The following is a 57,209-nucleotide window of genomic DNA, read 5'->3' as shown; positions in this document are numbered from 1 at the left end:
AGTGCCAGCTCGGAGAGCGCCTCCCCCAGTGAGATCCCGCGCCGTCGTGCCCGACCTCGAGCCGCGGCCAGGGCGCGGTCGTCGAGGTTCACCGTCGTTCTCACGACGTCGACATTAGCATCACGCATCACGCATCACCACTTGCGCTGATCGTCGGTCACGCGCGGCGTACCTTTCGCCGAGGACGACCACGCAGACGAGCGAGAGGTGATCGCATGGCACGACTCGACGGCACGACGGCGATGGCGACCGGTGCGTCCAGCGGGATCGGCGAGGCCGTCGCACGAGCGCTGGCCGCGGAGGGTGCGCACGTGGCGCTGTGCGCGCGGCGCAGGGACAAGCTCGAGGATCTGGCCCGTCAGATCCGCAGTGACGGTGGCAGCGCATCGGTCCACGAGGTCGACGTCGCCGATGCCGAGAGCGTCCGGCGGGCGGTGGAGACGCTGACCACCGAGCGCGGCAGCGTCGACGTCCTCGTCAACAACGCCGGCATCGGCACGATGGCCCCGGCCGCCGAGGCCGACCTCGCCGACTGGCACACGATGGTCGAGGTCAACGTCAACGGCGTCCTGAACGCCTCGCACACCGCGCTTCCCCACCTCGTACGAGCGGCGACCGGCCCTCGCGGGATCGCCGACGTCGTGACCGTCAGCTCGGTCGCCGGTCGGAAGGTCTCCTCCCCTGCGTTCAACGTGTACGCCGCCACCAAGCACGCCGTTGGCGCGTTCTCGGAGGCGCTGCGCCAGGAGCTGGCCGGCGACCACGTCCGCGTCGGCCTGGTCGAGCCCGGACTGGTCCGCAGCGAGCAGACCGAGGCGATGGGCACGGCGGCGGAGGCGGAGTCGAGGATGGAGCTGGGGCTGATGGAGGCCGAGGACATCGCCGACGCCGTGGTCTACATGGTGACGCGGCCGCCACGCATGGCGGTGAACGAGATGCTCGTACGCCCCACGGAGCAGACCCGGTGAGCCCGCGGAGCACGGTCGAGACCGTCGGGGGTCCGGTCGACGTCGCCGACCTGGGGACGACGTACATGCACGAGCACGTGTTCGTGCTGAGCACGGAGGTGCAGCAGAACTACCCCGAGGAGTGGGGGTCCGAGGACGACCGGGTCGCCGACGCCGTGCGCCAGCTGACGGACCTTGCGGCGTCCGGCGTACGGACGATCGTGGACCTGACCGTCCTCGGTCTCGGCCGTGACGTCCCACGGGTCAAGCGGGTGGCCGAGCAGGTCCCGCAGCTCAACGTCGTGGTCGCCACCGGGCTCTACACCTACGACATGCTCCCCGGGTTCTTCAGCATGCGCGGACCCGCCGTCTCCGGTCTCGTCGGGCACGACGTCCCCGACCCGCTGGACGCGATGTTCCTGCGCGACATCGAGGTCGGCATCGCCGACACCGGAGTCCGGGCCGGGATGCTCAAGTGCGCGATCGACTCCCGCGGACCGACCAAGGGCGTCGAGCGCGTGATGCGAGCGGTCGGGCGGGTCCACCAGCGGACGGGGACACCGATCACGGTGCACACGCACGTCGACCCCGAGACGCGGCTGGCGGTCGAGCGGGTGCTGTGCGACGACCTCGGTGTCGACCCCCGCGCGGTGGTCCTCGGTCACGCCGGCGACTCCACCGACTGCGACCACCTCGCCTCGATGGCTGACAAGGGCTTCGTGCTCGGCATGGACCGGTTGGGCATCTACACCGGCGAGAGCACGTTCGAGTCACGGGTCGGCACCATCGTCGAGATGTGCCGATGGGGGTACGCCGAGCGGATGGTGCTCTCCCACGACACGAGCTGCTACATCGACTGGGTCGAGCCGGAGCTCGCCGCGCGGATGCCGCAGTCGACGTACTCCCACATCGCCGACGAGGTGCTCCCCCACCTGCGTGAGAACGGTGTCACCGAGGAACAGATCGAGCAGATGCTCGTGGGCAACCCGCGGACGTTCTTCGCCGGGACAGACCGCTGACCGAGCGGGTCCTGCGGTGAGTCAGCGCTCCCTCGTGGTCCGCCGCACCATCCGACGCTCGACGCCGACTGGCTCCCTCTTCGCGTGCCCGTCGAAGCCGAAGCCCTGCCGCTCGTAGAACGCGATCGCGCGGCGGTTGCCGTCCAGGACGTAGAGGTACGCCTCGCCCGACCCCGCGGCCGCCTGCAGCAGGGCGAATCCGACGCCGGTGCCGTACACCTCGGCGCGGACGTAGAGCGCCCACACCTCCAGCGCCGGCAGCCCCTCCGACGGGTCGTCGCGGCCCGGGCCGGCGCTGGTGAAGCCGAGCAGTCGCCCCTCGTCGCTGCACGCCAGCAGCGTGTCGGCCCGGGAGCGCTCGAGGATCTCCGCCCACCGCACGGCCCGCTCACGGCGGGTACGACGACGCTCGCGCAGCACCCCGGGGTCGACCAGGTCGCCGTACGCCTCCTCCCAGACGTCCAGGTGGAGATCGGTGAGCGCCTCGGCGTCGGCGAGCTCGGCGGGACGGATGTGCACCGGCCTCACTGACGCCCCGCCTCGGTGCGTGCGACGAAGCACAGAATCCGTCCGTCGGACTCGCGCTCGACGTTGACGAACCCGTGCCGCTCGTAGAACCGCCGGGCGTCGTGGTCGACCTCGTCCACGTTGGCGTGCACCTCCGGGCAGCCGCGGTCGCGCAGCCGCCGGCGTGCGTCCGCGACCAACGCGCTCCCCGTCCCGCGCCCCCGACGGTCGGGGACGACGTACAGCTCCTCGAGCTGCGCGACCGGTCCGTCGTGCCAGACCGTCGGGCGCAGCGTCAGCAGGGCGAACCCGGTCGTGGAGTCCGTCGAGCCCCGCTCCCCCGCGACGAGCGCCAGCACCTGCGGGTCGCCCAGGATCCGCGCGAAGCGCCCGGCCAGCACCTCGACCGGGTCGGGCGCGGTGTCGAACTCCGTGTCAAGTCCCACAGCAGCCGGCCCAGCAGGTCGGCGTCGGCCGGACCCGCCTGCCTCACGAGAGTCACACACCCATCCTGCCCGCGAGCCGGTGCCGCGGCCACCGCCGTCGGCGCTGGCGTAGCCTGGTGCACGCCAGAACGCGGGAGCTCGTGGAGAACGGGCTGAGAGGGTGGCTGCCGCCACCGACCGCTCGAACCTGAGCCGGGTAATGCCGGCGGAGGAAGAGGTGGCCAGATGGTCGACGTCGCACGTCCGCACACCACCCCCGACGAGGTGCCGCACACCCTCACCGAGCAGGCGCCACGCACGCTCGGCACGCTCGACCAGGCCGCGCTGTGGGGCAACCTCGGCGTGAGCCTGCTCGGCTTCACCGGGGCGATCTTCGTGCTGCAGCCCTTCGGCGAGGGCACGCCGTACGTCTCCCTGACCGCGGCCCTGGTCGCGGTCGTGGTCGGTACGGCGGTCGGCGCGGCCGCCGTCGCCGCCGTGGCCGCGATCGGAGCGCGCACGGGCGCGCCGACGATGGTGCTGCTCCGCGGGGTCTTCGGGGCGCGCGCCTCGACGGTGCCGACCGTCCTCAACGTCGTCCAGATGGTCGGGTGGGGCACGTTCGAGATCGTCACCATCGCCACCGCCCTCACCCAGGTCGTCCCGGGTGTCCCCCGCTGGGCCTGGGTGCTGACCTGCGGGGCGGCCACGATCGCCCTGGCCGTCCGACCCCTCGGCTCCGTGCGGCTGCTGCGCCGTTGGGTCAGCATCGCGGTGGTGATCGCCCTGCTCTGGCTCGCGGGCAACCTGATCGGCCAGTCCGGCGGGCTCTCGGGTGGGTCCGGCGGTTGGTCCGGCTTCGGCGTGGGTGTCGACGTCACCCTCGCGGTCGGGATCTCGTGGGTGCCGATGGCCGCCGACTACGCCCGTCACTCGCGGACGGTGCGCAGCGCCGTGGTCGGCGCGTTCGCGGGCACCACCGTCATGGGAGTCGCCTGCTACGCGATCGGTCTCGTCGCCCTGGTCAGCGTGGCCGACGGGCCCGACCAGGTCTTCGCGTCGTTCCTCGCCGTGCCGCTGGGCGTGCTCGCGTTCCTCGTCGTCACCGTGCGCGAGCTCGACCAGTCCTTCGCCAACGTCTACGCCACGACCGTCTCCACCCAGGCACTGCGACCCCGCTGGGACCGCCGCGTCGTCTCGGTGGTCGTCGGCGTGCTCGTCACGGTGCTCGCGCTCGCGGTGCGGATCGACAACTACGAGAGCTTCCTCTACGCGATCGGCTCGGTCTTCCTGGGTCTGCTGGCCGTGCTCCTCGTCGACTACCTCGTGGCCGGTCGGCGCTGGGACCTCTCGGAGACCTCGGCGACCCGCTGGGTGCTGCTCCTCCCCTGGGCCGCCGGCATCGCGGCGTACTACCTGATCCCGCCCGGTCCGCTGGTCAGCAGGTCGCTGGTGTCGTTCCTCGTCGCCGCCGCCGCGACCGGCCTCGTGCACGGCCTCGCGTGGTCCGTGCGCCGCACCGTCTGAGCACTGCTCAGCCGAGCAGGTCGTCGGGACGGTGCCAGCGCACGTCGCCGAAACGACCGAAGTCCTGGTCGTACGTCACCGCACCTGCGCGGTGCTGCTCGGCGAGCGCCGCCAGGTGTGCGTCGTCGACCAGGTCCCCGGCGCCCCCGGCGTGGTCCAGCAGGCGCGCAGGTGAGCGCACATGTCCCGCATCTGGGTGCAGCAGGCGTGCCGATGGCGCCGTGAGCCACGCGTCGACCAGCTCGAGCGCCTGCTCCGAGGTCAACGGTCGAGGGAAGAGCCCACGCTTGGTGCTCAGCCGAACGAAGGCCAACAGGACGAGCCAGCTGAAGCCGACGACCTCGTCGCCTGACAACGACCGGTCGAGCCAGGTGCGCGAGGCCTCGTGGTGGGTCGTACTCGGGTTGACGGCGTAGATCAAGACGTTCGCGTCGACGATCTTCATGACGCTCAGCGCCCGGAGCGGAGCATCTGCTCGGCGCCCTCGTCCTCCAGCTCGCCCGCGATCTGCAGCGCTCGGTCGAGGTTGACGACCGGCGCGCCCATGTCGTGGACCACGGTGGTGAACCCGACGTCGGCTCCTGGACTCGTCCCTGCACGGATCGCGTCGTTCAAGGCCTGCTTGAAGGAGATGCCTCGGTGCACCATGAGCGCTCGGACCGAAGCCTCGGTATCCGCATCGAGAGTCACCGTCGTCCGCACGGATGACAGCATGGCATCACCAGGAGTGAGCCGTGATGCTGTCGCTGGACGAGCGCCGCCCGCCGGCCGCGCGAGGCGACCGACGGGCGGTGTGTGGGCGTGCGGGTACTACTTCGCGGTCAGCCAGGCGGCGGTCGGCGAGCCGATGCCGGTGTTCTGGTCGTAGCCGCGCCGGACGTCCAGCGAGGCGTCCTGCCCGAACGTGCGGATCGTGTACGTCAGCCCGTCCGCGGCGTCGAGGCCGTTGACGTAGTCGACGCGCACGTTGCCGGCGTCCTTCGGCGTGCCCTTCACGTCGCTGTAGGACGAGGTGCCCGCCGCCGCGTAGATCGCGGGGTTCTGCAGCCCCAGCCGCTTGCCCGCGCTCTGCTGGCGCAGCGCCGACATCCCCGCGAACAGCGGCGAGGCCAGCGACGTGCCGCCGATGCGGTACTCGTCGTACGAGCGGCCCTCGGGGAAGGTCTGCGTCTGCCCCACGAGGAAGCCGGTGGTCGGGTCGGCGTCCATCGCCATGTCGGGCACCGAGCGGCTGCTGCCGTAGCTCTTCGGCACCACGCCCTGCTGGTACGCCGGCTGGTTGAACAGGCTCGAGGAGCCGCCGCCCGCGCCGTAGAGGTAGCCGTTCGGCTTCCACGCCTTGCCGTTCTTGCTCAGCGTGTACTTCTGCGAGCCCCAGCCCGCCTGGAAGGCGAACGACCCGGTGGCGTCGATCGCGTCGGCGGTGCCGCCGACCGCGGTGACGTAGGGGTCCGAGGCCGGGTAGTCGGCCTGCTTGATCCCGGTGTTCTGCAGCTCGTCACCGTTGTCGCCCGAGGAGAAGGTCACGCTGATCCCCTGCTCGGCGGCCTGCAGGAAGGTCTGCTCGAAGGCCGCCACGCTCTGCGCGCTCTCGCCGGCCTCCGTCTCGCCCCACGAGTTGGTGACCACGTCCGCGTCGTCGTCGTCGACGACCTGCGCGAGGGTGTCGACGAAGTCGTCGTCGAAGCACGACGCGGCGCCGTAGTAGGTGATCCCGGCGGACGGCGCCATCGCGTGCACGGCCTCGACGTCGAGGGTCTCCTCGCCGTACCAGCCCGACGGGTCGCACTGGGCGGCGTGGGTGAACTTCGCCGGCGTCACCTGGGTCAGCTGGCCGTTGGCGTACCCGCCGTCACCGTGCTGGGTGGCGTACGTCTGTGCGTCCTTGGCGATGGTCGGCGAGGCGTAGGCGTCGACGACGGCGACGTTGGTGCCGGTGCCGTCGAGCGTCGAGCCCTGCTCGTACGCCGCGCGCAGCTGGGGACCGGTGTAGCCGCACACCGCGTACGGCAGCGTCTTGTTCTTGAACTGCGGCAGAGGGGTCTTGAAGTCCGCCTGGTACGTCGCGGCGACCTGACCGTACGAGCGCGAGCACGGACGGGCGTTGCGGAAGCCGGCAGAGGGAGGCGCGGCGGGCCCGGTCAGGTGACGGTGCGACATCGTGCGCGTCTCGGTGTCCAGACCGGTCACGCCGATCACCAGCGGTGCGAGCGAGGCGGGGACGGAGATGTCGGTGGTGTTCGTCTGCACCTGCTCGCCGTCGTGAGTGAACAGGCCCATCGTGGTGGCGAAGGCCTTCTCGACCGCGGCGTTGGTCCCGGTCACGCTCAGGTAGCGCTTCGCCGGACCGACGCCACTCACCGTCAGTCCGTTGTCGGCGAGGAAGCCGCGCACCGTCTTCACGGAGGCGGACGACGGGTCGTAGGCGGCGTGGTACTGCGCGGCGGTGAGGAACGTGCCGTACGACGACGTGCCCGGCGTCGAGCGGGCCAGCGCGTCGGCCTCCAGCGCGTCCACCCCGCCCTTCGGTGCGAGGTAGAGCCGGAAGGACGAGCGGTTCTTGGCCGCGGCGCGGCCCTTCGCCTGGCCCTTCGCCTGGGCTGAGGCGACCCAGCTGGGTGCGCTGCGGGCGACCCGCTTGCGGTCGGCCGCGTGAGCCGGTGCGGTACCGACTCCCGTGGCGATCAGAGCGCCGATGACGGTCGCTGCGCACAGCGACGTACGTGTTCTTCTCACGTGGTGACTTCCGTTCTTGGACGGGCACCGCCCGAGCGGCGGTGGGGGCTGCACAGCAACCTAGACCTGAAGTTGTCGTCGGCAACAGAGTCCTGTGCGATCGATCACCGACGAACGTCGTGCGAGGCTCGGTGCATGAGCACTCCACAGGTCAGCACCGTCGACGCAGGGCCGAGGAAGGTCAGCCGCTCGATCGAGGTCGGGGCACCCGCCCACGAGCTCTTCGCCATGGTCGCCGACCCCCGTCGGCACGGCGAGCTGGACGGGTCCGGCACCGTCGGCGACGCCAAGGTCTCGGCACCCGAGCGGCTCTCGCAGGGCGCGACGTTCTCGGTCGCGATGAAGATGTTCGGCGTCCCGTACGCGATCACCTCGACCGTCACCGAGCTGGTCGAGGACCGCGTGGTCGAGTGGAGGCACCCGGCCGGTCACCGGTGGCGCTGGGAGCTCGAAGAGGTCTCTCCCACGCGCACCCGGGTGACGGAGACCTTCGACTACTCACGCTCGGCGGGCAGTGCGATCGCGGCGAGACTGGGGATGGCCAAGGCGAACGCACGTGGGATCACCGCGACGCTGCAGCAGCTGGCCACGCGGTACGACGCCGGCTGAGCGGGTCCGGTGCCGGCCGGCGCCGTCCCGATGGGTGAGAATCAGGGGGTGCACCCGCTCACGATCCTCGGCCTCGGCACCACCACGTTCGTGATCCTCGTGGTGGTCGTGCTCGTGGTCCTCGCCGTCCTCGCGGCGCTGATCACCCGGCTGCTGGTCACCAGGGGTCTGCGCACGCCCCTGGCGATCCGGTTGGTCAACAAGGCGACGGAGAGGGTCGTCGACCTCGTGAAGCGGCCGATCACGATCGCGGTGCTCGATGAGGTCGCCGACGTCATCCAGACCGGGCACTACACGCGCAACGTCTCCGACGCCCTCGTCGAGAACCACGCAGAGCTCAAGGCCCTGGTGGCGGAGAAGGTGCGCGAGGACCCCAATGTCCGGCTGGTCGGGCGGATGCCCGGCTACGGCGTCGTCGTCGACACCGTCAGCGAGACCACGCTCCGCGTGCTGGTCGAGATGCTCGGCGACCCGCGCATGGACGAGCTCGTCTCGGACCTGCTGCGCAACAACCTCCAGCAGATCAAGCGCGCGGTGCGTGAGCGCCAGCACGAGGCGGTCCGCATCGACCCGCCCGACGAGAGCGCGCCGAACCACGACGGCTTCCGTCCCGTCGGCTCGTGACCCGAGCGGCTCAGATCCGCTCGCCGGGGGTCTCGCGGTCGAAGGCCCAGGAGAGGACGCCGCTGTCCTCGAGCGGTACGGGCTCCTCGGCGTCAGGGTGCTCGGCCGGTGGCTCCTCGGCCGGTGACTCCTCGGCCGGGGGCTCGACGACCGGAGGGTCCTCGACCGGAGTCTGCTCGGCCGCGGGCGACTCCTCCGCGCCGGCCTCCTCCAGCCAGACCGGGACGACGTCGGAAGGCGGCTCCGGTGCGACGCGGCGGGTGCTCGAGTCGAGCTCGTCGGGCCAGGTGTCGACCTGCGCACCGTCGTCACCGAGGGCGAGCGACGGTCCCGGGATCTCCCCGGCCGGGATGTGGGTGCCGAGCGCACGGGCCTCCTCGCCCGTGGTCGGCCGGGTCGGCGTGACCTCCTCGTCGGCGACGGGGTTCCCGGTGCGCGGGTCGCTCAGGGTCACCCGGTCGAGGGCAGCCGCCCGTCGGGCGCGTACCGGGTAGGAGACGAGGCAGCCGGGAGCACCGATCTCGAGGACCACCCCTGCGCCGCCGGCGACCTGCCGGTCGAGCCGTACGGGGGCGGTGAGGTCGGTGTGGTCGACGGCTCCCGGGGCGACCTGGACGGGCGTTCCCGCGAGCACCCCGGTCAGCGGGACCCGAAGGTGCCCGGCGAGGACGGCCCGCACGTCGCTGCCCTCGACGACCTCGACGAGACGATCGGTGTCGCGCAGTGCCCGCTCCCCCAGGTGGTCGAAGCCACCGGGACTGATCGGGGGGTGGTGCAGCACGAGGACCGTGCCGCGCGGCCCCTCCGTGTCGAGGACTCGGTTCAGCCACTGCGCCTGGTCCTCACCGAGCACACCGTGGGGCGAGCCGGCGAGGGTCGTGTCGACCGTGACGACCCGCAGGCCGTCGACCTCGCTGACCCAGCCGTGCCGCTCGTCGGTCCGCTCCCCGAGCGGCCCGATGGTGCCGTAGTCGAGGTCGTCGGGCCCGAGGTGGCCGGACCCGAGCACCTCGCCGAACCGGTCGTGGTCGTCGCGGTCGCCGACCGCGTAGACGTGCGGCGCACCGTGCCGGGCCGCGAAGGCGCCGATCAGACGTCGTGCGGTGGCGTACGACGTGGTCGAGCCGTCCGCGCTCACGTCTCCGCTGACGACGACCAGGTCGAGGTCGGGCAGGTGGCGCAGGTCGTGCAGCAGCGACTCGACGTGGCGCTCCGCCTCGTCGACCGGCCCCGACGGACGCCGGGCCCGCAGCCCGAGGTCGGACAGGTGCAGCACCCGCAGCGGGGTACGACGAACCGCCGAGGCGACACCGCTGGCGACCTCGCCCGTTCCGTCCACGCCCTCTGCCCTTCCGATCGGTCCTTGCGCGCACACGCCCCCGCAGCGGCACTGTAGTCATCCGTCCTTCGACGACTTCGTGTCGCTGCGGGGGCGCGGCCACCGGCCGGTGCCGGTGATCAGGTGTCGCTCACTGCTGAGCCGAGGTCACCACCGTCCGCAGGTCGTTCGGCATGGTCGGCGCGGCCACGCGCTTCTGCGCCTGCGTCGTCGCCGCCGCGCCGGCCGGGACCGGAGCCGGGACCGGGTCGCACTTCACGTCGGACTGGTCGCCCCGCACCCGCTTGTCGAGCGTGCCGTCGAGCAGGTAGGCGGCGATCCGGTCGTCGGTGCAGCTGACGCCCGACAGCGAGCCGGCGTGCGTGCTGCCGTTGACGCCCTCGATCAGCACCGAGCGCGGGAACCGCTTGCGCACCTCGATCGCACCCGAGAACGGGGTCGCGGCGTCGAAGGTCTCCGAGATCAGCAGGATCGGCGGCGCCTTGGAGCCGTCGACGCTGAACGGGGCGGAGGCGGCCTTGCCCTTCCAGGTCAGGCAGGGGCCGTTGAACCAGGCGTTGGCCCAGGTCTCGAAGGGCGCCTTCGCGTAGGTCTTGAAGTTGTCCTTGCGGATCTTCGCGTACGACGACGGCCACGGGGCGTCGGTGCACTGGGTGCCGAGGTAGATCGCGAAGCCGTTGTCCGAGCCGGGGCCGGGGGCGCCGTTGGCGGCGACGTACTCCTGCTTGATCGGGCCGTACTTGCCGTGCACCGCCTTCTGGAACGCGTTGGCCGTGTCCTCCCAGCCGTAGACGTAGTAGCCGGCGGAGAGGAACGCGTCGGTCCACTCGTCGGGCCCGATCTTGCCGTCGAGGGGCGCCTTGCGGGTCTTGGCCAGCATGTCGTCCCAGACCTGGCGCACGGCCTTCTCGGTCTTGCCGAGGTGGTAGACCTTGTCGTACTTGGCGACCCAGGCGAAGAAGATGTTCTCGGTCTTCTCGAACGCGACGTCCTGGTCGAGGTTCGACTCGTAGACGTCCCGCGCCGGGTTGGTCACCCCGTCGAGCACCATCCGGTGCACCCGGTTGGGGTGCAGGGTGGCGTAGGTCTGGCCGATGGTCGTGCCGTAGGAGAAGCCGTACCAGCTGATCTTCTGCTGACCCAGCGCCTTGCGGATGCTCTCGATGTCGTTGACCGTGTCGGTGGTCTTCAGGTGGTCGAGCAGCTTGCCGCCGGCCTGCTTGCAGTCACGGGAGTACTGCGCTGACTTCTGCTTCCAGAACGTCTCGTCCGCCTTGTTCAGCGGGACGTAGTCCGGTCGGTTGAAGGGGAAGTAGTCCGGGTCGCAGGCCAGCGACGGCTCGCTGGAACCGACGCCGCGCGGGTCGAACCCGATCCAGTCGTACGGGTTGCCGCCGCCGTTCGGGATCGCGCCCTGCAGACGCGACAGCGTCAGGCCCGAGCCGCCGGGGCCGCCGGGGTTGACCAGCATGATGCCCTGCGCCTGGGCGTCGGGCGTCTTGTGCTTGATCCGGGAGACGGCCACCTTGATCTTGGCGCCGTTCACGTCGTCGTAGTCCAGCGGCACGATCACCTTGCCGCACTCGGCGCCGGCGGCCTGCAGCGAGGCGCTGGTGCACTGCCCCCACGCGATCGGCGGCGGGACGTAGCTGGTGCCGGACTGGGCGGCGGGCGCCTTCGCCGGGGCGGGGGTTGCCGCGGTGCCGGGTGCGGCCGCGGTGGCGAGAAGAGTGCCGGAGGCGGTGATCCCCGCGACCAGCAGCCCGAGTCGTCCTCTGTTCATCGGATGGTGTGCTCCTCGGATCGGCGGCACCCGGGTCGGTGCCGCGGCTCACAGTGCCACCGACCACCGACGTCCGAGAAGAGCCGGAGGTCGCGATCCGGCAACATTCCACCGCGTGAGCTCCGGATGGCCGCCCTCGGCCGGGCAGCAGGCCGACGTCGTACGACGTCTCCGCGCGGCCGGGTGCGTCTTCGCCGAGGACGAGGCGGCCGAGCTCGTGGCCGCCGCCGACACGGTCGACGACCTCGCGCGCCTGGTCCGGCGTCGCGTCGCCGGAGAGCCGCTCGAGCACGTCGTCGGTCGTGTGTCCTGGGCGGGTCTGGAGCTCCTCGTCGGCCCCGGGGTCTTCGTCCCGCGGCGCAGGACCGCACTGCTGGCCGAGGTGGCGGTCGCTGCCACCAGCGAGGTCCGGGACACCCCGGTCGTGGTCGACCTGTGCTGCGGTGCGGGCGCCGTGGCGGCCTACGTCGCGGACCGCCTCCCCCGGGCCCGGCTCTACGCCAGCGACGTCGCGGCGGCCGCCGTGGCCTGCGCCCGGGCCAACGTCGGCGAACGCGCGACGGTGCTGGCCGGGGACCTGTACGACCCGCTGCCGGCGGCGCTGCACGGTCGCGTCGACGTCTTGTGCGTGAACGCCCCGTACGTGCCCACGGACGCACTCGACCTGCTCCCCCACGAGGCGCGCGAGCACGAGCCGCTGCTCGCGCTCGACGGCGGCGCCGACGGCCTCGACGTGCATCGCCGGGTGCTCGCCGGGGCCGCCGAGTGGCTGACCCGCACCGGCACACTGGTGGTGGAGGTCGGCGAGCCGCAGCTGGCGACGTACCTGGACCTGCTCGGCCGTGCGGCTATGGTGGGCGAGCCGGTCCGCGGTCTCGACGACGAGCTGGTGGTGCGCGCCACGCCGCGTCAGGAACTTGGTCATATCTCATATCAGGTATAACGTGTCGGCCGTGTCTGACCCGAACCTGAGCCGCATCGGCACCCTCATCCGCGACGCCCGCAAGCACCGGGGGTGGACCCAGGCGCAGCTGGCCGACGAGCTCGGCACCAGTCAGAGCGCCGTCAACCGGATCGAGCGGGGCCACCAGAACCTCACGCTGGAGACCATCGGCCGGATCGGTGCCGCGCTCGAGGCGCCGATCATGAGCATCGGGAGCGGCCCGACCCACCTGCGGGTCACCGGCCCGACCCGGCTGACCGGCAGCATCGACGTGAAGACGTCGAAGAACGCCGGTGTCGCCCTGCTGTGCGCGAGCCTGCTCAACCGGGGCCGCACCACGCTGCGCCGGGTCGCGCGCATCGAGGAGGTCAACCGGCTCCTCGAGGTGCTCCAGAGCATCGGCTACCGGACCACGTGGCTCAACGAGGCCGGCGACCTCGAGCTGGTGCCGCCGCGCGAGTTCGACCTGTCGGCGATCGACGTGTCCGCCGCGCGTCGTACCCGCTCGATCATCATGTTCCTCGGCCCCCTGATGCACCGCGACTCGCGCTTCGACCTGCCGTACGCCGGTGGCTGCGACCTCGGCAAGCGCACGGTCGAGCCGCACCTCATCGCGCTGCGTCCCTTCGGGCTGCAGGTCGAGGCGACCGAGGGCAGCTACCACGCCTCGGTCGACGACGAGGTGTCCCCGCGGCGTCCGATCGTGCTCACCGAGCGCGGCGACACGGTGACCGAGAACGCCCTCATGGCCGCGGCCTTGCACGACGGACCGACGACGATCCGCAACGCGAGCTCGAACTACATGGTCCAGGACCTGTGCTTCTACCTGGAGAAGCTCGGGGTCAAGATCGACGGCATCGGCACCACGACGCTCGAGGTCTACGGCCGCAGCGAGATCGACGTCGACGTCGACTACTCCCCCAGCGAGGACCCGATCGAGGCGATGAGCCTGCTCGCGGCGGCCATCGTCACCGAGTCCGAGATCACCGTCCGCCGGGTCCCGATCGAGTTCATGGAGGTCGAGCTGGCGCTGCTCGAGGAGATGGGGCTGCGCTACGACCGGTCGCCGGAGTACGTCGCCGCCAACGGGCAGACCCGGCTGGTCGACATCACCCCCCATGTCTCGCCGCTGCGCTCGCCGCTGGACAAGGTCCACCCGATGCCGTTCCCGGGCCTCAACATCGACAACCTGCCGTTCTTCGCCGTCATCGCCGCGAAGGCCGAGGGGCAGACGCTTCTCCACGACTGGGTCTACGAGAACCGTGCGATCCACCTCGCCGGTCTCAACCAGCTGGGCGGGCGGGTGACGCTGCTGGACCCGCACCGCGTGATGATCGAGGGCCCGACCCACTGGTCGGGCGCCGAGATCATGTGTCCGCCCGCGCTGCGGCCGGCCGTGGTCATCCTGCTGGCGATGCTGGCCTCCAAGGGCACCTCGGTGCTGCGCAACGTGTACGTCATCCAGCGCGGGTACGAGAGCCTCGCCGAGCGGCTCAACGAGCTGGGCGCGAACATCGAGACCTTCCACGACGCGGTCCCCGGCGTCTGAGCGCTCGCGCGACGCCGCGGACCTGATGAGTACGAGGACCCTGGCGCCCCCGGCGTGGGCCGGTCCACCCTCGAACGGTGCCGCTGCATACTGCACCCGTGCCCGACGGTCGACCACGTGTCCCCCGCACCGGGTTCGCCTACCTCGACGAGCCGTCGTACCCCCTGGCGATCGCGCACCGCGGTGGCGCGAGGCACCCCGACTTGGCCGGGTTGGAGAACACGCTGGCCGCCTTCGAGCACGCCGTCGGGCTCGGCTACCGCTACCTCGAGACCGACGTCCACCTCTCGCGCGACGGCGTCCTCGTCGTCTCCCACGACGGTGTGCTCGGACGGCTGACCGACCATGCCGGGCGGATCTCCGACCTCACCGCCGCCGACCTCGCCCGGGTCCGGGTCGCCGGAGACCACCCGCTCCCCACGATGGCCGAGCTGCTCGAGAGGTTCCCCGAGGCTCGGTTCAACATCGACATCAAGGGCGCGGACACCGCCGTCCCGCTGGCAGTGCTGCTGCGCACGACCGGCGCGGAGCGTCGCGTCTGCGTGGGGTCGTTCTCGCTGAGCCGGCTGCGAGAGTTCCGACGCGCCACGGGCGGTCGGGTGGCGACGTCGGCCGCGCCGGTGGAGGTCGCCGGCTTCCTCGCGCCCGACCTCGGCGCCGGCACGCGACGCGGCCTCTCCGACGTGCTGGCGGCGGGCAGGCGCCTGGTGGGCGGACGCGCCGCCCCGGTGGCGCTGCAGGTCCCCGTGCGCCGAGGCCCGTTCCCCGTCGTCACCGAGGGCCTGGTCGACCGTGCCCACGCCGGCGGCCTGCACGTCCACGTGTGGACCGTCGACGACCGCGACGAGATGGCTCGGCTGCTCGACCTCGGCGTCGACGGGCTGATCACCGACCGGACCGACGTCCTTCGCGACCTCCTGGTCGAGCGTGACCAGTGGGACGACACGGGCGCCGGACACCAGGGGTACGAGGAGGAGACGTGAGCACGCAGACCGAGGCGGCGGACCTCGACCCCGTCGAGCGCAAGGCCCAGCAGAAGGCCTGGAACTGGTACGACTGGGCGAACTCGGCCTTCTACACGACGGTCCTGTCGGTCATGTTCGCGCCGTACATGATCACGGTCACCGGCCGTGCCGCCGGCTGCACGGACGCAGACTCCACCTGCGACAAGACGGTCAGCGTGCTGGGGCTGCACCTGGCGGCCGGGTCGCTGCCGTCGTACCTCACCAGCTTCGCCACGATCAGCAGCGCGTTCGTGCTCCCGGTCGTCGGTGCGTTCGTGGACCGCTCGGACCACAAGAAGCGGATCATGGGGGCCTTCGCCATGGCGGGCGCGCTCTGCGCCGCCCTGCTGTTCTTCCTGCGCGACGACGACTGGCAGATCGGCGCGGTGGCGGTGGTGCTCAGCAGCATCCTGGCCGGGTGCTCGTTGATCGCCTACTACGCGATCCTGGTCGACATCTCGACCGAGGACGAGCGCGACGACGTCTCCTCGCGAGGGTGGGCCTGGGGCTACCTCGGGGGCGGGCTGCTGCTGGCTGTCGACCTCGGCATCTTCCTCGGGCACGACGCGATCGGCATCGACGAGGGTCTGGCGGTCCGGCTCTCCCTGCTCTCCGCGGCCGTGTGGTGGGCCGGCTTCACGCTGATCCCGCTGATCCGGCTCACCGACCGCCCGGCCCGCCACGTGGTTGTCAACGAGGGTGGCCTGTGGTGGCGCAGCTTCGGACAGCTCTGGGAGACGCTGAAGGAGCTGCGCGGCTACCCGATGACGCTGACCTTCCTGCTGGCCTACGTGTTCTTCAACGACGGCATCCAGACCGTGATCTACGCAGCGTCGACCTACGGGTCCAAGCAGCTGGGCATCGGGCAGAGCGTGCTGATCGCGACCATCCTGCTGATCCAGTTCGTGGCCTTCGGCGGGGCCCTGTTCTTCGGGCGGCTCGCGGCACGGTTCGGGTCCTACCGCTGCATCCTGTACGGCAACGTGGCCTGGATGGTCGTGGTCGTGCTGACCATCGCCCTCCCGGCGGGGAACGTAGCGCTGTTCGTGGTCATCGCCGTGGCGATCGGCATCGTGCTGGGAGGGACGCAGGCGCTGTCCCGCTCCTTCTTCAGCCTGCTGATCCCCGCCGGTCGCGAGGGTGAGTACTTCAGCCTGTACGGCGCCGCCGAGCGCGGTACCTCGTGGCTGGGGACCCTCGTCTTCGGGCTGGTCTTCCAGATCACGGGGTCGTACCGGCCGGCGGTCTTCGCGCTCATCGTGTTCTTCGGTGTCGGAGCGCTGCTCCTGCTGCGCCTGGACCCGCGGCGGGGCATCGAGGACGCGGGGAACCGCGTCCCCGCCGTGGTGTGAGCACCTGCCTCTTCGACCGCCGGAGGGGCACGGCGCGAGTTGGCCCGCCTTGGCCCGCTGCGGCACGATGGGGAGGGCCCTCGGTCGTGCACGGCGCCGGGGAATCATGACCAACGGCCCGGTGTTCTCCACCGGAGTCGTCATCCACGCTGCGGAGGTGCAGACATGGCAGAGCGCACGCTGAGAGGCGCCCGTCTCGGGGGACAGAGCTTCGAGGACGAGCGCGGGATCGAGTTCGCGGCACGCCAGCAGGTCGGTTACGCCTGCGAGAACGGCCACCGGTTCGAGATCACGATGTCGACCGAGGCCGAGATCCCGGCGACCTGGGAGTGCCCGCGGTGCGGCGCCGAGTCGCTGTCCGTCGACGGGATCACCAAGGAGGAGAAGCCGGAGAAGCCCGTGCGCACGCACTGGGACATGCTCCTCGAGCGGCGTTCGGAGAAGGAGCTCGAGGAGATCCTCACCGAGCGCCTCGAGCTGCTCCGCGGCGGCGAGATCGGGCCGGCGCACCTGCACCGCGGCCGCAGGAAGGCCAAGGCCTAGCCCTCGACCTACTCGACCACATCGCCCCGGACCACGTCAGGTCCGGGGCGATCGTCGTTCACGGGACCGCCGCCACGTCCTCCGCTCCCGTTGCGGCCCACACCACCGGTGGCGCCGGCGTACGGCGCGAAGGCCGCCGGGGCGAGGCGGCGGTCGATGACGCGGGCCAGCGCGCTGCGGCCCATCGGTCGCGTGAACGGCAGGATGAGGAGCACGCCCAGCACGTCGAGCACGAAGCCCGGCGTCAGCATCAGCAGCCCGCCGGCCAGGATGAGGGCACCGTCGGCCAGCTCCTTGGCCGGCATCCTCCCCTCCTGCAGCGCCGTGCGCAGCGCCCGCCAGGCGCGGCCACCCTCCCGCTTGACCAGCCACGAGCCCAGCAGGCTGTCGGCGATCAGGAGCAGGATCGTCCACCAGGCGCCGATCACCTGACCGACCTGGATGACGACGTAGATCTCCACCAGCGGCACGACCACGAACGCGACGAGCAGCAACCAGCCCGGCACCAGCCGGCGTCGACGTCCCGGTGAGCCGGAAGCGGGGGTGGACATGGTCTCGGTCCTGGAGGGCACGTGTGGTCAACGAACGGGAGTGCCGCGGTGTTTCCTGGCGGGGCCGCGAGAGGGGAAGCGCAGGAACGAGGGGAGGGAGTCGGCCTTCGGACCGCCTCGTCGTGGCTGGCTGCCACGATGCGGAGTGCGTTGTCTACTGGTCGACCTCTCCCCCCGTTGTTCTCCCGCCCCGGCACCGTGATGACCCCTGAGGTGCGAAGTCGCGGATCGTGGCACTCGACCCGCCCCCGTCACCTGGCGCCACCGGGAACCGGAGGCGTTCTGCCCGGAGGAACGTGGTTCATTCCAGCGGCCGGCCGACAGAACTGTCAATCGCGCGCTGACCTGCGAGTTCGCCTCGTTCTCGCAGGTCAGGCGCGGCGTGAGGCGCGCCATATTCGCGGGCGAGAAGTCCGAAATGTCGGCGTGTCGTCATCGACACGCCGACGACGTCCAGACCGGCGATGAGAACGCCCTCTCGCGCCGGTCGACACGGTCGTTCACACCAGTTCTCAGGAGGCACACATGCAACGACTCGTCCCCAACCTGTGGTTCCCCGGCAACGCCGAGGAGGCTGCCGCGTACTGGGTCGCGATCTTCCCGGACAGCCGCATCGTCTCGACGACGCCGTACGGACCGGACACCCCGGGCGTCGAGGGCACGACGATGGTGGTCGAGTGGGAGATGCTCGGCCAGCGGTACGTCGGCATCAACGGCGGCGACCAGTTCCCCTTCAGCGAGGCCGTCAGCCTGGAGGTCCCGTGCGACACCCAGGAGGAGATCGACCGCACCTGGGCCGCGCTCGCCGACGGCGGGCGTCCGGGGCCCTGCGGCTGGGTCACCGACCGGTTCGGCTTCCGCTGGCAGGTGACGCCGGTCGTGCTGCCCTCGATGCTGGCCGACCCGGACCGCGACCGGGTCGCCCGCGTGACGCAGTACTTCCTCTCGCTGGACGGCGTGCCCTTCTCGATCGACGACCTGCAGGCCGCCTTCGACGCCTCGGGCGGGGACTAGGGTCGGCCCGGTGAGCGAACCCCGCCTGATGCTGCTGGACACCGCGAGCCTGTACTTCCGGGCGTTCTTCGGGGTGCCGGACTCGGTGACCTCGCCGCGGGGGGAGCCGGTCAACGCCGTGCGCGGGTTGCTGGACTTCATCGCCCGACTGGTCGGGGACTACTCCCCCACCCACCTGGCCTGCTGCTGGGACGAGGACTGGCGCCCGCAGTGGCGCGTGGACCTGCTGCCGTCGTACAAGGCGCACCGCGTCGTCGAGGAGGTCACAGGCGACCCCGACGTCGAGGAGGTCCCCGATCCCCTGCAGGTGCAGGTACCGGTGATCCTGGAGGTGCTGGAGGCGCTCGGGATCGCGGTGGTGGGTGCCGCGGGCTACGAAGCCGACGACGTGATCGGCACGCTGGCCACGGACGCAGGGATGCCGGTCGACGTGGTCACGGGCGATCGTGACCTGTTCCAGCTGGTCGACGACGCCTCGGGCGTCCGCGTCCTCTACACCGCCCGCGGGGTGGGCAGGCACGAGCAGGTGACCGACGAGTGGGTGGTCGGCAAGTACTCCGTCCTCCCCTCCCAGTACGCCGACTTCGCCACCCTGCGTGGTGACTCCTCCGACGGGCTCCCCGGCGTGGCGGGTGTGGGTGAGAAGACCGCCGCGTCGCTGCTGCTGAGGTACGGCGACCTCGACGCCGTCCGCGCCGCTGCCGCCGACGCAGACTCCGAGCTGGCGCCGGCCCCACGGCGCAAGATCCGGGAGGCGGCCGCCTACCTCGACGTCGCACCACAGGTCGTCGCGGTCGTCCGGGACCTCGACCTCGGGGCGACGGACCTGACGCTGCCCCGTACGCCGGCGGACCGGGGCGCCTTCGACGCGCTGACCGAGCGCTGGGGCCTCGGCTCCTCGGCCGACCGGGTGCTCGCGGCGCTGGGCGGGTGACTCAGACGGCGTCCGGGGAGGTGCCGGCGACCGAGGAGTAGGCCACCACCCCACGTCGCAGCAGCGCGACGCAGGTGCGTGCGGTCTCGCGCAGCGGAGAGGGACCGGCGGCGTCGGCGATCTGACCGGCCAGGTCGAGAAGCTGCTTGATCCAGCGGACGAAGTCACCGGCGGCGAGACCGGTGGCGTCGAGCACGTCGTCGAGGTCGTCGCCCGAGGCCCACCGGTGGGCGGCGTGGGCGAACCCGAGGTCGGGCTGGCGCGCGAACTCCACCTTGTGCTCGCGCTGCAGCTCCTCCAGCTCGCCCCACAGACGGGTCGTCGCGGCCAGCGCCTCCCGCACCGCGGGGTCGGACGGGATCCGTGGAGCGTTGTCGTCCGGACGTCGGGCCTCGAAGACGAGGCTCGAGAGCACCGCGGCGAGACCCGGGGCGTCGAGGTCGTCCCACAGCCCCTGCTCGATCGCCTCGGCGGCGACGAGGTCCAGCTCGGCGTAGATCCGGGCCAGGCGGTTGCCCTTGCCGGTCACGACGGTCTGGCCGTCGCGCTCGGCGAGGTAGTCCAGCCGGCCGAGCACCTCGCAGATCCGGTCGTAGCGCAGCGCGATCGTGTGCGTGCGCTGCTCGATGCGGCGGCGCAGCGTCTGCGCGTCGCGGTCGAGCTTGTACCAGCGCTCGGACCACCGTGCGTGATCCTCGCGGTCGGGGCAGTCGTGACACGGGTGCGAGCGCAGCCGGGCCCGGACCTCCTCGACCTCTCCCCCGGCCTTCGTAGCGCCGGCCGCCCCTGATGTCGCCCGACGAGGCGGTGGCAGGTCGCGCGTGCGCTGGCGCAGCGTCGAGGCCAGGTCGCGGCGCGCTTGCGGATCGCGGCCGCTGAAGCTGCGCGGGACCTTCATCCGCAGCAGCGGAGCGACCGGGGTCGGGAAGTCGGTGAGGTTGAGCCGGCGTGCGTGCCGGTCGAGCGTCAGGACGTAGGGCCTGGGCCCGTCGCTCCCGTCGCCTCTCAGTCGGGTGCCCGGGTCGATCACCACGGCGAGCCCCGAGAACTTGCCCGCCGGCACCTCGATCACGTCGCCGGGACGCAGCCGCTCCAGCGACTCCTCGGCCTCGCGACGTCGGTCCTGCTTGCGCGCCGTCGCGGCGCGCGCCTCGACGTCGGAGAGGCGGCGGCGCAGGGCGGCGTACTCCATGAAGTCGCCGCGGTCGCAGGCGGCCGCCTCGGCGTACCCCGCCAGCGCCTCGTCGCTCTTGCGCAGCTGCGTGGCCAGACCGACGACCGCCTTGTCGGCCTGGAACTGGGCGAAGGACTGCTCGAGCAGGTCGCGCGCGGTGTCCCTGCCGAACTGGCGCACGAGGTTCACCGCCATGTTGTACGAGGGACGGAACGACGAGCGCAGCGGGTACGTCCGCGTGCTGGCCAGCCCGGCCACCGACCCGGGGTCGAGGCCGGGCTGCCACAGCACGACGCCGTGCCCCTCCACGTCGATGCCGCGCCGGCCGGCGCGTCCGGTGAGCTGGGTGTACTCCCCCGGCGTGATGTCGGCGTGGGTCTCGCCGTTCCACTTCGACAGCTTCTCGATCACCACGGACCGGGCGGGCATGTTGATGCCCAGGGCCAGGGTCTCGGTGGCGAAGACGACCCGGCACAGGCCCCGGAGGAAGAGCTCCTCGACGCACTCCTTGAAGCGGGGCAGCATGCCGGCGTGGTGGGCGGCGACGCCGCGGGTGAGGCCGTCGAGGAACTCGTGGTAGCCCAGCGCCTGCAGGTCCTCCTCGGGGAGGTCCGCGCAGGTCTCCTCGACGAACGCGTAGATCTCGTCGCGCTCCTCGGGGGTGGTCAGCCGCAGATTGGCGTCGAGGCACTGCTGGACGGCGGCGTCGCACCCGACACGGCTGAAGATGAAGACGATCGCCGGCAGCAGGGAGGCCCGGTCGAGGCGCTCGACGACCTCGGCGCGGCTGGGGATCCACACCCGGCGGCCGTTGCCGACCTGACGGGGACCACCGCCGCGACCGCCACGGCCGTTGCGGCCGCGTCGGTCCTTCGGGCTGCGCCGGTCGCGGACGCGGCTGCTGGCCCAGTCGTCGCGTGCGACGCGGAGCAGCTGCGGGTTGACCTTCTCCTCCCGCGCCGGGTCGTGACGGCCGTCGTGCTCCTCGGCGAAGAGGTCGAACAGTCGCCTCCCCACCATCACGTGCTGGAACAGCGGCACCGGGCGCCGCTCCTCGACGACCGTCGTCGTCTCCCCGCGCACGGTCTCCAGCCACTCGCCGAACTCCTCGGCGTTGGACACCGTCGCCGAGAGGGACACCAGCGCCACCGACTCGGGCAGGTGGATGATCACCTCCTCCCAGACGGCCCCACGGTCGCGATCGGCGAGGTAGTGGACCTCGTCCATCACGACGTACGCGAGACCGTCCAGCGTCCGCGACCGTGCGTAGAGCATGTTGCGGAGCACCTCGGTGGTCATCACGACCACCGGCGCCTCGCCGTTGATCGTGTTGTCGCCGGTGAGGAGGCCGACCTGCTCCGGGCCGTAGCGCTCGACGAGGTCGTGGAACTTCTGGTTCGACAGCGCCTTGATCGGCGTGGTGTAGAACGCCTTGCGGCCGGTCTCCAGCGCCAGGTGGACGGCGAACTCCCCCACCAGCGTCTTGCCCGACCCGGTCGGCGCTGCGACGAGCACGCCGCGGCCGTCCTCGAGCTCGTGGCAGGCCCGGACCTGGAAGTCGTCGAGCGCGAAGTCGTACATCGAGGCGAAGCCGGCGAAGAGCGGGTGACGCTGGCGGGCTCGCATCCGGGCATAGCCCTCGGCGGCACTCACGAGCACTCCTGGGGAGTCAGGGGATCGATCAGGGGACGGTCACGGAACGAGGACCCGCAGGGCCCCCGGCACCACCTCGGCGGTCAGGGGCAGCGGCCCGACCCGTTCCCCGTCAGCGTAGGCGACCACCCCCGGCGCGGCGACCGTCACCCGCCGCGCCCGGCGCCGCTCGTAGCGCGGGTGCGTCTCCAGCGACCCCGTGAACAGCCGGGGGTAGCTGCGGGCCAGCTCGCGTCGGGTCAACGGCGCGACGACGACGACGTCGAGGTACCCGTCGTCGGGTCGCGCGCCCTCGGCGATCCGCAGCCCGCCACCGAACGACGCCATGTTGGCCACGGCGACCAGGGTCGCCTCGGTACGGATCGTCTCCCCGTCGAGCTCGATGGTGTAGCCGATCGGCTCCAGCACGCGCAGCCGGTCGAGCGCCGCGAGCGTGTAGCGCAGCTGGCCGCGAGGACGGGTCAGCTGGTTGGCCCGCTCGTTGACCAGCGCGTCGAACCCGGCCGAGAGGACCGTGACGTGGCGGCGTCCCGAGACGGCCATCAGGTCGACCTCGCGGTGGTGTCCACGCAGCACCACCTCGACGGCCGCGTCCGGGTCCCGGCGAGGCAGACCGAGGGTGCGTGCCACGTCGTTCCCCGTGCCTGCGGGCACGACACCGAGCCGGGCGGAGGTGCCGGCGACCGCGTCCGCGCCGAGCTGGACCATCCCGTCGCCGCCGACCACGACCAGCGTCTCGGTGCCGCCTGCGAGGGCTGCACGAGCGAGGTCGAGCGCGTGGGCGTGGTCGGCTCCCTGCAGCGCGGTCACCTCGACACCGGCGCCGCGCAGCCGCCGCAGGGCGCGACCGGCGTACGTCGCACCGCGGCCGCGGCCGGCGGTGGGGTTGGCCAGGAGGGCGACGGCCGTGGACACGAGCGCAGACGCTACCGCTGTGCGAGCGGTCAGGGCAGCGGTGAGGCCTCGTCCGGCGAGGGCGCCAGCTCGGCCCGCCGCCCACGTGCGCGGTCGACGGTGCGGGCCACGACCTCCGAGATCGCGAACAGCACGAGCATCGGCAGCGCCAGCAGCGTCATCGAGATCGGGTCGGTCGACGGCGTCGCCACCGCGGCGAAGACGAAGACGCCGATGATGATCCAGGGCCGGTAGCGCCCGAGCACCCGCCCGGGCAGCACCCCGACGAGGTTCAGCAGCACCACGAACAGCGGGATCTCGAAGGCGATGCCGAAGACCAGCAGCATCCGGCTCGTGAAGGTGATGAAGTCGTTGAAGTCGACGAGGTTGACCACGTCGGACTGGGTGAAGTTGATGAGGACCTGCAGGCCCTTGGGCAGCACGTAGTAGCCGAGCAGGACCCCGGCGATGAACAGCGGTCCGGCCACGGCCACGAACAGCCGTGTCCACTTGCGCTCGTGCGCGTGCAGCCCCGGGAGGATGAACGCCCAGATCTGGTAGAGCCAGTACGGCGAGGTCACGATGACCGCCACCAGCGAGCACAGCTTGAGCTGGATCGAGAGGCCGGCGCCGACACCGTTGAACGTGAGCTCGGAGGTCACGCCCTCCTTGAGCTGACGGCTCGCCTCCTTGTACGGCGCGGCGACCAGGTCGAAGATCTGGGAGTAGAAGAAGAGCGCGATGATGATCGCGACCACCACGACGACGACGGCACGCAGCAGTCGCGCCCGCAGCTCGCGGAAGTGGTCCGAGAGCGCCATCCGGCCGTCGTCTCCCACCGGGTGCTGCGGGTTCGCCCGCAGCAGCCCGAGGAGGCTAGCCACGGCTCAGGCGTCGGGGTTGTTGCGGCGCTCCGGCTCGACGACCTCACCGCGGGCGTCGAGGTCGCGCGCGGGCTCGGTCTTCGCCGTGGTCTGGTCCGTGGACTTCTCGTCGTCGGAGTCGGTGAGGGCCTTGGTCTCGGCCTTGAAGATGCGCAGCGCCTGCCCGCTGCCGCGGGCCAGGTCGGGGAGCTTGGAGGCGCCGAAGAGAAGCACGATGACGGCCACGATGATGAGCAGCTCGCTCGTCCCGAGTCCGGCGATCAGCGGAATGGTCATGATCCCTCTTGTCCTGGCGGAGGTCGACGTCAGCCACGTCGCTGGCCCTTCTCACTGTACGCGCACGTCGTGGCAGCGCACGTCGTGGCAGCGCACGCCGGTCAGTCGCCGTACGCCCCGAGCGCCGTGCGCGCCTGCCTGGTCACCGCCGCCGCGAGGTCGGGCGGCCCGACCACCTCGGCGTACGGAGCGAGTCTCAGGACCAGGCGGACCAGCCAGCGCGGGTCACCCGCGCGGATCCCGACCTCCAGGGCGCCGTCCTCGAGCTCGGTGGTCGAGGCGACGGGGTAGTACTCCGCCACCCACCGCGCCGGGCGCGCGAGGCGGACGGTCGCGACCACGTCGTCCTGCGAGGCCTCGAACAGGCCCTCGGAGAGGTCGCGCGGCTCGACGTCGTGCGGCTCCACCGCCGAGTCGAGGACGTCGATCCCGTCGATGCGGTCCAGCCGGAACAGCCGACGGTCCTCGGCGAGGTGGCACCAGGCGTCGAGGTACGCGCTGCCCTCGGCGTCGAGGACGGCGAGCGGGTCGACGACACGCTCGGTGTTCTCGTCCCGGGAGGGGACGAAGTACCCCAGGCGCACCTGTCGACCGCTCGTCACCGCCTGCTCCAGCTGACGCCGGACGTCGGCCGTGCGCGGGTCCGGGGTGGGCACGTCGATGACCTCGGCCGACGCGGCCTCGCTGGTGGCCGCCTCCAGCTTGACCAGCGCCCGGTCGATCGCGTCGCGCGAGCTCTCCGCGGTCGTCCCCTCGCGCAGGGCGCGGAGCGCGAGCACGAGTGCGGACGCCTCCGAGCTCTGCAGCCTCAGCGGGCGGCGCAGGAAGTCCGCGTTGCTCAGCCGGATGACGCCGTCGCCGTCGGGTCCGAGTGCGTCCATGTCGACGTCGATCAGATCGCCGGGGCCCAGGCCTGGGAGGCCGCAGAACCACACCACCTGCAGGTCGCGTACGAGCTGCTTGGGGGTCACGCCGAAGCGCTGCGCAGCGGACTCCAGACCGACGCCGTCCGGGTGGGCCTGGAGGTAGGGCACGAGGGCGAGAAGCCGGGTGACCTGTTCCTTCGCGCCGGCCATCAGCCCTCCTCCCCCGCGGCAGCGAGCGTACGGAGCCGGTCGACCACCGCGTCTCGCAGCTCCTCGGGCTGCTCCACGACGACGGCGTCCAGGCAGGCCAGCACATCGCCGGTGAGCCGTCCGAGATCGGCGAACTCCACCTCGAGGCGGTCCCACCCACCGTCCAGGGGCGTCGATGTCGTCGCCCGCCGCCGCAGCGCGTGCGCCTCCCCCGTCCTCGCCCGGACGACGGCGACGGCGCTGGGTCGCTCCGGAGCCAGGGAGCGCGCGAGCGCGCGGACGTCGGTGCCCGGGGGCACGGAGAACGACCCGGGCTCGCCGTCGTCGGCGACGTCGCCCACCACACGCGAGAGCCGGAACAGCCGGGGCTCGCCGCGGTCGGTGTCGTGCCCGACGACGTACCACCGCCCGCGCGAGGACACGACGCCCCACGGCTGCAGGTGGCGGGTGGTGGGCTCGGGCTGGTCGCCGCGGCGGTAGTCGAAGCGGATCGGCGTACGGCCCTGGCAGGCGGCCCACACGTCGTCGAAGGTGGGCTCGTCGGCGACCAGCCGGGGCGAGACCACGTCGATGGCCTCGCGATCGGTGGCCACGCCGGCGGCGGTCAGCTTCAGCAGCGCCTGGGACGTGGCGTCGGCCATCCCCGCGTGCTGCCACACCCGGGCGGCGAGCCCGACGACGGCGGCCTCGTCGGGCTCGAGCTCGAGTGCCGGCAGCTCGAACGCGTCGCGGGCGACCCGGTAGCCGGCCTCGTCGCCGAAGTAGGCGTCCTGGCTCCCGGTCTCCACCGGGACCCCGAGGCCCCGCAGCTCGTCCTTGTCACGCTCGAACATCTTCTCGAACGCCTCGTCGGAGGAGACGTCGCGGTACTCCTCGATCGTCTCCCTGATCCGCTGCTTCGAGACGTACGTCCGGCTCACCAGCAGGAGGATCAGCAGGTTGATCAGCCGCTCGGACTTGTTGGCGGTCATCGCACCATCGCCTCACTCTCGACAGCAGTTCACTGCACGGACCTCCGCGACGGCCGGCGCAGCACAGACGTGCGCGGGAACGACCTACATCCCCTCGATCAGCCGCTGCACCCGCTCGTCGTGCGCCCGGAACGGGTCCTTGCACAAGACCGTGCGCTGGGCCTGGTCGTTCAGCTTCAGGTGCACCCAGTCGACGGTGAAGTCGCGACGTCGCTCCTGCGCGCGCTTGATGAAGTCGCCGCGCAGGCGGGCGCGGGTGGTCTGCGGCGGCACCGACTTGGCCTCGAAGACGGCGAGGTCGTTGGTCACCCGGGCGACGGCACCCTTGCGCTCGAGCATGTAGTACAGGCCGCGCTCGCGGTGGATGTCGTGGTACGCGAGATCGAGCTGAGCGATCCGCGGGTGGCCCAGCGGCAGGTCGTGCTGAGCGCGGTAGCGCTCGATCAGGGAGTACTTCGTGACCCAGTCGATCTCGCGGTCCACCAGGCTCAGGTCGCCGGAGTCGACGGCCTTGAGCCCGCGCTCCCACAGGTCGAGGACCCGGTCGACGACGGGGGTGTGCGTCTGGCGCTGGTCCACGAAGTCGCGCACCCGGGCGAGGTACTCGGACTGGATCTCCAGCGCGCTGGCCTCGCGGCCGTTGGCCAGCCGCACCTTGCGCCGCCCGGTCATGTCGTGCGAGATCTCCCGGATCGCCCGGATCGGGTTCTCCAGGGTGAGGTCGCGCATCACGACCCCCTCCTCGATCATCTGCAGCACGAGGTGGCACGACATCACCTTGAGCAGCGTGGTGACCTCGTTCATGTTGGAGTCGCCGACGATGACGTGCAGCCGCCGGAACCGCTCGGCGTCCGCGTGCGGCTCGTCGCGGGTGTTGATGATCGGGCGCGAGCGCGTGGTGGCGCTGGAGACGCCCTCCCAGATGTGCTCGGCGCGCTGGCTGACGGAGTACGACGCGCCGCGAGGCGTGGAGACGACCTTGCCGGCGCCGACGAGGATCTGCCGCGTCACCAGGAAGGGGATCAGGACGTCGGCCAGGGTGGCGAACTCGCCGTGCCGTGCGACCAGGTAGTTCTCGTGGCAGCCGTAGGAGTTCCCGGCGGAGTCGGTGTTGTTCTTGAACAGGTAGACGTCACCGGCGACGCCCTCCTCGTGCAGCCGTCGCTCGGCGTCGACCAGCAGGCCCTCGAGGATCCGCTCGCCGGCCTTGTCGTGGGTGACCAGGCTGACCACGTCGTCGCACTCGGGGGTGGCGTACTCGGGGTGGCTCCCGACGTCGAGGTAGAGCCGTGCGCCGTTGCGGAGGAAGACGTTGCTGCTGCGGCCCCACGAGACGACCTTGCGGAAGAGGTAGCGCGCGACCTCGTCCGGCGAGAGCCGGCGCTGCCCCTTGAAGGTGCAGGTGACGCCGTACTCGTTCTCGATGCCGAAGATGCGACGGTCCACTCCCCCAGCCTAGGCGCGAACACCGACAGGCGGGCACCGACCGCGCCGAGGGCCGCCCGTCCGGTGAGGAGCCGACCAGCCGAGGGGACGCTCAGTCGGCCATCTCGGGCGGGAAGCCGCCGGTCGCGATGGGCCCCCACCGCTCGATGGTGAGGCGGATGATCGACTTGTTCTGCTCGAGCATCGCCTGGCGGTACTCCGCCCAGTCCGGGTGCTCGCCGGAGATCGCGCGGAAGTAGTCGACCAGCGGCTCCACGGACGCGGGTGCGTCGATCACCTCGGCCGTCCCGTCGACCTGCACGTACGGGCCGTCCCAGTCATCGGAGTGGACCAGGATCGTGCACTCCGGTCGCTTGCGCAGGTTAACGACCTTCGCTCGCTGGGGGTACGTCGAGACGACGACCCGGCCCTCCTCGTCCACGCCGGCCGTCACCGGCGACACCTGCGGCCGGCCGTCCTCACGGCTGGTCACCAGGGTGACCTGGTGCCGCTCGCCGATGAACGCCAGCAGCTCTTCGCGGCCGACCCGGTCGGTGGTGGCGAGGTTGCGCGCCGTCACTCGCGGTCACCGCGCCAGAACGGGTGCCAGCCCTCGCCGTCCGTGCGCTCCTCGTCGGCGTCGTCGGAGTTCTCGGGGTTCTCGGACTCCTCGGAGCTCTCTGGGCCCTCGGCGGGCTCGGCCGTCGACCCGCCGGTCTCCTCGGGGGACCACTCCTGCTCGACGGAGTCGTCGCCCAGCTCGCCCTCGGAGGCGTACGTGGGCTCCGGGGCCGTGCCCGCGACGCCCGGAGGGGGCGGCGGGCGGTCCGCACGCGGCTGCGCCGGCTCCGGCTCGGGAGGCGGCGCCACCGGTGGCCAGAGGTCGGCCCGGTCGTCCGGCTCGGCCACGCTCGGGGCGTCGGGCTCGATCACGTGCTCCGGCTCGACCACCGGCACGGCCTCCGGCTCGGTCAGGGGCTCCGCCTCGACCACCGGCACGGGCTCCGCCTCGACCACCGGCTCGGGGTCCGGGGCGGGCGCCTGCGGGGTAGAGGGCGTGGTGTCCTCAGCGACGCTCCTCGGATCGGGCTCCGACTCCGTCTCCGGGCTCGCCGTCGGCGCGGCCGACGGGCCGCTGTCGAGCACGGGAGCGACCGGGGGCTCGGACGGTGCCGCTGGCTCCGCGTCGTCGGTGAGGGTGGGAACCGGGGTCGGTCCGGGGTCGGCCGGCCCGGAATCACCGTCGGGGCCCCGGTCCGGGCCTCCGTCCGGGCCTCCGTCCGGGCCGAGCGCACCGGCGAGGGTCACGTCGTCGAGGCGTCGGAACTTGCGCTGCTGGCTGCGGGTGCGGTCCAGGACGGCGGCCTCGAGGTCGCTGACCGGGATGCGCCGGTCGTCGGCCTCGCCGTGGCCGAGCGCGGCGACCGCCAGGCGGAGCGCCTCGGTCAGGGACAGCCCTGACGTCCAGCGCTCGGCGAGGTAGGACGTGACCGACTCGGCCTGGCCGCCCATGGCCGCGTAGCCCTGCTCGTCGGCCACCTGGCCGTCGTACGTCAGCCGGAACACCTGGTCCTCCGCGGACGAGACGCCCAGCTCGGCGACGAAGATCTCCACCTCGTACGGCTTCTCCGCCCCGCTGGAGAAGATCGCCCCGAGGGTCTGCGCGTACGCGTTGGCCAGGCCGCGCCCGGTGACGTCGCGGCGGTCGTAGGAGTAGCCACGCATGTCGGCGAGGCGTACGCCCGCGATGCGCAGGTTCTCGAACTCGTTGTAGCGACCGACCGCGGCGAACGCGATCCGGTCGTAGATCTCGGAGATCTTGTGCAGGGCCTGGGACGGGTTCTCGGAGACGAAGAGGACGCCGTCCGCGTACTGCAGGACCGCGACCGAGCGACCGCGGCCGATGCCCTTGCGGGCGTAGTCCGCCCGGTCCTTCATCATCTGCTCGGGCGAGACGTAGAACGGCATGTTCACCGAAGGAGACCTCCTGGTCGCGGAACGGTTGGGTCAGTCGAGCGCGGCGACGGGGCCGTCGGGCCGGCGCATCCGGCCGGCGACGACCCGGTCGGCCACGGCCGCCACCTCGTCGTCGGCCAGTCGCCGGTGCCCCGCCGCGGTGATGACGCTGACCACGGGGAAGATCCGCCTCGTGAGGTCGGGCCCACCGGTCGCGGAGTCGTCGTCGGCGGCGTCGTAGAGCGCCTGCACGACGGCGAGCACCGCGTCGGCCTCGCCCAGGTCGTCGCGGTAGAGCTTCTTCAGCGAGCCGCGGGCGAACACCGATCCCGAGCCGACGGAGTGGAACGCGGTCTCCTCGTAACGGCCACCGGTCACGTCGTAGGAGAAGATCCGCCCCTGCGCGGCGTCGGGGTCGTAGCCGGCGAACAGCGGCACCACGGCGAGCCCCTGCATGGCCAGGCCGAGGTTGCCGCGGATCAGCGCCGAGAGCCGGTTGGCCTTGCCGTCGAGCGAGAGCGGCGAGCCCTCGATCTTCTCGTAGTGCTCGAGCTCGGTCTGGAACAGCCGCACCATCTCGACGGCGATCCCGGCCGTCCCGGCGATGCCGGCGCAGGAGAACTCGTCGGTCGGGAAGACCTTCTCGATGTCGCGCTGGGCGATCACGTTGCCCATCGTGGCGCGACGGTCGCCGGCCATCACGACACCGGCGGAACCCGCCGCCCCGAAGGTCGCCGCGACGATGGTGGTGCCGTGCGGAGCGAGCTCCGCCGCACTGCCCGGGGGCAGCTGCCGGCGCGAGGGCAGCAGGTCCGGTGCGTGCTCGCCGAGGAAGTCGGCGAAGGACGACGTGCCGGGCGTGAGGTACGCCGCTGCGAGACGGGCGTCGGTGCGGGGCGTCACTACTGGCCGCCCTTCTGGATGAACGACTTCACGAAGTCCTCCGCATTGGTCTCCAGGACGTCGTCGATCTCGTCGAGGATCGAGTCGATGTCGTCGTCGAGCCGCTCCTTGCGCTCGGTCGCGGCACCCTCGGGGGCCGGACCTGCGTCGACCGGCTCCTCGTCCTCGGTGGACCGGCGGGGTTGCTTCTGCTCCTGGGCCATGGCGCACTCCTTCGCGGACGAACAGCCTGTCTGGTGGCTCTGACTCGACCCTATCGGCCCACAGGGAGCAGCGACCTGTCGGGAAGGGTGGTGTCGCCCGTCGTCCACGTCAGGTGCGCGGACCGGACCGGCGGCCTGCGAGCGGTCAGCGGGTGAGCGCGCCGTAGAGGGACAGTGCGTCCGGCGAGGCGTCGATCAGGTCTCCGACGTGTGCGCGGCTTCCGCGCAGCGGGTCCAGCGTGGGGATCCGCTGCAGCGACTCGTGACCGGGCAGGTCGAAGATCACCGAGTCCCAGGACGCGGCGGCGACCTGCTCGGCGTACTTGTCCAGGCACCGGCCCCGGAAGTACGCGCGCGTGTCGGTCGGCGGCTCGTGCATCGCGGCGGTGACCTCGTCGTCGCCGACCAGGCGCTCGATCCGACCGGCGCGCACCAGACGCTGGTAGAGGCTGCGCTCCGGACGCAGGCTGGAGTACTGGAGGTCGATGAGCGCGAGCTTGGCGTTGCTCCACTCCAGCCCGTCGCGCTGGCGGTACTGCTCGAGCAGCTTCAGCTTGGCCACCCAGTCGAGCTCCGAGGCGCACTCCATCGGATCGCGCTCGAGCCGCGTCAGGACGGACTCCCACCGGGCGAGCACGTCGAGGGTCTGCTCGTCGGCGTCGGCACCGAGCCGCTGGTCGACGTACGCCCGGGCGGCGTGGAAGTACTCCCACTGGAGCTGCACGGCACTCAGCGTGCGTCCGTCGGCCAGCTCGAGCAGGTGACCCAGCGACGGGTCGTGCGAGACCTCGTGCAAGGACTGCACGGGCTTGCGCACCGAGAGGTCGCGCGTGAGGAAGCGGTCCTCGACCATCGCCAGCACCAGTGCCGTCGTCCCGACCTTGAGGTACGTCGACACCTCCGCCAGGTTGGCGTCCCCGATGATCACGTGCAGCCGGCGGTACTTCGCCGGGTCCGCGTGCGGCTCGTCGCGGGTGTTGATGATCGGCCGCTTGAGGGTCGTCTCCAGCCCGACCTCGACCTCGAAGAAGTCGGCGCGCTGGCTGAGCTGGAACCCGTGCCCTCGACCGTCCTGCCCGATCCCCACGCGACCGGCGCCGCACACGACCTGCCGCGAGACGAAGAAGGGCGTGACGTGCTTGACGATGTCCGCGAACGGGGTGCTCCGACGCATCAGGTAGTTCTCGTGGCTGCCGTAGGAGGCGCCCTTGTTGTCGGTGTTGTTCTTGTAGAGCGTGATGTCCGGGTCGGGCGTCGTCGCCGCGAAGCGGCAGGCGTCGTACGCGACCAGCTCGCCGGCCTTGTCCCACACGACGATGTCGCGAGGCGTGGTCACCTCGGGGGTGGAGTACTCCGGGTGGGCGTGGTCGACGTAGAGCCGCGCACCGTTGGTGAGGATGACGTTGGCCAGCCCCAGGTCCTCGTCGGTCAGCTGGCTGAGGTCCGCCACCTGGCGCGACATCTCGAAGCCGCGGGCGTCGCGCAGCGGCGTCTCCTCCTCGAAGTCCCAGCGGGCGCGTCGCGCACGGTGGGAGGAGGCGGCGTAGGCGTTGACGACCCGCGAGCTGGCGACCATCGGGTTCGCGGTCGGCGATCCGGCGACGGTGATGCCGAACTCCGTCTCGGTCCCCATGACCCGGCGCACGCTCATGGGGCGAGCGTACGGCGCGGAGCGGTACGCGGCGATGCGGCCGGACACCGCGGACGGACGCCGGAGGGGATGCTCTAGGGTGACCCGGGTCCGAGGGTCGCGTCCGCGCGCGTGCAGGAGCGACGACCGCCCGGACCCTCGGTCGATCGACGACCGGACGACAGGCGGCCCGCGCCGCACCTGCTGCTCGGAAGCGAACCAGATGTCCCACCCCACACGTGCCCGCCTCGCCGGCGTCGGCACCGCGTTGGTCCTGCTCGCCTCGACGTTGTCGGCGGCGCCGGCGACCGGCGCCGAGCCCGCCGCCCCGGCAGACTGCCCCAGCGGGAGCCCGACCGCGTCGCCGTCCGTCTCGGGGTCGCCGAGCCCGACCCCCGAGCCGTCGTCGGGACCGGACTCCACCGCCGGGTGCGACGACGGCGGCGCCGCCTCCCAGAGGGAGGACGCCGCGTCGCCGAGCCCGTTCGAGGTCGAGAGCGGCAAGGTCAGCGGGAGCGACAAGACGTTCTCGCAGTGCGCCTACAACGCCGGGCGGCAGCCGGCGCCCGTGCAGGGCACGTACTTCAACTACCCGTACGGCTCGACCGCCAGCAAGCGGAACATCCGCGACATGGTGATCAAGGCCGTCAACTCCAGCCCGGCGTGCGAGTCGGTGTCGATCTCGGTCTACTCGCTCAACGACGACAGCCTCGTCAACGCCCTGATCGCGGCCTACCAGCGTGGCGTCCGGGTCCGCGTGATCGTGAACAGCCACATGGTGCACGGGTCCACCACGTCGAAGCCCTTCCTGCGACTGGTCTCGGTGCTGCACTCCAACACCCAGGCCCCGAGCTTCGCGATCATCTGCCGAGGCTCCTGCCGGGGCACCGGCGGCAACCACCACTCGAAGATGTACCTCTTCAGCCGGGTCGTCGACAATCGCAACGTCACCATGATGGGGACCCACAACTCGACGATGAAGGCCGTCAACGGGCAGTGGAACAGCCTCGACGTCTACGACGACGAGGACACCTTCGACTACTACTCCTCGATCTTCGACCAGGAGGTGCGCGACCGGCCGGTGGCCAACTCCTTCGCGGACCGGATCACCGGAGAGGTCGAGACGTTCTTCTTCCCCAAGCCCGGCACGACCGCGGCCAACGACCCGTTCATGGTCCGGATGCGCAACGTCGGGTGCACCGGGGTCTCGGCCGGCCACGGTCGCGCCGGCCGCACGCTGGTCCGCGTCGGGATGTACGCCTGGCACGACGACCGCGGCATCTGGCTGGCCAAGCGGATCCGGGCGCTGTGGGACGCCGGCTGCGACGTCGCCATCGAGTACGCGATCATCGGCAACACCGTCAAGCGGATCCTCTACAGCCCCGCCGGACGAGGCCGGATCCCGATGCGTCAGGTGGCGACCTCCACCAAGAACGGCACGATCGTGAACTACCTGCACCAGAAGTACGTCACGATCAGCGGGCGCGAGGGTTCCAACCCCGGCTCGCACTTCACGATGACCGGCACCAGCAACTGGGCGAACCTCGGCCTGGTCAGCGACGACTCGGTGCAGCTGTGGCGCTCGGTCGGTCGCGACGCGCAGTACCGCCAGGTCTTCTACAACGTCTGGCGCGGGCCGAAGGCGCACGTCCCCTCCCCCACGAGCGCGCTGCCGGCCGCGGTCGGCACGAAGAACGTCCAATTCGGCAAGGGGAAGTACAAGAACCTCGAGGAGAACTGAGGCGGTCTTCTCGGCGGCCTCGAGCCGTCGACCAATCGGTTCGTGGTCGATTTCCCTGAAATCGGCCACGACCTGGCTTTTTCGCCGTACCATGAGCCGTCGCGGACCGTCGGTCTGCCCTGGCCTCGGGAAGAGTCAATGACAGCACACGGATTCCGCCCCCTCCGTACCTGGACCGCCGCCCTGGTCCTCGCCCTCACGACGGGAGGGCTCACGAGCGCCGGCGCGTACGCCGACGACACGCCGTCGCCGTCTCCCACACCCACCGAGCAGACCCAGCCGGCCTCGCCGAGCCCCACGCCCTCGGACGAGGCGTCGGACCCGGTGTCCGGGCAGGTCGGTGCCGCCGGCATCTCGGTCTCGTCGATCACCGCGAGCCCGACCAGCCTGCTGACGGGGCAGGTGACGACGTACACGACCACCGCGAAGAACACCGGCAGCACGACCCTGACCGGCCTGCGTGCGGTCCACGACCGGACCGACTACCGGTCCGGGTGGTGCGTCGCGACGACGCTGTCGCCGGGCCAGCAGACCGTCTGCCACGCGGTGACGCGAGCGTCCATGGCCGACCTCGCCGCGGGCGGGGTCCCGTCGCACTCCATGACGGTGGTCGCCGCCGACGGCACGAAGGCCTACGACTACACCCCGAAGGTGCCGGTCAGCCGGGACTGCTCCAACAACGCGCCCCAGGCGTACACGCCGATGGACACCAGCTGGTTCAACTACCCCTACGGCAGCGCCGAGAGCCGCAACAACATCCGGCTGATGGTGATCCGGACGATCAACTCCGTCCCGCAGTGCCAGTCGATCCGGATGGCCGTCTACTCGTTGAACGACAACGCGACCGTCGACGCGCTGATCGCGGCCGCCAAGCGGGGCGTCAGCGTCAACGTCATCACCGACGGCCACAACGTCCGCGGCGACAAGGCGACCCAGTCCCCCTCGTTCAAGCGGCTGATGGCGACGATCGGCAGCTCGACCGCGCGCGCCAGCTGGGCCAAGGTCTGCTCGGCGTCGTGCCGCGGCACCGGGGGCAACCACCACGACAAGCTCTACCTGTTCAGCCAGGCGGGGACCAAGCAGTGGGTCAGCATGGCCGGGTCGGCCAACCTGACCATCAAGGCCTCCAGCGGCCAGTGGAACCACCTGGACACCTACACCTCGGCCGCGACGTTCAGCTACTACAACGACGTGTTCACCCAGCTCCGGGCCGACCGGCCGGCCGCGACCCCGTACGTCGACCGCACCACGGACGGCGTGCGTACCTGGTTCTTCCCCAAGCCGGGTGCCAGCGCGGCCACCGACCCGATGATGACCGCGCTGGCCAGCATCGGCTGCACCGGCTCGTCCTACAACGGCGGTCGGACGATCGTGCGGATCGGGATGTACGCCTGGTACGAGGACCGCGGGCTGTGGTTGGCCAAGCGGGTCCGTGCGCTGTGGAACGCCGGCTGCGACATCGCCGTCGAGTACGCGATCATGGGCAACAACGTCAAGCAGATCCTGTACAGCCCCGCCGGTCGTGGCCGGATCCCGATGCGCCAGGTGGCGACGTACTACAAGGACGGGTCGGTCGCCAACTACGACCACCAGAAGTACGTCACCATGATCGGCCGGTACGGCTCCAACCCCAGCTCGGCGATCACCTGGACCGGCACCACGAACTGGTCGAACTTCGGGTTCTCCAGCGACGAGCTGACCCAGGTCTGGTCCGGCGCCACCCGCGCCGCGATCTACCGCACGGCCTTCGCCAACGTCTGGCGTGGTCCGCACACCCGGGTCCCCTCCCCGACCAGCAAGCTGGGGGTCAAGATCGACCTCGGGGGCCCCAACTTCCGCGGCTTCGAGAACAACTGAGCCTCACCCGCACGTACGAGAGGCCCCCGTCCGACTCGGACGGGGGCCTCTCGCGTGTGCTCTGCGCCAGGCGACGCAGCGAGGGTCAGAGGTACTGGCCGGTGTTGGAGACGTTGTCGATCGAGCGGCCGGGCTCGGTGCCCTGCTTACCGGTAATGAGCGTGCGGATGAAGACGATCCGCTCGCCCTTCTTGCCGGAGATCCGGGCCCAGTCGTCGGGGTTGGTGGTGTTGGGCAGGTCCTCGTTCTCCTTGAACTCGTCGACGCACGCCTGCAGCATGTGCTGGACCCGCAGGCCCCGCTGGTCGTTGTCGAGCAGGTCCTTGATCGCCATCTTCTTGGCCCGGTCGACGATGTTCTGGATCATCGCGCCCGAGTTGAAGTCCTTGAAGTAGAGGACCTCCTTGTCGCCGTTGGCGTAGGTGACCTCGAGGAACCGGTTCTCGTCGGTCTCGGTGTACATCCGCTCGACCGTCGCTCGGATCATCCCCGCGACGGTCGTCTCCGGGTCACCGCCGAACTCGGCGAGGTCGTCGGCGTGCAGCGGCAGCGAGGCGGTGAGGTACTTGGAGAAGATGTCGCGGGCCGACTCCGCGTCGGGCCGCTCGATCTTGATCTTCACGTCCAGGCGTCCCGGCCGCAGGATGGCGGGGTCGATCATGTCCTCGCGGTTGGAGGCGCCGATGACCAGGACGTTCTCCAGCAGCTCGACACCGTCGATCTCGCTGAGCAGCTGCGGCACGATGGTGTTCTCCACGTCCGAGGAGACTCCCGACCCGCGGGTGCGGAACAGGGAGTCCATCTCGTCGAAGAAGACGATGACCGGGGTGCCCTGCGAGGCCTTCTCCCGGGCCCGCTGGAACACCAGCCGGATGTGCCGCTCGGTCTCGCCGACGTACTTGTTGAGCAGCTCGGGTCCCTTGATGTTCAAGAAGTACGCCCGGCTCTCGCTGCCCGCGCCGTCGGCGCCGGTCTTGGCCGCCACCTTCTTCGCCAGGCTGTTCGCGACCGCCTTGGCGATCAGCGTCTTGCCGCAGCCGGGAGGACCGTAGAGCAGCACGCCCTTCGGCGGCTTGAGCTGGTGCTCGCGGAAGAGCTCAGGGTAGAGGTACGGCAGCTCCACCGCGTCCTGGATCTGCTCGATCTGGCCGCCGAGACCACCGATCGACTCGTAGGCGATGTCCGGGACCTCCTCGAGGACGAGCTCCTCGACCTCGGACTTCGGCACGCGCTCGTAGACGTAGCCCGCCCGGGAGTCCAGCAGCAGCGAGTCGCCCGCGCGCAGGGTCTGCCCGCGCAACGGCTCGGCGAGGCGCACCACCCGCTCCTCGTCGGCGTTCGCGATCACCAGCACCCGCTCACCGTCGGCGAGCAGCTCCTTGAACATCACGACCTCGCCGACCTGCTCGAAGTCGCAGGCGGCCACGACGTTGAGCGCCTCGTTGAGCATGACCTCCTGGCCCCTGACCAGGGAGTCGAGCTCGACGCTGGGGCTCACCGTCACCCGCAGCTTGCGCCCGCCGGTGAACACGTCGACGGTGTCGTCGTCGTTGCGGGACAGGAACGTGCCGAAGCCCGTCGGCGGCTGGGCGAGCCGGTCGACCTCCTCCTTGAGAGTGGTGATCTGCTCACGCGCCTCGCGCAGGGTCCCGGCCAGCCGCTCGTTCTGCGAGGTCACCGCGGCCAGCGAGCGCTGGGTGTCGACCAACCGCTGCTCGAGACCGCTGGAGCCGCGTGGGGCGTCGGCCAGGCGGCGCCTCAGCTCGGCGACCTCTGCCTCGAGCTGACCGACCTGGGCCCGCATCCGGATGCTCTCCGGGCTCTCGTGTCCGGACTCGCTCATCGGGCCTCACCTCCGTGACGCCCGGGTCGGACCTGCCGCCTGGGGCGCCCTCGATCTGTGCTCTGGACCACGACCCTACCCGCGGTCGGGCGCCGACGGACCGCACCTGCGTGGGGTTTCGGACACAGTCGCGGAGCCGCTCAGCCGGCGACGTCGGGCTCCGGCGGGAGGTCGTCGGGGCGCGGCCCGGAGTAGTCGGCGCCGTACGCGCCCGGTGCGGGCCGCCGCTTGCGCCGGGGGGCCTGCTCGCCGGGCGCCATCCGTCGTGCGGTGACGAGGAACCCGGTGTGGCCGTTCATCTTGTGCCCGGGCCGGATCGCGAGACCCTCGACGTGCCAGTCGCGGACCAGCGTCTCCCAGGGCTGCGGCTCGGTGAACTCGCCGTGGGCGCGCAGGGTCTCCACGACACGTCCCAGCTGGGTGGTGGTGGCGACGTACGCACAGACGACGCCACCGGCACGGAGGGCACCGGCGACCGCGTCGACGCACTCCCAGGGCGCGAGCATGTCCAGCACCACCCGGTCGACGCTGTGCGCGGGGAGGTCCTGCGGCAGCCGCTCGGACAGGTCCCCGACCTCGAGCCGCCAGGCGGGGTGAACCTCGCCCTCGGCGGTGCCGAAGAACTGACCGACGTTGCGGCGTGCGACGGCGGCGAACTCCTCACGCCGCTCGTACGACGTCACCGAGCCGCCCGGTCCGACGGCCCGCAGCAGCGAGCAGGTCAGGGCTCCGGAGCCGACGCCCGCCTCCACCACCCGCGCGCCGGGGAAGACATCGGCCATCGCCACGATCTGGGCCGCATCCTTGGGGTAGACCACGGCGGCGCCGCGCGGCATGGACACGACGAACTCCGTCAGCAGCGGCCGGAAGACGAGGTACTCCCCTCCGGCCGTCGAGGGGACGGAGAAGCCCTCCTCGCGCCCGATCAGGTCGTCGTGGGTGATCGCGCCCTTGTTGGTGAAGAACTGCTTGCCCGCCTCGAGGCAGATGTTGTGCTTGCGCCCCTTGCCGTCGACCAGGCGCACCCACTCCCCGGGGGTGAGCGGCCCGCGTCGGACGCCGGACCAGTCGGGCTGAGGGGTCGGGTGGGGATCGGGCACGGCGGGCAGCCTACCGGCGTCGGTGCACGCCCTGAGACGGCCGTCGGGGTGCTCCGCGGATGACCCTAGGGCGTGCCTCTCCATTCGTGGGCTGCTGCCCGCCGCCCCTCACGCACGCTGGCTGCGTTGCGGAAGCTCGACGGGCCGCCGGCCCGCCTTCGCTCCCGCGCCAAGCCACCACCCCACGAGAGCGCTCGCTTCGCTCGCTCCCGCGGGGACCCCGGAGCTGCCAGCGCACGCGCTGGACGACGTTCAGCGGTCGGCCAGAATTGAGAGACATGCCCTAGCCTCGGGCCTGCTCGTTCCCTGGCCGGTGTTCTCGGAGGTGATCAGTGGTGAGCGCGTCGACCGACCACGCCGTCGCGGGGGTCTCCCGACGGCGGATCGTGGTCGCCAGCCTGGTGGGCACCTCGATCGAGTTCTACGACTTCTACCTCTACGGCACCGCGGCCGCGCTGGTCTTCGGCCGGCTGTTCTTCCCCTCCGCGTCGGCGACGGCGGGCACGCTCGCGGCGTTCGCGACGTTCGCCGCCGGCTTCGTCGCGCGGCCGGTCGGTGCGCTGCTGCTCGGACACTGGGGCGACCGGGTCGGGCGCAAGCGGATGCTGGTCCTCAGCCTGCTGCTGATGGGGCTCTCGACCGTGGCGATCGGGCTGGTGCCGGCGTACGCCGCGATCGGGGTGGCCGCGCCGGCGCTGCTGGTCGCGTGCCGGGTGCTCCAGGGCATCGGGCTCGGCGGCGAGTGGGGCGGTGCGGTGCTGCTGGCGACCGAGTACGCCCCCGAGGGCAGGCGCGGTCTCTGGTCGGCGTACCCGCAGCTCGGACCCGCCGTCGGGTTCGTGGCCGCGAACGGCCTGTTCCTGGTGCTCGACGGGCTTCTCGGTGAGGACGCCTTCGACGCGTGGGGCTGGCGGATCCCGTTCCTGCTGTCCGGGGTGCTGGTCGCCGTCGGGTACGTCGTCCGCACCTCGATCGCCGAGACGCCGGTCTTCACCGACGCGATGGCCGAGGTCGAGGACCGCCCGAGCGTGCCGGTGCTGGAGCTGCTGCGCCGTCAGTGGTGGGTGCTGGTGCTGTCCACGGTGTCGTTCGTGCTCGCCTTCACGCTCTTCTACACGGTCACCACGTTCGCGCTCTCGTACGGCACCGAGACCCTCGACCTGCCCAAGCGGCCCCTGCTGCTGTGCACGCTGGTGGCCGCCGTCGTGATGGGTGTCGCCACTCCCCTCCTGGCGTCGTGGAGCGACCGCGTCGGTCGCAGGCGGGTCTGCCTGGGCGCGGCGATCGGTGCGGTGGTGTGGGCGTACCCGATGTTCTGGCTGATCGACACCGGGAGCTACCCGGCGATCTGCCTCGCGATGTCGGTCGGCCTGGTGGTGTTCGCCGCGATCTACGCACCGATGGGCGCCTACCTCCCCGAGCTGTTCGCCACGCGCTACCGCTACACCGGTGCCGGGATCGCCTACAGCGCGGCCGGGATCGTCGGTGGCGGCGTCACCCCGCTGCTGGCCACCGCCTGGGTGTCGGGCGCGGGGTCGTCCTGGCCCGTCTCGGCGTACGTCCTCGTGGTGGGCGCCGTGTCCGTCGTCTGCCTGCTGCTGCTCACGGAGACCAAGGACCGCGGGCTGCGCTGACCGGGTAGTCGGCGCACGCTCCACGGCGCCGAGCGGGCAGTCGGGGTACTTCGAACGTGCAGCGAGTGCCCGGTCAGCGGACCGCAGAGGTGCTCAGTGCGCGCTCGACGTCCCGGGCGGCGAGAAGACCGTAGACGGCCCCGTCCGCGTCCACGAGGAGGTACTCCGACGCGGGGTGGGCGGACATCGCGTCGAGGAGCTCCTCCCCGTCGAGGTCCGAGGAGAGCCGGAGGCCGTCCTCCATCGTGCGGCTGACCTGGGACACGGCGAGCCAGGGACGTCGCTCGAGCGGGATCGCCTCGAGGGCGGCCTCGGTCACGATCGCGACGACGTGCGGCGCGGAGCCGGACGGGGGCACCGGGTCCGCGACCACGACGATCCCGCCCGCCTGCTCCTCCTCCGCACGGCCGACCGACTGCGCCACCGACAACGTGGCCGGGACCAGCGCCGCGCGGCGGGCCAGGTCCCGGGCGGTGATGCCCGCCAGACGTCGACGCAGCCGCGCCTGGAGCAGCGAGGCGTTGGCGCCGCCCCAGAGGAAGACCGCGATCACGACCGCCATCAGGTAGTCGATCACCGACGCGCGACGGCCCAGCCCGACCTCGAGCAGCAACGGCCAGCCGAGCACCAGGACCGCCGCCACCCGTCCTCCCCACGCGGCGACGGTCGTCGCCCGGTGCGGGGAGGCGCCGGCACCCCAGACGAGCGCACGCAGCACCCGGCCGCCGTCCAGGGGCAGCCCGGGGACGAGGTTGAGCACGCCGACGGCGAGGTTGGCCACCGCGAGCGCCTCCAGCGCCATGCGGAGCAGCCCGGCGTCGGGGCCGACGACCGTGAGGGACAGCAGCGCCGCCGCGCCGACCAGCAGCGAGGTGAGCGGCCCCACCACCGCGATCACCAGCTCCGCCCGCGGCGTCCTGGCCTCCCCACCCAGCTCGGTGACCCCGCCGAGGAAGTGCAGCGTGATCGAGCGGACCGGGAGGCCGAAACGACGGGCGGCGACCGCGTGCGAGGCCTCGTGCAGCAGCACCGAGGCGTAGAGCAGCACCGCGAAGGCCACACCGGCGACGTACCGCAGGGCCCCGAGCCCCGGCGCCACCTGGTCCACGCGCGGTGCGAGCACGACGGCGATCAGTGCCGCGACCAGCAGCCACGACGACCGGAGCAGGACGTCGACGCCCGCGATCGACCCGATCCGCCACGTACCGGGCGGCAGCGGTCGGCGTCCCTGGTCCACGTGCTCACGCTACCGGCGGGGACCGAGCGCGTCGGTCAGCGCACGGCCGTGGCGAGGGCCCGCAGCGCGCCCAGATCGTCCGGCTCGAGCCCGGCCAGCGTGTCCCGGACGAGCATCCCGGGCTGCTCCGGCACGGGGACGTGGTGCGGAACGACCAGGACCGGGCAGCCGGCGGCGAGGGCGGAGGCCGTACCCGTCGGCGAGTCCTCGACCGCGATCGTCGCTGCCGGGTCGACGCCGAGCCGTCGCGCGCCCTCGAGGTACGGGTCGGGGTAGGGCTTGCCGCGCTCGACGACGTCTCCGGTCACCACCGCGCTGAACGTGTCGGCCGGCAGCGCGGCGAGGAACGGCGCCACGAAGCGGGTCCACGACATCGTCACCAGTGCGACGGGCACGCCCCGCTCGCGCAGGGACACGAGGAGCTCGCGTGCTCCCGGTCGCCACGGGACGTCGGCGGTCATCCGGACCACGACCCGGTCGAGCAGCGCCTCGACGATCTCGGCGGGATCCAGGTCGATCCCGGCGTGCTCGCGGATGTAGCGACCCGAGTCGAGCAGGTCGTTGCCGACCAGCTGCATCGCGTGCTCGTCGCTCCAGGTGCCGCCGTTCTCCGCGATCAGGGCGTACTCCGCCTCGATCCAATACGGCTCCGTGTCGACCAGCGTGCCGTCCATGTCGAACAGGACCGCGGCGGGGAGGGAGGTCACGGACCTAGCCTTGCGGGTCGGCACCTCGCGGCGCAAAGCGGTGCCCGGTGCGGTTGGTCACCTCGCCGGGTCTCGACGCGCTCGCTGGCGCTCGCTGCTCGACCACCTGGGGGTCGGGTCTCGACGCGCTCGCTGGCGCTCGCTGCTCGACCACCTGGCGGCATCAGGTGGTCGAGCCCGACCGAGCGCCAGCGAGGGAGGACGTCGAGACCACCGGTTGCTGCTCGTCATGCGGTTGCTGGTCCGCTCGCCGAGTGGTCGCTGAGCCTTTCGGCTCGCTGCGCTCGCGGGGGCCCTCAGCGACCACTCGGCTCCTCCGACGACGGAGCTCGCTGCGCGAGCTCAGTCGTCGGGCTGATACCCGAGGTTGGCGGACAACCACTTCTCGGCGGTCCGCAGGTCCCACCCCTTGCGCTTGGCGTAGTCCTCGACCTGGTCCTGGCCGAGGCGCCCGACGACGAAGTACTGCGAGTCGGGGTGGGAGAAGTACCAGCCGCTGACCGCCGCGCCGGGCCACATCGCCATCGACTCGGTCAGGGTGATGCCGGTCGTCTCCTCCACCTCGAGCAGGTCCCACAGGGTCTGCTTCTCGGTGTGCTCGGGGCACGCGGGGTAGCCCGGCGCGGGCCGGATGCCGCGGTACTTCTCCGCGATCAGGTCCGCGTTGTCGAGGTCCTCCTCGGGCTGGAAGCCCCAGAACTCCTGTCGCACCCGCTGGTGCATCCGCTCGGCGAACGCCTCGGCCAGCCGGTCGGCCAGCGACTCCAGCAGGATCGCGGAGTAGTCGTCGTTGGCCTCCTTGAACGCGGCCACCCGCTCGGCGCTGCCGAGGCCCGCGGTGACCGCGAAGCCACCGACGTGGTCGGCCAGGCCGGCGTCCTTCGGCGCCACGTAGTCGGAGAGCGCCTTGTGCGCCACGCCCTGGCGGTGCTCGCCCTGCTGGCGCAGGTGGTGCAGCGTGGCGCGCACCTCGGCGCGGGAGTCGTCGGCGTACACCTCGATGTCGTCGCCGACCGACGCGGCGGGGAAGAAGCCGATGACGCCCTTGGCGGTCAGCCACTTCTCCTCGATGAGGGTGTCCAGCATCTCCTGGGCGTCCTCGTACAGCTTCGACGCCGCCTCGCCCGTGGTCGGGTTGTGCAGGATGTCGGGGAAGCGGCCCTTCATCTCCCAGGCGTTGAAGAACGGCTGCCAGTCGATGTACTCGCGCAGCTCGGCGAGGTCGTAGTCCTCGAAGACCTGGCGCTGCGGCTGCTTCGGCGCGGGAGGCTCGTACGACGACCAGTCGATCGCGGGTGCGTCGGCTCGTGCGTCGTCGACGCGCACCAGCTTCCGCTCCCCCTTGGCGGCGTGCCGCTCGCGCAACGACTCGTAGTCGGCCTCGGTCTCGGTGACCAGCTTCTCGCGGCGCTCCGGGCTGAGCAGCGCGGCCGCGACCGGCACCGAGCGGGAGGCGTCCTTCACCCAGATCACGGGGTGGTCGTAGCGCGGGCTGACCTTGACCGCCGTGTGGGCGCGCGAGGTCGTGGCGCCACCGATCAGCAGCGGGATGTCGAAGCCCTGCCGCTCCATCTCGGTGGCGAAGCCGACCATCTCGTCCAGCGACGGTGTGATCAGGCCGGACAGCCCGATGATGTCGGCGCCGACCTCCTTGGCCTTGTCGAGGATCTGCTGCGCAGGGACCATCACGCCGAGGTCGATGACGTCGTAGTTGTTGCACTGCAGGACCACGCCGACGATGTTCTTGCCGATGTCGTGGACGTCGCCCTTGACCGTCGCCATCACGATGGTGCCGTTGGACTTCCGCGCGGTGGAGTCGTCCTTCTCGGCCTCGATGAACGGGATGAGGTAGCCGACCGCCTTCTTCATCACCCGGGCCGACTTCACCACCTGGGGCAGGAACATCTTCCCGGCGCCGAACAGGTCGCCGACGACGTCCATGCCGTCCATCAGCGGACCCTCGATCACCTCGATCGGCCGACCGCCGCGCGCCTCGATCTCCGCGCGCAGCTCCTCGGTATCGGACTCGGCGTAGGTGTCGATGCCCTTGACCAGCGCGTGCGTGATCCGCTCGGCCACGGGCAGCTCGCGCCACTCCTGGGTGGCCGCCTCCTTCTGCTCGCCGTCGCCACGGTGCTTCTCGGCGAGCTCGAGCAGCTTCTCGGTGTTGGCGGTCGCGTCGCCGCGGTTGAGCACCACGTCCTCGATGGCGTCGCGCAGCTCGGCGTCGATCTCGTCGTACGTCACCAGTGCCCCGGCGTTGACGATTCCCATCGACAGCCCGGCCCGCACCGCGTGGTACAGGAACACCGCGTGGATCGCCTCGCGCACCTTGTTGTTGCCGCGGAAGGAGAACGAGACGTTGGAGATGCCGCCGGAGATCTGCGCGCCGGGGAGGTTCTCGGTGATCCAGCGGCAGGCCTCGATGAAGTCGATGCCGTACGTCGCGTGCTCCTCGATGCCCGTGGCGATCGCGAAGACGTTGGGGTCGAAGACGATGTCGGTGGGGTCGAAGCCGACCTCGTCGACCAGGATCCGGTACGCCCGGCCGCAGATCTCCTTGCGCCGCTCGAGGTTGTCGGCCTGGCCCTGCTCGTCGAAGGCCATGACGACCGCGGCGGCGCCGTACTTGCGCACCTCGCGGGCGTGGTCGCGGAAGAGGTCCTCGCCCTCCTTCATCGAGATCGAGTTGACGATCGCCTTGCCCTGCAGGCACTTCAGGCCGGCCTCGACGACCTCCCACTTCGAGGAGTCGACCATCACCGGCACCCGGCTGATGTCGGGCTCCGCGGCGACCAGCTTGAGGAAGCGGTCCATCGCCGCCACCCCGTCGATCATGCCCTCGTCCATGTTGACGTCGACGACCTGCGCGCCGTTCTCGACCTGCTGCGCGGCGACCGCGAGCGCGGCGTCGTAGTCCTCGGCGCGGATCAGGTTGCGGAAGCGCGCGGAGCCGGTGATGTTGGTCCGCTCGCCGACGTTGACGAACAGCGAGTCCTCGTCGATGGTCAGCGGCTCGAGGCCGGACAGGCGGGTCGCGCGCGGCACCTCGGGCACGACGCGGGGGGTCTTGCCCTCGACGGCCTTGGCGATCGCCGCGATGTGGGCCGGCGTCGTACCGCAGCAGCCGCCGACGAGGTTGACCAGCCCCGCCTCGGCGAACTCCCCGACGACCTCGGCGGTCTCGGGCGGGTCCTCGTCGTACTCGCCGAAGGCGTTGGGCAGCCCCGCGTTGGGGTAGGCGTGGACGTAGGTGTCGGCCACCCGCGACAGCTCGGCGAGGAACGGGCGCATCTCCCGCGCGCCGAGCGCGCAGTTCAGGCCCACGAGCAGCGGCCGCGCGTGGCGCACGGAGTCCCAGAAGGCCTCGGTCGTCTGCCCGGAGAGCGTCCGGCCCGACGCGTCGGTGATGGTGCCGGAGATGATCACCGGCCAGCGGCGGTCGTACTCCTCGAAGAGCGTCTCGAGGGCGTAGATCGCCGCCTTGGCGTTCAGCGTGTCGAAGATCGTCTCGACGATGATCAGGTCAGCGCCGCCGTCGACGAGGCCTCGCGCCGCCTCGAGGTAGGCCGGCACCAGGTCGTCCCAGGTGATGTTGCGTGCGCCGGGGTCGTTGACGTCGGGCGAGATCGACGCGGTGCGCGTGGTCGGGCCGAGCGTGCCGGCGACGTAGCGGGGGTGGTCCGGCGTCTGCACCGCGTCGGCGGCGGCGCGGGCCAGCTTCGCCGCCTCGAGGTTCAGCTCGTAGGCCAGCTCCTGCATGCCGTAGTCGGAGAGCGAGACCGCGGTGGCGTTGAAGGTGTTGGTCTCGATGATGTCGGCGCCGGCGTCGAGGTACTCGCGGTGGATGCCCTCGATGATGTGCGGCTGGGTCAGCGTGAGCAGGTCGTTGTTGCCCTGGACGTCGGAGGGCCAGTCCTTGAACCGCTCACCGCGGTAGCCGGCCTCGTCGGGCCGGTCGCGCTGGATCGCCGTCCCCATCGCACCGTCGATCACGAGGATGCGCTCGGCCATGGCCGACCGCAGCTCGTCGGTGCAGTCGGGGCGGTGCAGGGACGTGTCCGTCACGGGGATCCTCTCGTGTCGCTGGCGGGCGCGCCGGCGCCCGGGGCAAGCCTACGGAACCCAACCCCCGCCCTCGGCGACCGATTCCGGATCGTGGCGACCGCCACCCGCCCGCGACGGCCACCTAGGCTTGGGCCGGTGATCGAGTACGAGGACGTGCCGCCGCTGCGCCGACCGGTCGTGGTCGCCGCCTTCGAGGGCTGGAACGACGCCGCGGAGGCGGCCACGGGCGTCATCGCGCACCTCGCGGAGGTCTGGAGCGCCCGGGTGGTCGCGGCCGTCGACCCCGAGGACTTCTACGACTACCAGGTCAACCGGCCGATCCTCGGTACCGACGAGAACGGCATGCGCAGCCTGACCTGGCCCGGCACCCAGGTCCTGGTGGCCAGTCCCCCCGGCGCCGAACGGGACGTGATCCTGCTGCGCGGTCTCGAGCCGAGCATGCGGTGGCGCCAGTTCAGCGCCGAGGTCCTGGCGACCCTGGACGACCTCGGCGCGGAGCTCGTCGTCACGCTCGGAGCACTGCTGGCCGAGATGCCGCACACCCGCCCCATCCAGGTCTCGGGCACGGCGACCGAGCTGGACCTCGAGGACCGGCTCAAGCTCGAGCCGTCGACGTACGAGGGACCGACCGGCATCGTCGGAGTGCTGCTCGACGCCTGCTCGCGCCTGGACATCGCCGCGGTGTCGTTCTGGGCCGCCGTGCCCCACTACATCCCGCAGCCGCCGTGCCCGAAGGCGACGCTCGCGCTGATCGGCCACCTCGAGGACCTGCTGGGCGCCCGGATCCCGCTCGGTGACCTGCCCGAGGACTCCCGCGCCTGGGAGCGCGGCGTCGCCGAGCTGGCCGAGGAGGACGAGGACATCGCGGAGTACGTCCGGATGCTCGAGGAGAACCAGGACACCGCCGAGCTCCCCGAGGCCTCCGGCGAGGCGATCGCGCGGGAGTTCGAGCGCTACCTCAAGCGCCGCGACGAGAGCTGAACCTCACGACCCCACGAGGCGGCGCGTGTACGCGACGTCTCGGCGATGGTGTCCCGCGAGGCGTCGCGTGTACGCGACGTCTCGTGCAGCAAGCGACGCCTCGGGTCAGAGGGTGAGGCCGAGGGCGGCGTCCGCGAGCTGTCGTACGACGTCGCCGGCGCCGGTCTCGTGCGGGCCCTCGCCGCGGTTGGTGGCCTGCTGCCACTCCTGCAGCACCGTGACGGCGCGGGGAGCGTCGAGGTCGTCCGCGAGTGCGGCGAGCACCTCGCGGACGACGCCGTCGCTCGGCGCGCCGGCCGGCAGGGCGACGGCGTACCGCAGCGACTCCAGCAGGCTCTCGGAAGCCGTGAGATCGGCTGCGGTCCACTCCCAGTCGGTGCGGTAGTGGTGCTGCAGCAGCGCGAGGCGGATCGCCATCGGGTCGGCGCCCTGCTCGCGCAGCCGCGAGACCAGCTCGAGGTTGCCCTTCGACTTCGACATCTTCTCGCCGTCGAGGGCGACCATGCCGGCGTGGACGTACGCCCGGGCGAACGGCCGCTCGTCCGCGACCTGCGCCTCCGACGCGCTCATCTCGTGGTGGGGGAAGACGAGGTCGGAGCCACCACCCTGGACGTCGATGGTGGTGCCGAGGTGCTCGCGCGCGATGGCGCTGCACTCCACGTGCCAACCGGGGCGACCGCGCCCGAGGTCGGTGTCCCAGGCGGGCTCGCCGGGCCGCTCGGCCTGCCAGACCAGGCAGTCCAGAGGGTCCTTCTTCCCGGCGCGCTCGGGGTCTCCCCCGCGCTCGGGGTAGATCTCCAGCATTCGCTGCCGGTCCCAGCCGGACACCTCGCCGAACGCGGGATCCGCGGTGACGGAGAAGTACAGGTCGCCGTCGACGTCGTACACCGCGCCGGCCTGCTGCAGCCGCTGCACCATCGGCACGATCAGAGGGATGGCCTCGACGGCGCCGACGAAGGCGTCCGGCGCGAGCACGCGCAGCGCCTCCATGTCGGTACGGAACAGCTGGGTCTGGCTCTCCGCGAGCTGCTCCCAGTCCTCACCCGTCGCGTTCGCGCGCTCCAGCAGCGGGTCGTCGACGTCGGTGACGTTCTGGACGTACCTCACCTCGTGGCCCGCGCTGCGCCAGGCACGGTTGAGCAGGTCGAAGGCGACGTACGTCGCGGCGTGGCCCAGGTGGGTGGCGTCGTACGGCGTGATGCCGCAGACGTAGATCTTCGCCGGCCCGTCGGGGACGACCTCGACCGCGGCGTCCGCGGCGGAGTCGTGCACCCGCACCGGGGGTCCCGTCACCGGCAGCGGGGGGACGTCGGGCGAGGTCCAGGCGCGCATGTCCGCAGCCTAGGGGGAGCGTTCAGAAGGGTGGCCACGGGATCGAGGGCCACCCTCCGTGGGTCTGCGGCAGCGCGCCCTGACGGAGCAGCCGCTGCGTCCGCATCCGGGTGCGGGCGATCTCGTGACCGGTGAGGAGGTACGGCAGCTCCTCGGCGAGGTCGCCGTCGCGCAGCTGCTCCTCGAGCCGCTCCAGCCCGTCGACCTCCTCCTCGGTCAGCGGCTCGCCGGCGAAGCCCCACAGCACCGTGCGGAGCTTGTCGTCGACGTGGAAGCAGATCCCGTGGTCGACGCCGTAGCGGTGCCCGTCCGCCATCGCGAGCACGTGCCCACCCTTGCGGTCGGTGTTGTTCGTGACGACGTCGAAGACCGCCATCCGGCGCAGCGCGGCGGAGTCGTCGTGGACCAGCTGGACGGGCCGGTCGTCGGCGCCGATGGCCTCCAGCACGTGCCGGTATCCGTCGGGCACCGGTCCCTCGGGCACGAGGTCGACCGCCTCGCGGGCGTCGTCCGGCTCGCACCACAGCTGCACCATGCCGCGCCCGACGGGTCCTTCGCGCAGCACCGTCGGGGGGACGACGCCCCAGTCCAGCGCCTGGGAGACGAGGTACGCGGCGTACTCCCGGTCGGCCAGCGTGCCGTCGGTGAAGTCCCACAGCGGACGCTCCCCCGACGTCGGCTTGTAGACGACCTGCCGCCGCTCGCCAGGCTCCTCGCCCACGAGGTCGGCGAGGAAGGTGTGGTTGGAGGCCGGCATCACCCGGCCGGTGACGACGACCTCGCCGGAGCCGAGCAGCCGCTCGGCGTCGGCGCCGAGCCCGGTGCCGGGCGGGGGTGCGTCGCTCACGGTGCGGTGCGCTTGAAGCCGTTCGCGCGGGGACACAGGTGGCCGCCGGGGTCCATGGGACCGCCGCAGAACGGGCACTGCTCGCGCCCGGCGTCGACGACCGTCTCCGAGCGGGCGCAGAACGCGCGCGCCTGGCCCGGCGTGAGTCGTACGACCAGCATCTCCTCGGGCTCCGGCTCGGCCGCCTCGCCGGTCGGGTCCAGCTCGCCGGGGTCCGCCTCGACCGCGGTGATGGCGAAGACCTCGATCACCACGCGCTCGGCGTCGGGGTCCCAGGACAGGGTGATCGTCCCCGCCCGGAACTCCTCCTCGATCGGGTTGTCGAGGGGGCCGTTGTCGACGAGGTCGGCGGGTGCGAGCGCCGGGACGAGGGTACGGGTGTCCCCGGCCTGGACGAGCTTGTCGAGGAGCTCGCCGGTCTGCTCGGCGAGGATGGCGACCTGCTGCTTCTCCAGCGCGACGCTGACCAGCCGCTCCCCCGAGCGGGCCTGCACGAAGAACGTCCGCGCACCGGGCTCGCCGACGGTGCCGGCCACGAAGCGGTCCGGCGGGTCGAAGCTGTGGACGACGGGAGGCATGGTCTCGACCCTATGCCGGGCCGGCGCCGCCGCCGACCACCGCGTCGGAGGTGGCCTTCTTCCGGGTGCCCCGCCGCCGCTTGGCCGGCTTGAGGTGCGCCAGGGCGCCGGAGGTCGAGTTGCTGGTCAGCACGAACGGCCGGTGCTCGGTGTAGCGGACGACCGACAGGCTCGCCGGGTCGACCGAGATCCGCTGGAAGGAGTCGAGGTGCATGCCGAGCGCGTCCGCGAGGATCGCCTTGATGACGTCGCCGTGCGAGACCGCGAGCCAGACCGCGTCCGGGCCGTGCTCCTCGGCGACGCGGGCGTCCCACTCGCGCACGGCTGCGACGCCCCGGCGGCTCATCTGGGCCATCGCCTCTCCGTCGGGGAACACGACGCCCGAGGGGTGCGCCTGGACGGTGCGCCAGAGCTTCTCCTTGACCAGCTCCTTGATCGGCCGGCCGGCCCACGAGCCGTAGTCGCACTCGTCGAGCCCCGGCTCGACGCTCGCCTCGGCGCCGGGCGCGAGGATCGCGGCGGTCTGCCGGCAGCGCTCCATCGGGCTGCTCACGACCGCGGCGAGCGGCAGGCCCTCGAGGCGCGCCGCCGCGGCGGTGGCCTGCTCCTCGCCCAGCTCGTCGAGCGTCACCCCGGGGGTACGACCGGCCAGGACGCCCGAGACGTTGGCGTGCGTACGGCCGTGGCGGGCGAGGATCAGCGTGGGCACGGGACCCGAGCGTACGCCCGCCTCCTGGCCTAGCCTGACCGCGTGATCGTCGACAACGCGCTCTACCGCGACGGCTGCCGGGTGGACCTCGGGCTGACCACGCAGAACCTCCGGGGAGTGCGCGAGGCGGCCACCCAGGACGGGGACTTCGTCTGGGTCGGCCTGCACAAGCCCGGCTGGACCGAGCTCAACCAGGTCGGGGAGGTGTACGGGCTGCACCCGCTGGCCATCGAGGACGCGCTGGGCGCCCACCAGCGTCCGAAGGTCGAGCGGTACGACGAGCACCTCTTCGTGGTGCTCAAGACGCTCTGGTACGTCGACGAGACCGACCAGGTCGAGACCGGCGAGATCAGCGTCTTCCTCGGGCGCGACTTCGTGATCACGGTCCGGCACGGCGAGGGCATGAAGCTCGCCGACGCCCGCAAGCGGCTCGAGGGCATGGGCGACCTCCTCCAGCACGGTCCCTCGGCGGTGCTGCACACGCTGTGCGACAGCATCGTCGACCGCTACGAGGAGGTCGCCGCGGACCTGCAGGAGGACGTCGACGAGGTCGAGCAGTCGGTGTTCTCCGAGCAGCGCACCAACGACTCGCGCCGGATCTACCTCCTCAAGCGCGAGCTGGCCGAGATGCGGCGCGCGGTGTTCCCGCTGCGCGAGCCGATGAGCCGCTTCACCCGCGCCGCCGTGCAGGGGGTGCACCCGGAGACGGGGCCGTACTTCCGCGACGTCGAGGACCACCTCAGCCGGGTCGCGGAGGTGATCGACAGCCTCGACAACCTGCTGTCCACCGCGTTCGACGCCCACATCGCGCAGATCTCGATCCAGCAGAACGACGACATGCGCAGGATCTCCGCGGCCGTCGGCCTGGTCGCCGCGCCGACGCTGGTCGCCGGGATCTACGGGATGAACATGACCCACTTCCCGACCCTGGACTGGACCTACGCGCTGCCGTTCGTGCTGCTGCTGATGCTGCTCAGCTCGTTCGCGGTGTACGTCGTCAGCAAGCGCGCGGGCTGGCTGTAGCGCTGGCGAGGGGTCAGGAGGCGAGCACGCCGGTGCCGACGAGCACCAGCACCACGACGCCGAGCACCACGCGGTAGGCGACGAACGGCGCGTACGAGCGGGTGGTGACCCAGCGCAGCAGCCAGGCGATGACGGCGTACCCGACGACGAAGGAGACGACGGTCGCCACGATCGTCGGGCCCCAGCCGTACGGGTTGGTCTCCCCCGGGATGTCCTTGAGCTCGAAGACACCGGCCCCGATCACGGCGGGGATCGCCAGCAGGAACGCGAACCGGGTCGCCGCCTCGCGCTCGTACCCCAGGAAGCGGCCCATCGACAGCGTCGCGCCCGACCGCGAGACACCGGGGATCAGCGCCAGCGCCTGGGCGAGGCCCATCAGCAGCGCGTCGCGCAGGCCGATCCTGCCGATCTCCTTCTCGTTGCGGCCGAACCGGTCGGCGAGGCCGAGGACGACACCCAGGACGATCAGCGTGGTGCCGATGATCCACAGGCTGCGGAAGTCCTTCTCGATGACGTCCTTGAGCGCGATCCCGAGCACCACGATCGGCACCGACCCGACGATGATGTACCAGCCCATCAGCGCGTCGCGGTGCCCGCGGAACTCCGGCTGGACCAGTGAGCGGAGCCACGCGACCGCGATCCGCCAGATGTCCTTCCAGAAGTAGAGCAGCACCGCGAGCTCGGTGCCGATCTGGATGACGGCGGTGAACGCCGCCCCGGGGTCGCCCCAGCCGAACAGGTCGGGGTAGATCCGCAGGTGGGCGCTGCTGGAGATCGGGAGGAACTCGGTGAGCCCCTGGATGAGACCGAGCACGACCGCCTGGAAGAAGTCCGCCACGCCTGCGCACCCTACGGGTGAGGAGCGCTGCGGTGTCGCTGGGCGTGCCGGGTGCGTCGCGGGCTCCGCCGCGGGCTAGGTTCGGTCCCATGCAGCAGCGACTCCTCGGCGGCACCGGGTTGAGCGTGTCGCGGCTGGGCCTGGGCACGATGGGGTGGGGACGCACCACCGACGAGCACGAGGCCCGCGACCAGCTCAGCGCGTTCTGCGAGGCCGGCGGCACGCTGGTCGACACGGCGTACGCCTACGCCGACGGCGCCAGCGAGACGATCCTCGGCCGGCTGCTCGGCTCCGTCGTCCCGCGTGAGGACGTCGTGCTCGCCACGAAGGCCGGGGTCGGCGTGCGACGCGGGCAGCGGTTCTTCGAGACCTCGCGCCGCACCCTGCTGGACTGCCTGGACACGTCGCTGACACGTCTCGGCGTGGATCACGTCGACCTGTTCCAGGCGCACGTGTGGAGCGACGCCGTGCCGCTCGAGGAGACGCTGGGCGCCCTGGACCACGCGGTGACGTCGGGGAGGGCGTCGTACGTCGGGATCAGCAACTACACCGGCTGGCAGACCGCGCAGGCGGCGACCTGGCAGCGGGCAGTGCCGGGACGTGCCCCGCTGGCGTCGACGCAGATGGAGTACTCCCTGCTCAACCGTGGCATCGAGGACGAGGTGCTGCCCGCCGCGCGAGCCCTCGGCCTCGGCGTGCTGCCGTGGTCCCCGCTCGGGCGCGGCGTGCTGTCGGGGAAGTACCGCACGGGGACGCCGTCGAACTCCCGCGGCGCCGATCCACAGCTCTCCGGCTTCGTCGACCCGCTGCTCACCGAGCGCAGCAGCACGATCGTGCAGGCGCTCTCCCGCGCCGCCGACGGGCTGGGCTGGTCGATGGTCGAGGTGGCACTGGCCTGGGTGCGCGACCGCCCCGGGGTGGTCGCGCCCATCGTCGGCGCCCGGACCACCACGCAGCTCCAGGAATCCCTCGCCGTCGAGGAGCGTTCCCTGCCCGCCGAGCTGATCGCGGCGCTCGACGACGTGAGCGCCGCCTGAGCAGCACCGTCCCACCCGCCGACACCGGAGGCTCGATGACCCGCTCCCCCGACCACCCGAAGCAGGCCGTGAAGTTCGGCCGTCGTGCGCCTCGGCCCGGGGTGGAGTACGAGTTCGACAAGCTGCTGATCTCGCGGGAGGTCTCGCGCTCCCTCGTGACGCGGCTGCTGGTGCAGAAGGCCGAGGAGGGCGGCTGGGAGCTCGACCGGGTCCGCGTGGCCCACGACGGCACCCGCCGCGTCGTGCTCCGCCGCAAGATCATCCGCCAGCGCAGCCCCCAGCTGATCTACGTCTGACCATTCGCTCTGCGCGGCACCTGCACCGTTGAGTGGTGCCTTCTGCAGGCTCGAGTGGTGCCTTGCGCCGGTACGAGTGGTGCGTTCTGCAGGCTCGAGTGGTGCCTTGCGCCGGTACGAGTGGTGCGTTCTGCAGGTCGACGGGCGATCACGCCTGTGGAACTGCGTACTCGACCCGGCAGAACGCACCACTCGACGGGGTAGGTGCCGCGGCTACACCCGGTCCAGGAAGTCGTCGAAGACGCGGGCACCGAACTCCAGGGCGTCGGTCGGGACGCGCTCGTCGACACCGTGGAACAGGCCGGTGAAGTCGAGGTCGGCCGGCAGGCGCAGCGGCGCGAAGCCGAAGCTGCGGATGCCGAGACGGTCCCAGTGCTTGGCGTCGGTGCCGCCGCTCATGAGGTACGGCGCCACGACGGCCTCCGGGTCGGCGGCCAGCACCGACGCCGTGATCGCGTCGGTCAGGGCACCGTCGTACGGCGTCTCCAGGCCGCTCATCTTCGTCTCGAACTCGATCTCCACCTGCGGTCCGGCGAGCTCGGCGAGCGTGTCGAGGAAGTCCTGCTCGTGGCCGGGCAGGAAGCGGCCGTCCATGCCCGCGGTGGCGACGCCCGGGACGACGTTCACCTTGTAGCCGGCCTGGAGCATCGTCGGGTTGACCGTGTGCGAGATGACCGCCCCGAGCATCCGTGCGGCCGGCCCGAACTCCTCGATCAGCGCGGGCGCGTTCTCGGGCGTCGCCTCGACCCCGGCCAGCTCGCCGATGGAGGCCAGCAGCACCTGCATCGTGGGGGTCAGGGTGACCGGCCACTGGTGCTGGCCGATCCGGGCGACCGCGCCGGCCAGGGCGGCGACGGCGTTGTCCGGGTGCCGCATCGAGCCGTGGCCGGCGTTGCCGCGTGCGGTCAGCCGCATCCAGGCCATCCCCTTCTCGGCGGCCTGGATGAGGTACACGCGACGATCACGCACGGTGACGCTGAACCCACCGACCTCGCCGACGGCCTCGCGCACGCCCTCGAAGACCTCGGGGCGCTGCTCGACCAGCGGGCCGGCGCCGTAGTGGCCGCCGGCCTCCTCGTCGGCGGTGAACACGATCGTGAGCGGGCGCGAGGGAACCGCGCCGGCCCGGGCCCGCGCGCGCAGCGAGGACAGCAGCATCGCGTCGAAGTCCTTCATGTCGACCGCTCCGCGGCCCCAGACCATGCCGTCGCGGATCTCGCCCGCGAACGGGTCGACGGCCCAGTCGGCGGCGTCGGCCGGGACCACGTCGAGGTGGCCGTGCAGCAGCAGCGGGTCCTGGCGCCCGGACCCGTCACCGCCCCAGTGCGCGATCACGTTCGCGCGGCCGGCGTACCCCTCCCAGACCTCGGCCTCGATCCCGACCTCGTCGAGCAGCGTCGCGACGTGCTCGGCGGCCTTGCGCTCCCCCGGGCCCTCGTTGCCGCCGTAGTTCGTGGTGTCGATGCGGATCAGGTCGCGGCAGATGTCGACGACCTCCGCGCTCGGGTCGTACGACGGTCCGGTGCTCGGGTCGCTCATGGCCCCATCCTGCCTCGCGACCTCAGCGGCGCCGACCCGGGCGCGAGCGTGCCGCGCTGCGCTTGCGGTCGGGCTGCTTCGCCGGCCTCCGTGGCTTGTCGGGTGACGGTGACGTGCTCCGCGCCCGCTCCTGGTCGCCGCGGGTGCTCCCCGCCCGGCGGCCGCGGACCACGCCGATGAAGGTCTCGGCGCCCGGGTCGTCGAGGCCCTGGCGCCAGGCGAGCCCGATCCGGGTGGGCGCAGCGTCGCGTCGTACCCGGATCACGGCGTCCTTGCGGTGGTGCAGCCGCGCGAGCGACATCGGCACCAGCGCGACGCCCGTGCCTGCGGCCGCGGTCTCGATCGCCTGCGCCGCGGGCCCGTCGTTGCGGATCTCGTCCGCGAGGTCGTCCTCGCCGAGGTCGTCGAGCAGCGTGAGGACGTGGTCCGTGCCCAGCACCGCGACGGGAAGCTCCTCCCAGAGCGGGATCAGGTGCAGACCGTCGGCGTCCACGGGGAGCCGGGCCAGCACCATGTGCACCTGGTCGTCGTCCAGCGCGTCACGGACGGCGTGCTCCTCGAGCAGCACCAGCTCCAGCGGCCGCCGCTCACGCTCGCGCCAGCGGCGTACGAACCGGTCCGGCTCGACGCCGGGCACGAAGCCCACCCGGAACGTGTCCATGGCCCGACGGTAGCGGCACCATGGGCCCATGGACGTTGCCGTGGACGGGGTCAGGGTCGGGCACTGGACCGACGAGGCGGCGCGCACGGGCGTCACGGTGGTCGAGCTGCCGCCGGACGCGGTGGCGTCGTACGAGGCACGCGGCGGCGCTCCGGCGTCCCGCGAGCTGGAGCTGCTCGACCCGCTGAAGTCGGTACGAGGCCCGGACGCGGTGGTGCTCAGCGGCGGCTCGGCGTTCGGGCTGGCGGCCGCCGACGGGGTCATGAGCCACTACGAGTCGTTGGGCCGCGGCGTCCCCACGCCCGGCGGCCGGGTGCCGATCGTGGTCGGCCTGAGCCTGTTCGACCTCGCGGTGGGTCGCGCCGACGTCCGCCCGGGGCCGGCCGAGGGACTCGTCGCCGCGCGCGCGACCACCGGTGAGCAGGTCCTGCACGGTCCGGTCGGTGCCGGCACCGGTGCGATGGTCGGCCAGTGGCGCGGGGAGGGCAGGAAGCGGGGCGGGCTCGGGTACGCGACCCACCGGCACGGCGAGGTCGTGGTCGCCGCGCTGGTCGCGGTGAACGCCTTCGGTGACGTCGACCACGGGGGTGAGGTCTCGTTCGACTCCTTGGCGGTGCTGGACGGCCCACCCGGCATCGACACGGGAGCCGACCACGGTCGGCACACGACCATCGGGGTCGTCGTCACGAACGCCGCGCTGGACAAGACCGAGTGCCGAGTCGTGGCCCAG

The 57,209-nt window shown here is 71.6% G+C and carries 52 protein-coding genes, 1 pseudogene and 1 riboswitch (2 of these 54 only partly in view); of the genes and pseudogenes, 20 read left to right on the top strand and 33 right to left on the bottom strand.

Annotation, left to right across the window (positions count from 1 at the left end):
- Positions 1-104: the beginning of a hypothetical protein gene (locus IEX42_RS02530; protein WP_188777931.1), read on the bottom strand. The gene continues 121 nt to the left of window position 1, outside the view; the window shows 104 of its 225 coding nt (coding positions 1-104); the start codon lies at positions 102-104; the stop codon falls past the left edge of the window.
- A 111-nt stretch (positions 105-215) separates the two neighbouring features.
- Here IEX42_RS02530 and IEX42_RS02525 point away from each other — a divergent pair, with 111 nt between their 5' ends.
- Together IEX42_RS02525 and IEX42_RS02520 are read left to right on the top strand one after the other, a co-directional pair.
- On the top strand, positions 216-968 hold the full coding sequence (locus IEX42_RS02525; RefSeq protein ID WP_188777929.1) for an SDR family oxidoreductase: 753 nt from the start codon (positions 216-218) through the stop codon (positions 966-968).
- Positions 965-1,966 carry a phosphotriesterase family protein gene (locus tag IEX42_RS02520; protein WP_229660530.1) on the top strand — a complete coding sequence of 334 codons (1,002 nt, stop codon included), beginning with the start codon at positions 965-967 and terminating at the stop codon, positions 1,964-1,966. Before IEX42_RS02525 ends, IEX42_RS02520 begins: the two co-directional genes overlap by 4 nt.
- A gap of 21 nt (positions 1,967-1,987) precedes the next feature.
- Here the strand turns inward: IEX42_RS02520 and IEX42_RS02515 are convergent, their stop codons facing one another.
- The gene (locus tag IEX42_RS02515; protein ID WP_229660529.1) at positions 1,988-2,494 is read right to left on the bottom strand and encodes a GNAT family N-acetyltransferase; all 507 of its coding nucleotides are present in this window, start codon (positions 2,492-2,494) and stop codon (positions 1,988-1,990) included.
- Positions 2,491-2,975 (bottom strand): annotated as a pseudogene (locus IEX42_RS02510) (GNAT family N-acetyltransferase). Before IEX42_RS02510 ends, IEX42_RS02515 begins: the two are co-directional and overlap by 4 nt.
- A gap of 64 nt (positions 2,976-3,039) precedes the next feature.
- A riboswitch (TPP riboswitch) is annotated at positions 3,040-3,150 on the top strand.
- Between IEX42_RS02510 and IEX42_RS02505 the strand changes: the two are divergent.
- Positions 3,145-4,425: a purine-cytosine permease family protein gene (locus IEX42_RS02505; protein WP_188777927.1), complete on the top strand. Its 1,281-nt coding sequence runs from the start codon at positions 3,145-3,147 to the stop codon at positions 4,423-4,425. Its footprint overlaps the riboswitch before it by 6 nt.
- Before the next feature lie 7 nt (positions 4,426-4,432).
- On the opposite strand, the gene IEX42_RS02500 is transcribed toward IEX42_RS02505, so the two are convergent.
- The 3 genes from IEX42_RS02500 to IEX42_RS02490 form a co-directional block, all read right to left on the bottom strand.
- Positions 4,433-4,870: a type II toxin-antitoxin system VapC family toxin gene (locus tag IEX42_RS02500; protein WP_188777925.1), complete on the bottom strand. Its 438-nt coding sequence runs from the start codon at positions 4,868-4,870 to the stop codon at positions 4,433-4,435.
- Between the two features lie 5 nt (positions 4,871-4,875).
- Positions 4,876-5,073: a hypothetical protein gene (locus tag IEX42_RS02495; protein WP_229660528.1), complete on the bottom strand. Its 198-nt coding sequence runs from the start codon at positions 5,071-5,073 to the stop codon at positions 4,876-4,878.
- Positions 5,074-5,235: 162 nt separating this feature from the next.
- Positions 5,236-7,161 carry a S53 family peptidase gene (locus IEX42_RS02490; protein WP_229660527.1) on the bottom strand — a complete coding sequence of 642 codons (1,926 nt, stop codon included), beginning with the start codon at positions 7,159-7,161 and terminating at the stop codon, positions 5,236-5,238.
- Positions 7,162-7,296: 135 nt separating this feature from the next.
- Between IEX42_RS02490 and IEX42_RS02485 the strand changes: the two genes are divergently transcribed.
- The gene (locus IEX42_RS02485; protein WP_188777921.1) at positions 7,297-7,770 is read left to right on the top strand and encodes an SRPBCC family protein; all 474 of its coding nucleotides are present in this window, start codon (positions 7,297-7,299) and stop codon (positions 7,768-7,770) included.
- Between the two features lie 48 nt (positions 7,771-7,818).
- Positions 7,819-8,394, top strand: coding sequence for a hypothetical protein (locus IEX42_RS02480; protein WP_188777919.1), 576 nt, complete (start codon positions 7,819-7,821; stop codon positions 8,392-8,394).
- Positions 8,395-8,404: 10 nt separating this feature from the next.
- On the opposite strand, the gene IEX42_RS02475 is transcribed toward IEX42_RS02480, so the two are convergent.
- Positions 8,405-9,733: a metallophosphoesterase gene (locus IEX42_RS02475; RefSeq protein ID WP_188777917.1), complete on the bottom strand. Its 1,329-nt coding sequence runs from the start codon at positions 9,731-9,733 to the stop codon at positions 8,405-8,407.
- Positions 9,734-9,863: 130 nt separating this feature from the next.
- Entirely contained in the window at positions 9,864-11,516 is a 1,653-nt protein-coding gene (locus IEX42_RS02470) for an alpha/beta hydrolase (RefSeq protein WP_188777915.1), read from the bottom strand.
- A 115-nt stretch (positions 11,517-11,631) separates the two neighbouring features.
- Between IEX42_RS02470 and IEX42_RS02465 the strand changes: the two genes are divergently transcribed.
- From IEX42_RS02465 to IEX42_RS02445, 5 genes are all read left to right on the top strand, one after another.
- Positions 11,632-12,459, top strand: coding sequence for a putative protein N(5)-glutamine methyltransferase (locus tag IEX42_RS02465; protein WP_188777912.1), 828 nt, complete (start codon positions 11,632-11,634; stop codon positions 12,457-12,459).
- A gap of 10 nt (positions 12,460-12,469) precedes the next feature.
- A complete protein-coding gene (locus IEX42_RS02460; RefSeq protein WP_188777910.1) occupies positions 12,470-14,008 on the top strand; it encodes a helix-turn-helix domain-containing protein in 1,539 nt (512 codons plus the stop codon).
- A gap of 98 nt (positions 14,009-14,106) precedes the next feature.
- Positions 14,107-14,991, top strand: coding sequence for a glycerophosphodiester phosphodiesterase family protein (locus tag IEX42_RS02455; protein WP_188777908.1), 885 nt, complete (start codon positions 14,107-14,109; stop codon positions 14,989-14,991).
- Positions 14,988-16,364, top strand: coding sequence for an MFS transporter (locus tag IEX42_RS02450; RefSeq protein ID WP_188777906.1), 1,377 nt, complete (start codon positions 14,988-14,990; stop codon positions 16,362-16,364). Before IEX42_RS02455 ends, IEX42_RS02450 begins: the two co-directional genes overlap by 4 nt.
- Positions 16,365-16,529: 165 nt before the next feature.
- Positions 16,530-16,907, top strand: a complete 378-nt coding sequence (locus IEX42_RS02445) for an RNA polymerase-binding protein RbpA (protein ID WP_188777905.1) — start codon at positions 16,530-16,532, stop codon at positions 16,905-16,907.
- A gap of 8 nt (positions 16,908-16,915) precedes the next feature.
- Here the strand turns inward: IEX42_RS02445 and IEX42_RS02440 are convergent, their stop codons facing one another.
- Positions 16,916-17,458 carry an FxsA family protein gene (locus IEX42_RS02440; protein ID WP_188777903.1) on the bottom strand — a complete coding sequence of 181 codons (543 nt, stop codon included), beginning with the start codon at positions 17,456-17,458 and terminating at the stop codon, positions 16,916-16,918.
- A gap of 525 nt (positions 17,459-17,983) precedes the next feature.
- On the opposite strand from IEX42_RS02440, the gene IEX42_RS02435 reads away from it, so the two are divergent.
- Positions 17,984-18,472, top strand: coding sequence for a VOC family protein (locus tag IEX42_RS02435; RefSeq protein WP_188777902.1), 489 nt, complete (start codon positions 17,984-17,986; stop codon positions 18,470-18,472).
- Positions 18,473-18,500: 28 nt separating this feature from the next.
- Entirely contained in the window at positions 18,501-19,406 is a 906-nt protein-coding gene (locus tag IEX42_RS02430) for a 5'-3' exonuclease (protein WP_188780845.1), read from the top strand.
- A gap of 1 nt (position 19,407) precedes the next feature.
- Here the strand turns inward: IEX42_RS02430 and IEX42_RS02425 are convergent, their stop codons facing one another.
- The 12 genes from IEX42_RS02425 to dop all read right to left on the bottom strand — a co-directional run bounded on the left by IEX42_RS02425 (position 19,408) and on the right by dop (position 32,472).
- The gene (locus IEX42_RS02425; protein WP_188780844.1) at positions 19,408-22,206 is read right to left on the bottom strand and encodes a DEAD/DEAH box helicase; all 2,799 of its coding nucleotides are present in this window, start codon (positions 22,204-22,206) and stop codon (positions 19,408-19,410) included.
- Between the two features lie 66 nt (positions 22,207-22,272).
- A complete protein-coding gene (locus IEX42_RS02420; RefSeq protein WP_188777900.1) occupies positions 22,273-23,148 on the bottom strand; it encodes a diacylglycerol/lipid kinase family protein in 876 nt (291 codons plus the stop codon).
- A 29-nt stretch (positions 23,149-23,177) separates the two neighbouring features.
- A complete protein-coding gene (gene tatC, locus IEX42_RS02415; protein ID WP_229660526.1) occupies positions 23,178-24,011 on the bottom strand; it encodes a twin-arginine translocase subunit TatC in 834 nt (277 codons plus the stop codon).
- 3 nt (positions 24,012-24,014) lie between these two features.
- Complete coding sequence (gene tatA / locus IEX42_RS02410; protein ID WP_229660525.1) at positions 24,015-24,287, bottom strand: twin-arginine translocase TatA/TatE family subunit; 273 nt, start codon at positions 24,285-24,287, stop codon at positions 24,015-24,017.
- A gap of 101 nt (positions 24,288-24,388) precedes the next feature.
- On the bottom strand, positions 24,389-25,363 hold the full coding sequence (locus tag IEX42_RS02405; RefSeq protein ID WP_188777898.1) for a helix-turn-helix transcriptional regulator: 975 nt from the start codon (positions 25,361-25,363) through the stop codon (positions 24,389-24,391).
- Entirely contained in the window at positions 25,363-26,334 is a 972-nt protein-coding gene (locus IEX42_RS02400; protein WP_188777896.1) for a helix-turn-helix transcriptional regulator, read from the bottom strand. The genes IEX42_RS02405 and IEX42_RS02400 overlap by 1 nt, the downstream gene beginning before the upstream one ends.
- A gap of 84 nt (positions 26,335-26,418) precedes the next feature.
- Positions 26,419-27,780, bottom strand: a complete 1,362-nt coding sequence (pafA, locus tag IEX42_RS02395; RefSeq protein WP_188777894.1) for a Pup--protein ligase — start codon at positions 27,778-27,780, stop codon at positions 26,419-26,421.
- 91 nt (positions 27,781-27,871) lie between these two features.
- Positions 27,872-28,339, bottom strand: coding sequence for a PPOX class F420-dependent oxidoreductase (locus IEX42_RS02390; RefSeq protein WP_188777892.1), 468 nt, complete (start codon positions 28,337-28,339; stop codon positions 27,872-27,874).
- Entirely contained in the window at positions 28,336-29,727 is a 1,392-nt protein-coding gene (gene prcA, locus IEX42_RS18315) for a proteasome subunit alpha (RefSeq protein WP_373286197.1), read from the bottom strand. Before prcA ends, IEX42_RS02390 begins: the two co-directional genes overlap by 4 nt.
- Positions 29,728-29,766: 39 nt before the next feature.
- Positions 29,767-30,618, bottom strand: coding sequence for a proteasome subunit beta (gene prcB, locus IEX42_RS02380; RefSeq protein ID WP_188777890.1), 852 nt, complete (start codon positions 30,616-30,618; stop codon positions 29,767-29,769).
- Positions 30,618-30,821: a ubiquitin-like protein Pup gene (locus IEX42_RS02375; protein WP_188777888.1), complete on the bottom strand. Its 204-nt coding sequence runs from the start codon at positions 30,819-30,821 to the stop codon at positions 30,618-30,620. The genes prcB and IEX42_RS02375 overlap by 1 nt, the downstream gene beginning before the upstream one ends.
- Positions 30,822-30,966: 145 nt before the next feature.
- Positions 30,967-32,472, bottom strand: a complete 1,506-nt coding sequence (gene dop / locus IEX42_RS02370; RefSeq protein WP_308422190.1) for a depupylase/deamidase Dop — start codon at positions 32,470-32,472, stop codon at positions 30,967-30,969.
- Between the two features lie 202 nt (positions 32,473-32,674).
- Here dop and IEX42_RS02365 point away from each other — a divergent pair, with 202 nt between their 5' ends.
- Positions 32,675-34,192, top strand: coding sequence for a phospholipase D-like domain-containing protein (locus IEX42_RS02365; protein ID WP_188777886.1), 1,518 nt, complete (start codon positions 32,675-32,677; stop codon positions 34,190-34,192).
- Between the two features lie 138 nt (positions 34,193-34,330).
- The gene (locus IEX42_RS02360) at positions 34,331-36,049 is read left to right on the top strand and encodes a phospholipase D-like domain-containing protein (RefSeq protein WP_188777884.1); all 1,719 of its coding nucleotides are present in this window, start codon (positions 34,331-34,333) and stop codon (positions 36,047-36,049) included.
- An 85-nt stretch (positions 36,050-36,134) separates the two neighbouring features.
- Here IEX42_RS02360 and arc read toward each other — a convergent pair whose 3' ends face one another.
- Positions 36,135-37,892 (bottom strand): proteasome ATPase, encoded by a 1,758-nt coding sequence (arc, locus tag IEX42_RS02355; protein WP_188777882.1) that lies wholly within the window; start codon positions 37,890-37,892, stop codon positions 36,135-36,137.
- A 140-nt stretch (positions 37,893-38,032) separates the two neighbouring features.
- Positions 38,033-38,992, bottom strand: coding sequence for a tRNA (adenine-N1)-methyltransferase (locus IEX42_RS02350; protein ID WP_229660524.1), 960 nt, complete (start codon positions 38,990-38,992; stop codon positions 38,033-38,035).
- A 335-nt stretch (positions 38,993-39,327) separates the two neighbouring features.
- Here IEX42_RS02350 and IEX42_RS02345 point away from each other — a divergent pair, with 335 nt between their 5' ends.
- Positions 39,328-40,626 carry an MFS transporter gene (locus IEX42_RS02345; protein ID WP_188777878.1) on the top strand — a complete coding sequence of 433 codons (1,299 nt, stop codon included), beginning with the start codon at positions 39,328-39,330 and terminating at the stop codon, positions 40,624-40,626.
- Between the two features lie 73 nt (positions 40,627-40,699).
- On the opposite strand, the gene IEX42_RS02340 is transcribed toward IEX42_RS02345, so the two are convergent.
- The 3 genes from IEX42_RS02340 to metH form a co-directional block, all read right to left on the bottom strand.
- Positions 40,700-41,863, bottom strand: a complete 1,164-nt coding sequence (locus tag IEX42_RS02340) for a site-2 protease family protein (RefSeq protein ID WP_188777876.1) — start codon at positions 41,861-41,863, stop codon at positions 40,700-40,702.
- A 35-nt stretch (positions 41,864-41,898) separates the two neighbouring features.
- Positions 41,899-42,570 carry an HAD family hydrolase gene (locus IEX42_RS02335; protein WP_229660523.1) on the bottom strand — a complete coding sequence of 224 codons (672 nt, stop codon included), beginning with the start codon at positions 42,568-42,570 and terminating at the stop codon, positions 41,899-41,901.
- Positions 42,571-42,912: 342 nt separating this feature from the next.
- Positions 42,913-46,584 carry a methionine synthase gene (gene metH / locus IEX42_RS02330; protein ID WP_188780839.1) on the bottom strand — a complete coding sequence of 1,224 codons (3,672 nt, stop codon included), beginning with the start codon at positions 46,582-46,584 and terminating at the stop codon, positions 42,913-42,915.
- A 189-nt stretch (positions 46,585-46,773) separates the two neighbouring features.
- On the opposite strand from metH, the gene IEX42_RS02325 reads away from it, so the two are divergent.
- Positions 46,774-47,619, top strand: coding sequence for a PAC2 family protein (locus tag IEX42_RS02325; protein ID WP_188777874.1), 846 nt, complete (start codon positions 46,774-46,776; stop codon positions 47,617-47,619).
- A 105-nt stretch (positions 47,620-47,724) separates the two neighbouring features.
- On the opposite strand, the gene mshC is transcribed toward IEX42_RS02325, so the two are convergent.
- From mshC to IEX42_RS02305, 4 genes are read right to left on the bottom strand one after another with little or no spacing between them, the layout of a single operon-like run.
- The gene (gene mshC / locus IEX42_RS02320) at positions 47,725-48,951 is read right to left on the bottom strand and encodes a cysteine--1-D-myo-inosityl 2-amino-2-deoxy-alpha-D-glucopyranoside ligase (RefSeq protein WP_188777872.1); all 1,227 of its coding nucleotides are present in this window, start codon (positions 48,949-48,951) and stop codon (positions 47,725-47,727) included.
- Positions 48,952-48,973: 22 nt separating this feature from the next.
- On the bottom strand, positions 48,974-49,798 hold the full coding sequence (locus tag IEX42_RS02315) for an SCO1664 family protein (RefSeq protein ID WP_229660522.1): 825 nt from the start codon (positions 49,796-49,798) through the stop codon (positions 48,974-48,976).
- Positions 49,795-50,376: a DUF3090 family protein gene (locus IEX42_RS02310; RefSeq protein WP_188777870.1), complete on the bottom strand. Its 582-nt coding sequence runs from the start codon at positions 50,374-50,376 to the stop codon at positions 49,795-49,797. Before IEX42_RS02310 ends, IEX42_RS02315 begins: the two co-directional genes overlap by 4 nt.
- Before the next feature lie 10 nt (positions 50,377-50,386).
- Positions 50,387-51,085: a histidine phosphatase family protein gene (locus IEX42_RS02305; RefSeq protein ID WP_188777869.1), complete on the bottom strand. Its 699-nt coding sequence runs from the start codon at positions 51,083-51,085 to the stop codon at positions 50,387-50,389.
- 42 nt (positions 51,086-51,127) lie between these two features.
- Between IEX42_RS02305 and corA the strand changes: the two genes are divergently transcribed.
- The gene (corA, locus tag IEX42_RS02300) at positions 51,128-52,108 is read left to right on the top strand and encodes a magnesium/cobalt transporter CorA (RefSeq protein ID WP_188777867.1); all 981 of its coding nucleotides are present in this window, start codon (positions 51,128-51,130) and stop codon (positions 52,106-52,108) included.
- 13 nt (positions 52,109-52,121) lie between these two features.
- Here the strand turns inward: corA and IEX42_RS02295 are convergent, their stop codons facing one another.
- Complete coding sequence (locus tag IEX42_RS02295) at positions 52,122-52,946, bottom strand: undecaprenyl-diphosphate phosphatase (protein WP_188777865.1); 825 nt, start codon at positions 52,944-52,946, stop codon at positions 52,122-52,124.
- Positions 52,947-53,035: 89 nt separating this feature from the next.
- On the opposite strand from IEX42_RS02295, the gene IEX42_RS02290 reads away from it, so the two are divergent.
- Together IEX42_RS02290 and IEX42_RS02285 are read left to right on the top strand one after the other, a co-directional pair.
- Positions 53,036-53,983 carry an aldo/keto reductase gene (locus IEX42_RS02290; RefSeq protein WP_188777863.1) on the top strand — a complete coding sequence of 316 codons (948 nt, stop codon included), beginning with the start codon at positions 53,036-53,038 and terminating at the stop codon, positions 53,981-53,983.
- A gap of 35 nt (positions 53,984-54,018) precedes the next feature.
- On the top strand, positions 54,019-54,279 hold the full coding sequence (locus IEX42_RS02285) for a DUF5703 family protein (RefSeq protein ID WP_444543235.1): 261 nt from the start codon (positions 54,019-54,021) through the stop codon (positions 54,277-54,279).
- Positions 54,280-54,492: 213 nt separating this feature from the next.
- On the opposite strand, the gene IEX42_RS02280 is transcribed toward IEX42_RS02285, so the two are convergent.
- Positions 54,493-55,818 (bottom strand): M20/M25/M40 family metallo-hydrolase, encoded by a 1,326-nt coding sequence (locus IEX42_RS02280; RefSeq protein ID WP_188777861.1) that lies wholly within the window; start codon positions 55,816-55,818, stop codon positions 54,493-54,495.
- A 22-nt stretch (positions 55,819-55,840) separates the two neighbouring features.
- Positions 55,841-56,479, bottom strand: a complete 639-nt coding sequence (locus IEX42_RS02275) for a LysR family transcriptional regulator (RefSeq protein WP_188777859.1) — start codon at positions 56,477-56,479, stop codon at positions 55,841-55,843.
- Between the two features lie 28 nt (positions 56,480-56,507).
- Between IEX42_RS02275 and IEX42_RS02270 the strand changes: the two genes are divergently transcribed.
- A protein-coding gene (locus tag IEX42_RS02270; RefSeq protein ID WP_188777857.1) for a P1 family peptidase crosses the window boundary here: on the top strand, positions 56,508-57,209 show its 5' portion. Its footprint extends 165 nt past the window's final position; only the first 702 of its 867 coding nucleotides appear in the window; its start codon is at positions 56,508-56,510; its stop codon lies off the right edge, out of view.

The sequence above is a fragment of the Marmoricola endophyticus genome (assembly GCF_014644415.1).
Lineage (GTDB): Bacteria > Actinomycetota > Actinomycetes > Propionibacteriales > Nocardioidaceae > Marmoricola > Marmoricola endophyticus.
This window is presented reverse-complemented; position numbering and strand designations above follow the sequence as displayed.

Coding starts and splice junctions, on each gene's coding strand:
- IEX42_RS02495 (WP_229660528.1), bottom strand. CDS start 5,073: ATGGTGCACCGAGGCATCTCCTTCAAGCAGGCCTTGAACGACGCGATC.
- IEX42_RS02285 (WP_444543235.1), top strand. CDS start 54,019: ATGACCCGCTCCCCCGACCACCCGAAGCAGGCCGTGAAGTTCGGCCGT.
- tatA (WP_229660525.1), bottom strand. CDS start 24,287: ATGACCATTCCGCTGATCGCCGGACTCGGGACGAGCGAGCTGCTCATC.
- metH (WP_188780839.1), bottom strand. CDS start 46,584: ATGGCCGAGCGCATCCTCGTGATCGACGGTGCGATGGGGACGGCGATC.
- IEX42_RS02425 (WP_188780844.1), bottom strand. CDS start 22,206: ATGCGAGCCCGCCAGCGTCACCCGCTCTTCGCCGGCTTCGCCTCGATG.
- IEX42_RS02400 (WP_188777896.1), bottom strand. CDS start 26,334: ATGACCGCCAACAAGTCCGAGCGGCTGATCAACCTGCTGATCCTCCTG.
- mshC (WP_188777872.1), bottom strand. CDS start 48,951: ATGCGCGCCTGGACCTCGCCCGACGTCCCCCCGCTGCCGGTGACGGGA.
- IEX42_RS02280 (WP_188777861.1), bottom strand. CDS start 55,818: ATGAGCGACCCGAGCACCGGACCGTCGTACGACCCGAGCGCGGAGGTC.
- IEX42_RS02310 (WP_188777870.1), bottom strand. CDS start 50,376: ATGCCTCCCGTCGTCCACAGCTTCGACCCGCCGGACCGCTTCGTGGCC.
- IEX42_RS02525 (WP_188777929.1), top strand. CDS start 216: ATGGCACGACTCGACGGCACGACGGCGATGGCGACCGGTGCGTCCAGC.
- IEX42_RS02405 (WP_188777898.1), bottom strand. CDS start 25,363: ATGGCCGGCGCGAAGGAACAGGTCACCCGGCTTCTCGCCCTCGTGCCC.
- IEX42_RS02505 (WP_188777927.1), top strand. CDS start 3,145: ATGGTCGACGTCGCACGTCCGCACACCACCCCCGACGAGGTGCCGCAC.
- IEX42_RS02360 (WP_188777884.1), top strand. CDS start 34,331: ATGACAGCACACGGATTCCGCCCCCTCCGTACCTGGACCGCCGCCCTG.
- IEX42_RS02500 (WP_188777925.1), bottom strand. CDS start 4,870: ATGAAGATCGTCGACGCGAACGTCTTGATCTACGCCGTCAACCCGAGT.
- IEX42_RS02470 (WP_188777915.1), bottom strand. CDS start 11,516: ATGAACAGAGGACGACTCGGGCTGCTGGTCGCGGGGATCACCGCCTCC.
- IEX42_RS02365 (WP_188777886.1), top strand. CDS start 32,675: ATGTCCCACCCCACACGTGCCCGCCTCGCCGGCGTCGGCACCGCGTTG.
- IEX42_RS02445 (WP_188777905.1), top strand. CDS start 16,530: ATGGCAGAGCGCACGCTGAGAGGCGCCCGTCTCGGGGGACAGAGCTTC.
- IEX42_RS02440 (WP_188777903.1), bottom strand. CDS start 17,458: ATGTCCACCCCCGCTTCCGGCTCACCGGGACGTCGACGCCGGCTGGTG.
- IEX42_RS02435 (WP_188777902.1), top strand. CDS start 17,984: ATGCAACGACTCGTCCCCAACCTGTGGTTCCCCGGCAACGCCGAGGAG.
- dop (WP_308422190.1), bottom strand. CDS start 32,472: ATGAGCGTGCGCCGGGTCATGGGGACCGAGACGGAGTTCGGCATCACC.
- IEX42_RS02430 (WP_188780845.1), top strand. CDS start 18,501: ATGCTGCTGGACACCGCGAGCCTGTACTTCCGGGCGTTCTTCGGGGTG.
- IEX42_RS02290 (WP_188777863.1), top strand. CDS start 53,036: ATGCAGCAGCGACTCCTCGGCGGCACCGGGTTGAGCGTGTCGCGGCTG.
- IEX42_RS02275 (WP_188777859.1), bottom strand. CDS start 56,479: ATGGACACGTTCCGGGTGGGCTTCGTGCCCGGCGTCGAGCCGGACCGG.
- IEX42_RS02485 (WP_188777921.1), top strand. CDS start 7,297: ATGAGCACTCCACAGGTCAGCACCGTCGACGCAGGGCCGAGGAAGGTC.
- arc (WP_188777882.1), bottom strand. CDS start 37,892: ATGAGCGAGTCCGGACACGAGAGCCCGGAGAGCATCCGGATGCGGGCC.
- IEX42_RS02375 (WP_188777888.1), bottom strand. CDS start 30,821: ATGGCCCAGGAGCAGAAGCAACCCCGCCGGTCCACCGAGGACGAGGAG.
- prcA (WP_373286197.1), bottom strand. CDS start 29,727: ATGCCGTTCTACGTCTCGCCCGAGCAGATGATGAAGGACCGGGCGGAC.